General features: G+C 39.2%; 54 protein-coding genes and 2 pseudogenes (1 of these 56 running past the window's edge). 31 read left to right on the forward strand and 25 right to left on the reverse strand.

Translation table 11 applies throughout. The features are described from left to right. Window positions 1-16: 16 nt before the first annotated feature. Window positions 17-782, reverse strand: a pseudogene (locus MKL35_RS10505) (IS5-like element ISAba31 family transposase). A 79-nt stretch (window positions 783-861) separates the two neighbouring features. Between MKL35_RS10505 and MKL35_RS10510 the strand changes: the two are divergent. The 3 genes and pseudogenes from MKL35_RS10510 to MKL35_RS10520 form a co-directional block, all read left to right on the forward strand. Beyond that, window positions 862-1,113, forward strand: a pseudogene (locus MKL35_RS10510) (DUF1543 domain-containing protein); the annotation flags it as partial. A gap of 152 nt (window positions 1,114-1,265) precedes the next feature. After that, window positions 1,266-1,478 carry a hypothetical protein gene (locus MKL35_RS10515; RefSeq protein ID WP_002051387.1) on the forward strand — a complete coding sequence of 71 codons (213 nt, stop codon included), beginning with the start codon at window positions 1,266-1,268 and terminating at the stop codon, window positions 1,476-1,478. A gap of 267 nt (window positions 1,479-1,745) precedes the next feature. Then, window positions 1,746-2,741: a DUF2804 domain-containing protein gene (locus tag MKL35_RS10520; RefSeq protein WP_032010031.1), complete on the forward strand. Its 996-nt coding sequence runs from the start codon at window positions 1,746-1,748 to the stop codon at window positions 2,739-2,741. 8 nt (window positions 2,742-2,749) lie between these two features. Here MKL35_RS10520 and MKL35_RS10525 read toward each other — a convergent pair whose 3' ends face one another. Beyond that, a complete protein-coding gene (locus MKL35_RS10525; protein WP_017394142.1) occupies window positions 2,750-3,625 on the reverse strand; it encodes a metal-dependent hydrolase in 876 nt (291 codons plus the stop codon). Window positions 3,626-3,746: 121 nt separating this feature from the next. Between MKL35_RS10525 and MKL35_RS10530 the strand changes: the two genes are divergently transcribed. The 5 genes from MKL35_RS10530 (at window position 3,747) to MKL35_RS10550 (ending at window position 9,072) form a co-directional block, all read left to right on the forward strand. After that, window positions 3,747-4,796: an AraC family transcriptional regulator gene (locus MKL35_RS10530; RefSeq protein ID WP_031953316.1), complete on the forward strand. Its 1,050-nt coding sequence runs from the start codon at window positions 3,747-3,749 to the stop codon at window positions 4,794-4,796. A gap of 244 nt (window positions 4,797-5,040) precedes the next feature. Further along, window positions 5,041-5,844 carry a tryptophan synthase subunit alpha gene (trpA, locus tag MKL35_RS10535; protein ID WP_002051145.1) on the forward strand — a complete coding sequence of 268 codons (804 nt, stop codon included), beginning with the start codon at window positions 5,041-5,043 and terminating at the stop codon, window positions 5,842-5,844. Beyond that, entirely contained in the window at window positions 5,841-6,737 is an 897-nt protein-coding gene (accD, locus tag MKL35_RS10540) for an acetyl-CoA carboxylase, carboxyltransferase subunit beta (protein ID WP_002051365.1), read from the forward strand. Before trpA ends, accD begins: the two co-directional genes overlap by 4 nt. After that, a complete protein-coding gene (gene folC / locus MKL35_RS10545; RefSeq protein WP_032010034.1) occupies window positions 6,734-8,020 on the forward strand; it encodes a bifunctional tetrahydrofolate synthase/dihydrofolate synthase in 1,287 nt (428 codons plus the stop codon). The genes accD and folC overlap by 4 nt, the downstream gene beginning before the upstream one ends. After that, window positions 8,011-9,072, forward strand: coding sequence for an SPOR domain-containing protein (locus MKL35_RS10550; RefSeq protein WP_032010036.1), 1,062 nt, complete (start codon window positions 8,011-8,013; stop codon window positions 9,070-9,072). Before folC ends, MKL35_RS10550 begins: the two co-directional genes overlap by 10 nt. A gap of 28 nt (window positions 9,073-9,100) precedes the next feature. Here the strand turns inward: MKL35_RS10550 and MKL35_RS10555 are convergent, their stop codons facing one another. The 3 genes from MKL35_RS10555 to MKL35_RS10565 form a co-directional block, all read right to left on the reverse strand. Beyond that, entirely contained in the window at window positions 9,101-9,679 is a 579-nt protein-coding gene (locus MKL35_RS10555; RefSeq protein WP_004885318.1) for a dual specificity protein phosphatase family protein, read from the reverse strand. Next, window positions 9,676-10,488: an MBL fold metallo-hydrolase gene (locus MKL35_RS10560; protein WP_199983291.1), complete on the reverse strand. Its 813-nt coding sequence runs from the start codon at window positions 10,486-10,488 to the stop codon at window positions 9,676-9,678. The genes MKL35_RS10555 and MKL35_RS10560 overlap by 4 nt, the downstream gene beginning before the upstream one ends. A 330-nt stretch (window positions 10,489-10,818) precedes the next feature. Further along, window positions 10,819-11,469, reverse strand: coding sequence for a peroxiredoxin (locus tag MKL35_RS10565; RefSeq protein ID WP_002051157.1), 651 nt, complete (start codon window positions 11,467-11,469; stop codon window positions 10,819-10,821). 406 nt (window positions 11,470-11,875) lie between these two features. On the opposite strand from MKL35_RS10565, the gene secA reads away from it, so the two are divergent. Then, window positions 11,876-14,599 (forward strand): preprotein translocase subunit SecA, encoded by a 2,724-nt coding sequence (gene secA, locus MKL35_RS10570; protein ID WP_032010040.1) that lies wholly within the window; start codon window positions 11,876-11,878, stop codon window positions 14,597-14,599. A 130-nt stretch (window positions 14,600-14,729) separates the two neighbouring features. Next, the gene (locus MKL35_RS10575; RefSeq protein ID WP_032010041.1) at window positions 14,730-15,173 is read left to right on the forward strand and encodes a hypothetical protein; all 444 of its coding nucleotides are present in this window, start codon (window positions 14,730-14,732) and stop codon (window positions 15,171-15,173) included. A gap of 66 nt (window positions 15,174-15,239) precedes the next feature. Here the strand turns inward: MKL35_RS10575 and MKL35_RS10580 are convergent, their stop codons facing one another. Together MKL35_RS10580 and trhA are read right to left on the reverse strand one after the other, a co-directional pair. Continuing rightward, window positions 15,240-16,550 (reverse strand): MFS transporter, encoded by a 1,311-nt coding sequence (locus MKL35_RS10580; RefSeq protein WP_004712018.1) that lies wholly within the window; start codon window positions 16,548-16,550, stop codon window positions 15,240-15,242. A 134-nt stretch (window positions 16,551-16,684) separates the two neighbouring features. After that, a complete protein-coding gene (gene trhA / locus MKL35_RS10585) occupies window positions 16,685-17,326 on the reverse strand; it encodes a PAQR family membrane homeostasis protein TrhA (RefSeq protein WP_209796299.1) in 642 nt (213 codons plus the stop codon). Window positions 17,327-17,453: 127 nt separating this feature from the next. Between trhA and MKL35_RS10590 the strand changes: the two genes are divergently transcribed. Further along, a complete protein-coding gene (locus MKL35_RS10590; protein WP_032010042.1) occupies window positions 17,454-18,665 on the forward strand; it encodes a class I SAM-dependent methyltransferase in 1,212 nt (403 codons plus the stop codon). A gap of 12 nt (window positions 18,666-18,677) precedes the next feature. Next, complete coding sequence (locus MKL35_RS10595; RefSeq protein WP_032010044.1) at window positions 18,678-19,097, forward strand: GNAT family N-acetyltransferase; 420 nt, start codon at window positions 18,678-18,680, stop codon at window positions 19,095-19,097. Between the two features lie 29 nt (window positions 19,098-19,126). Here the strand turns inward: MKL35_RS10595 and MKL35_RS10600 are convergent, their stop codons facing one another. The 5 genes from MKL35_RS10600 to MKL35_RS10620 all read right to left on the reverse strand — a co-directional run bounded on the left by MKL35_RS10600 (window position 19,127) and on the right by MKL35_RS10620 (window position 24,964). After that, window positions 19,127-19,987 (reverse strand): patatin-like phospholipase family protein, encoded by an 861-nt coding sequence (locus tag MKL35_RS10600; protein WP_004885324.1) that lies wholly within the window; start codon window positions 19,985-19,987, stop codon window positions 19,127-19,129. Window positions 19,988-20,002: 15 nt separating this feature from the next. Then, entirely contained in the window at window positions 20,003-20,257 is a 255-nt protein-coding gene (locus tag MKL35_RS10605) for a hypothetical protein (RefSeq protein ID WP_002051419.1), read from the reverse strand. A 164-nt stretch (window positions 20,258-20,421) separates the two neighbouring features. Continuing rightward, entirely contained in the window at window positions 20,422-22,557 is a 2,136-nt protein-coding gene (locus MKL35_RS10610) for a 3-hydroxyacyl-CoA dehydrogenase NAD-binding domain-containing protein (RefSeq protein ID WP_032010046.1), read from the reverse strand. A 20-nt stretch (window positions 22,558-22,577) separates the two neighbouring features. After that, complete coding sequence (locus MKL35_RS10615) at window positions 22,578-23,783, reverse strand: acetyl-CoA C-acetyltransferase (protein ID WP_032010047.1); 1,206 nt, start codon at window positions 23,781-23,783, stop codon at window positions 22,578-22,580. Window positions 23,784-23,953: 170 nt separating this feature from the next. Then, the gene (locus tag MKL35_RS10620) at window positions 23,954-24,964 is read right to left on the reverse strand and encodes an AraC family transcriptional regulator (RefSeq protein ID WP_002051267.1); all 1,011 of its coding nucleotides are present in this window, start codon (window positions 24,962-24,964) and stop codon (window positions 23,954-23,956) included. A gap of 210 nt (window positions 24,965-25,174) precedes the next feature. On the opposite strand from MKL35_RS10620, the gene MKL35_RS10625 reads away from it, so the two are divergent. The 6 genes from MKL35_RS10625 (at window position 25,175) to MKL35_RS10650 (ending at window position 32,978) form a co-directional block, all read left to right on the forward strand. Then, window positions 25,175-26,293, forward strand: a complete 1,119-nt coding sequence (locus MKL35_RS10625; RefSeq protein ID WP_032010049.1) for a CaiB/BaiF CoA transferase family protein — start codon at window positions 25,175-25,177, stop codon at window positions 26,291-26,293. 155 nt (window positions 26,294-26,448) lie between these two features. Next, a complete protein-coding gene (locus MKL35_RS10630) occupies window positions 26,449-27,681 on the forward strand; it encodes a carbohydrate porin (protein WP_079377139.1) in 1,233 nt (410 codons plus the stop codon). Window positions 27,682-27,855: 174 nt separating this feature from the next. Continuing rightward, window positions 27,856-30,261, forward strand: a complete 2,406-nt coding sequence (locus MKL35_RS10635; protein ID WP_002051504.1) for a glucose/quinate/shikimate family membrane-bound PQQ-dependent dehydrogenase — start codon at window positions 27,856-27,858, stop codon at window positions 30,259-30,261. A gap of 163 nt (window positions 30,262-30,424) precedes the next feature. Next, on the forward strand, window positions 30,425-32,068 hold the full coding sequence (locus MKL35_RS10640; RefSeq protein ID WP_004712033.1) for a nitrite/sulfite reductase: 1,644 nt from the start codon (window positions 30,425-30,427) through the stop codon (window positions 32,066-32,068). Next, window positions 32,061-32,546, forward strand: coding sequence for a DUF934 domain-containing protein (locus tag MKL35_RS10645; RefSeq protein ID WP_032010052.1), 486 nt, complete (start codon window positions 32,061-32,063; stop codon window positions 32,544-32,546). Before MKL35_RS10640 ends, MKL35_RS10645 begins: the two co-directional genes overlap by 8 nt. A 78-nt stretch (window positions 32,547-32,624) precedes the next feature. Then, window positions 32,625-32,978: a DMT family transporter gene (locus tag MKL35_RS10650; protein ID WP_002051463.1), complete on the forward strand. Its 354-nt coding sequence runs from the start codon at window positions 32,625-32,627 to the stop codon at window positions 32,976-32,978. A 52-nt stretch (window positions 32,979-33,030) separates the two neighbouring features. Here the strand turns inward: MKL35_RS10650 and MKL35_RS10655 are convergent, their stop codons facing one another. The 3 genes from MKL35_RS10655 to MKL35_RS10665 form a co-directional block, all read right to left on the reverse strand. Next, window positions 33,031-33,474 (reverse strand): VOC family protein, encoded by a 444-nt coding sequence (locus tag MKL35_RS10655; protein WP_002051396.1) that lies wholly within the window; start codon window positions 33,472-33,474, stop codon window positions 33,031-33,033. Between the two features lie 125 nt (window positions 33,475-33,599). Beyond that, window positions 33,600-34,775, reverse strand: coding sequence for a thiolase family protein (locus tag MKL35_RS10660; protein ID WP_004712038.1), 1,176 nt, complete (start codon window positions 34,773-34,775; stop codon window positions 33,600-33,602). 108 nt (window positions 34,776-34,883) lie between these two features. Next, window positions 34,884-35,399, reverse strand: a complete 516-nt coding sequence (locus MKL35_RS10665; RefSeq protein ID WP_032010054.1) for a GspH/FimT family pseudopilin — start codon at window positions 35,397-35,399, stop codon at window positions 34,884-34,886. A gap of 379 nt (window positions 35,400-35,778) precedes the next feature. On the opposite strand from MKL35_RS10665, the gene omp38 reads away from it, so the two are divergent. Continuing rightward, window positions 35,779-36,828 carry an outer membrane protein Omp38 gene (omp38, locus tag MKL35_RS10670; protein ID WP_032010056.1) on the forward strand — a complete coding sequence of 350 codons (1,050 nt, stop codon included), beginning with the start codon at window positions 35,779-35,781 and terminating at the stop codon, window positions 36,826-36,828. Window positions 36,829-36,952: 124 nt separating this feature from the next. Here omp38 and MKL35_RS10675 read toward each other — a convergent pair whose 3' ends face one another. The 5 genes from MKL35_RS10675 to MKL35_RS10695 all read right to left on the reverse strand — a co-directional run bounded on the left by MKL35_RS10675 (window position 36,953) and on the right by MKL35_RS10695 (window position 42,518). Beyond that, a complete protein-coding gene (locus MKL35_RS10675; RefSeq protein WP_004712046.1) occupies window positions 36,953-37,111 on the reverse strand; it encodes a hypothetical protein in 159 nt (52 codons plus the stop codon). Window positions 37,112-37,114: 3 nt separating this feature from the next. Continuing rightward, window positions 37,115-38,320, reverse strand: a complete 1,206-nt coding sequence (locus MKL35_RS10680; protein WP_032010059.1) for an RtcB family protein — start codon at window positions 38,318-38,320, stop codon at window positions 37,115-37,117. Between the two features lie 277 nt (window positions 38,321-38,597). Beyond that, complete coding sequence (locus tag MKL35_RS10685; protein ID WP_002051328.1) at window positions 38,598-40,058, reverse strand: amino acid permease; 1,461 nt, start codon at window positions 40,056-40,058, stop codon at window positions 38,598-38,600. Between the two features lie 21 nt (window positions 40,059-40,079). Then, a complete protein-coding gene (locus tag MKL35_RS10690) occupies window positions 40,080-41,093 on the reverse strand; it encodes a class I SAM-dependent methyltransferase (RefSeq protein WP_002051385.1) in 1,014 nt (337 codons plus the stop codon). A 66-nt stretch (window positions 41,094-41,159) separates the two neighbouring features. Further along, window positions 41,160-42,518, reverse strand: coding sequence for a uracil-xanthine permease family protein (locus MKL35_RS10695; protein ID WP_002051493.1), 1,359 nt, complete (start codon window positions 42,516-42,518; stop codon window positions 41,160-41,162). A 178-nt stretch (window positions 42,519-42,696) separates the two neighbouring features. Here MKL35_RS10695 and typA point away from each other — a divergent pair, with 178 nt between their 5' ends. From typA to MKL35_RS10710, 3 genes are all read left to right on the forward strand, one after another. Beyond that, the gene (gene typA, locus MKL35_RS10700; RefSeq protein WP_001280092.1) at window positions 42,697-44,532 is read left to right on the forward strand and encodes a translational GTPase TypA; all 1,836 of its coding nucleotides are present in this window, start codon (window positions 42,697-42,699) and stop codon (window positions 44,530-44,532) included. Between the two features lie 255 nt (window positions 44,533-44,787). After that, window positions 44,788-45,219, forward strand: coding sequence for a large conductance mechanosensitive channel protein MscL (gene mscL / locus MKL35_RS10705; protein ID WP_000022555.1), 432 nt, complete (start codon window positions 44,788-44,790; stop codon window positions 45,217-45,219). A gap of 140 nt (window positions 45,220-45,359) precedes the next feature. Next, complete coding sequence (locus MKL35_RS10710) at window positions 45,360-45,713, forward strand: gamma-glutamylcyclotransferase family protein (RefSeq protein WP_106479371.1); 354 nt, start codon at window positions 45,360-45,362, stop codon at window positions 45,711-45,713. Between the two features lie 11 nt (window positions 45,714-45,724). Here the strand turns inward: MKL35_RS10710 and MKL35_RS10715 are convergent, their stop codons facing one another. Both MKL35_RS10715 and mutM read right to left on the reverse strand, forming a co-directional pair. Next, window positions 45,725-46,015, reverse strand: a complete 291-nt coding sequence (locus tag MKL35_RS10715; RefSeq protein ID WP_002051379.1) for a peptidylprolyl isomerase — start codon at window positions 46,013-46,015, stop codon at window positions 45,725-45,727. A 19-nt stretch (window positions 46,016-46,034) separates the two neighbouring features. Next, window positions 46,035-46,859 (reverse strand): bifunctional DNA-formamidopyrimidine glycosylase/DNA-(apurinic or apyrimidinic site) lyase, encoded by an 825-nt coding sequence (gene mutM, locus MKL35_RS10720; RefSeq protein WP_032010065.1) that lies wholly within the window; start codon window positions 46,857-46,859, stop codon window positions 46,035-46,037. A gap of 75 nt (window positions 46,860-46,934) precedes the next feature. Between mutM and MKL35_RS10725 the strand changes: the two genes are divergently transcribed. The 4 genes from MKL35_RS10725 (at window position 46,935) to MKL35_RS10740 (ending at window position 51,877) form a co-directional block, all read left to right on the forward strand. Further along, window positions 46,935-47,501 carry a DNA-3-methyladenine glycosylase gene (locus MKL35_RS10725; protein ID WP_032010067.1) on the forward strand — a complete coding sequence of 189 codons (567 nt, stop codon included), beginning with the start codon at window positions 46,935-46,937 and terminating at the stop codon, window positions 47,499-47,501. A 134-nt stretch (window positions 47,502-47,635) separates the two neighbouring features. Next, a complete protein-coding gene (locus tag MKL35_RS10730) occupies window positions 47,636-49,768 on the forward strand; it encodes a TonB-dependent receptor family protein (RefSeq protein WP_032010069.1) in 2,133 nt (710 codons plus the stop codon). 9 nt (window positions 49,769-49,777) lie between these two features. Next, window positions 49,778-50,887 (forward strand): NADH:flavin oxidoreductase/NADH oxidase, encoded by a 1,110-nt coding sequence (locus MKL35_RS10735; protein WP_016804673.1) that lies wholly within the window; start codon window positions 49,778-49,780, stop codon window positions 50,885-50,887. Between the two features lie 66 nt (window positions 50,888-50,953). Next, window positions 50,954-51,877 carry an AEC family transporter gene (locus tag MKL35_RS10740; RefSeq protein ID WP_023188155.1) on the forward strand — a complete coding sequence of 308 codons (924 nt, stop codon included), beginning with the start codon at window positions 50,954-50,956 and terminating at the stop codon, window positions 51,875-51,877. Between the two features lie 34 nt (window positions 51,878-51,911). Here the strand turns inward: MKL35_RS10740 and MKL35_RS10745 are convergent, their stop codons facing one another. The 3 genes from MKL35_RS10745 to ygfZ form a co-directional block, all read right to left on the reverse strand. After that, window positions 51,912-52,736, reverse strand: coding sequence for a tetratricopeptide repeat protein (locus MKL35_RS10745; RefSeq protein ID WP_002051569.1), 825 nt, complete (start codon window positions 52,734-52,736; stop codon window positions 51,912-51,914). 182 nt (window positions 52,737-52,918) lie between these two features. After that, a complete protein-coding gene (locus tag MKL35_RS10750; RefSeq protein ID WP_031955754.1) occupies window positions 52,919-53,629 on the reverse strand; it encodes a DsbC family protein in 711 nt (236 codons plus the stop codon). 145 nt (window positions 53,630-53,774) lie between these two features. Continuing rightward, window positions 53,775-54,497, reverse strand: a complete 723-nt coding sequence (gene ygfZ / locus MKL35_RS10755) for a CAF17-like 4Fe-4S cluster assembly/insertion protein YgfZ (RefSeq protein WP_004885360.1) — start codon at window positions 54,495-54,497, stop codon at window positions 53,775-53,777. A gap of 213 nt (window positions 54,498-54,710) precedes the next feature. On the opposite strand from ygfZ, the gene MKL35_RS10760 reads away from it, so the two are divergent. The 5 genes from MKL35_RS10760 to MKL35_RS10780 form a co-directional block, all read left to right on the forward strand. After that, on the forward strand, window positions 54,711-55,163 hold the full coding sequence (locus MKL35_RS10760) for an SRPBCC family protein (protein WP_079744816.1): 453 nt from the start codon (window positions 54,711-54,713) through the stop codon (window positions 55,161-55,163). 147 nt (window positions 55,164-55,310) lie between these two features. Next, complete coding sequence (locus tag MKL35_RS10765) at window positions 55,311-55,667, forward strand: DUF488 domain-containing protein (protein WP_032010071.1); 357 nt, start codon at window positions 55,311-55,313, stop codon at window positions 55,665-55,667. 90 nt (window positions 55,668-55,757) lie between these two features. Next, window positions 55,758-56,102, forward strand: coding sequence for a zinc ribbon domain-containing protein YjdM (locus MKL35_RS10770; protein WP_032010073.1), 345 nt, complete (start codon window positions 55,758-55,760; stop codon window positions 56,100-56,102). 211 nt (window positions 56,103-56,313) lie between these two features. Further along, window positions 56,314-56,658, forward strand: a complete 345-nt coding sequence (locus MKL35_RS10775; protein WP_270913595.1) for a YegP family protein — start codon at window positions 56,314-56,316, stop codon at window positions 56,656-56,658. 51 nt (window positions 56,659-56,709) lie between these two features. Then, window positions 56,710-57,671, forward strand: the 5' portion of a protein-coding gene (locus MKL35_RS10780) for an IS256-like element ISAba26 family transposase (protein WP_000343018.1). The gene runs 247 nt beyond the window's last position; 962 of the gene's 1,209 nt are visible here — the first part of the coding sequence; its start codon is at window positions 56,710-56,712; its stop codon lies beyond the right edge, outside the window.

Consider the following 57,671-nt stretch of genomic DNA (forward strand, 5'->3'; position numbering starts at 1 on the left):
TAGGGTTTGTTGACATTTACTGTTCATAATTAACCCTATAAAGGTAGCCATAAAAATATACAGGCTAAAGCAACAGAACTTTGATAATTTCTTTTGAGCTTGTCATATCGAGTAGCTATTCCTCTAAATTGCTTTAATCTACAAAACATATTTTCAACTAAATGCCTGATTTTATATAAATACCAGTCCATATGGTCATTGTTCGATTGGCTATTTGTTTTCTTTGGTATATTCGCTTTAGTCCCTGTTTTCCTGATCTGTTCACGCAGTGGTTCTGAATCATAGCCTTTATCTGCACATACCACTTTTGTCTCTTTTAAATCTAATGTTGATATTAAATCAGGTGCAACTTTAACATCATGTGTGGTTCCATCGGTAATCATGAAATCAATAGGATTGCCATGTGCATCAACAATCAAATGTATTTTTGAGGAGTTTCCTCCTACACTTTTAGAAATAGATTGATTCGCTATGCCGGCAGAATGTTGATGAGCACGTACATGAGAGCCATCAATAAAAATCCACTCCATATCGGGGCATGAGGCTAGTAATTTGAATAATCTAAGAAACTTACCGCTGCTTGACCAACGATTAAAACGTTTGAAAATAGAGTTTGAATGACCAAAACAGCAAGGAATATCTCGCCACGGACAGCCTGTTCTAATTCTATAGAGAATAGCTTCAATAAAATTGCGTAAATTTGAGTTGTGGTGAATGGATAAATTACGCAGAATAACTTTCAACTTTTGCCAGTGTTGATCTGTCAGCATGGTACGAGGCATAGCGAATAGTAAAATTGGGTTTGGCGATTTGATTTTACTACTTCGCTATTTTTTTAAGCTAAAAGTGTCAACACACCCTAATCTGGGTGGATATACACCCCAAGCTTTTGGTGAGTTGCATAGTTATCATTTGGTTGTTGCACCTGATGCGGTAAGTGCAAAACAATTAGGTAAACAGTTTATAGATCAAGAGTGGCATAAACCACACACTGACCGTGTAGTGGATATTGATGATTGTATTCCTATTGACCATATTGCGGGTCGTTATATACAGTTAGTGCAAGGTGAGTTCAATCCAACACGTTGGGAAAATACTTATTTACTTCTTTAACTGTTCTTAAAAAAAGCTTAAAGGCAAAAATAAAATATAAAAAGTTGCTGATCTCATGTATAGCTCGCTCAAATCGCAACTTTTTTGTACCACTATTTACAATTCATCTGCTTAGACTAGAAGCTCAACATAAGCTCTTTGGAGTAATCAAAATGGGTCTTCTAGATGAAGTAGGTAAAATTGCTGGTGCAATTATCGCGGAACAAGGTGTCGATAAATTAGATCCAGATGCAGGTTTTCTAGAAAAAGCAGCTGGTGCTTTTGCTGGCTATGAAGCAGCAAAAATCGCTGAGAAAAAATTGGAAAATCAGGACAGTAACGAGCAAGAATCAGAGCCAGAACAGGCAAGTGACGATGATGCTTAACTTTTAGAAATTGAATTACACTTAAATCGAGAGTTGAATTTGATTTTGTTGATGGAGTGGGTCATAGCTACTGAAATAGACCCTCAAAGAGTTTAAGTTATCGTATATAGATTTAAGTGAATATCAGAAAAAAGAGCATATCAATATGCTCTTTTTTTATGGCTAAATCAAAGTCATTTGAAGACCAAAACAGATAAGTAGCCAACTGGTCAGTGATCAGTCTATTATTAGTCAATAGATGAACAGGAAATCAACGGATAATAAATAATGGATTTAATTCAAGAAAATGGACAGCCTCGTTATGGGCGTTTTGAATCTGTACCGTCGACTATTCATGTACAACGTTATATCTATAAAACGCCTTATGGTAAGGTTTTAAAGGGCTGGCGTAAGCAATTAAAGTATAAAAAATTTAAATTCTGTGGCATTCAGCATAAACACTACAGTATTGGTCTAGCCATTGCAGATATTGGTTGGGTTGGACATGGTTTTCTCTATATTTTTGATCATGAGACAGGACAAGTCATTGAGTGGAACGCCATTCAACCTTTAGGTCATAAAACTCATCTTGATGAGCAGCCATTATTTAATCAAAGTTATTTTTCTAAATCGCCTTATCAACTAGATATTCAACATGCTAATGGTGTGCGATATATTCGGGTGACTAAATATGGGGAAATTTGCCTGAGCGCCCGTATTTTTTGTGCTGGAACAGATATTTTAAGTTTGTGTACCCCAACAGGTATCAATGGTTGGACATATACCCAAAAGCAGACCACTTTAGCTGTAGAGGGAATGTTCATGAATAAACAGAATCAACTTATACAATTTGATGAAAAGACATTTGCATCGCTTGATGATACTTGTGGATTTTTACGTCCCGAGACAGCATGGTTCTGGCTTTCATGTAATTTTTGGGATGAACAGGGGCGACGTATTGGGTTGAATTTGGCTTCTGGGGTCAATGAAAGTTTTGGTAATGAAAACTGTTTATGGGTAAATGGGGTTTTATTTCCACTCACTGATGTTTTGTTCGAAAAAATAAATGATGAAAAATGGAAAATTAGCTCTTTAGATCAAAAACTTAATCTAGAAGTGCATGTTGGTTGGTGCCGATATGAAAATATAAATTTAAGAATGATTGGCAGCCAATTCAACCAGTGGCAAGCTAAAATTACTGGCACTATTGAACACGAGGCAATTGGTATGATTACTTATAATGAGCAATACGGTCTATTAGAACAACATTATGCAAAATGGTAACAAGCAGGTTATAAACCTGCTTGCCAAAATGCCTCACCCGCTGCGATAGGGTCATTTGTTTTTTCTAAAGTTTCAATCCAAACAGGATATTGACGAATAACTGGATGTTGGCTTGGGTGAAAATCTTTTTTAAACCAGTCCAGATATTGCTTTTTCATAGCCGTTAATGTGCCATTTTTCCCAAAGAACCAAGGTAAACCTTTGAGTGTCATCGATAACCTTTCTTTAGGGCTAAAGCCATCACATTTCAACATGATGTTGGTTCTATAGAGGGTAAAACCAAACATGAGTACAGTTGTTAAAACAAGTACAAAGCGACGGGTTGACTCTGGAACTTCACCCACCTGTCTCATGACATCAAATGCCACATCACGATGCTCCATTTCTTCGATAGCATGCCATGCAAATAATGCGCGAACGTAAGGATGAGCATTTTCCAAGGTTTTTTTATTGCTATAAAAGGTTTCTGCCATTAATGCTGTTAAATGTTCAGCCGCGGCTGTCATTGCAATATTGTATTGTGGTGAACGTTTGGTAAGCTCAAAACGGAAAATTTTTTTAAGTGTGCTTGTGAACTCATCCACAGGCATACCTTGTTCTTTCATGAGCTGATTCATTTTGTCATGGGCAATACCATGTTGAGCTTCTTGTTTAATAAAATCTGCAACTCGCTTTTGTAGTTCCGGGTCATCAATTTTGTCACGGAACATTCGCACACATTCAATGAAGTAACGCTCTCCGTCGGGAAAGGTTAAGCTGAGTGCATCAAACATGCGAGTCAAAAAAGGATCGTTATTAAACCAAAAGCGTGGTGCTTCGTTTAAATGAAAATCTAGATCTTTGCGAACCACTGGCTCGACCTGATAAGAAACATGTGCGTTCATCTTTGTATTTCTCGCAACTAAGCTTTTCATTAGTATGTCGTGAATGGTCGGCTTTGTTTTGACAGTTATCGCCAATTTTTATACAGTTTGCGACAATATGGCAGTAAAAAAAGGAAACGCCATGCAAGAGTTTACGATCTCAAATGGATACTTTTACCTTTGGAATACGTATTTAAAAGAAAAGGGAATAGCGTGGCAGTCACTCAATTTAAATGACACTCAAACTCGGCAAATACAAAATATTTTATCTGCCTCTATTGATGCTCAGTCCTCCTTACATCTTTTTACTGAGCTTTTAGAACTAACCGAATCTCGATTACAAGTGACCAATTTGGCTTTAGAAATGGCAGCCTGTATTACACCTGCCAATTTTGGCGTGCTGGGTTATATGGCCTCCAGAAGTGATACCTTAGGTCAAGTGGTTAAATATATTGCTAAATTTCATCGCCTAGTAATAGATGGGGAGCAAGTTGTACCCATACAAATCGAGCAAGATGCTTCCAAAATTCGCTTGTATTGGCCTTTGGTTGATGACAGTAATATTGTGCTTAGTGAGTTAACCTTAGCCGCAATGGTACAGCTTGCTAAAGAGATTGCTCCCTTACATGATTTTCTTTTACAACATGTCGAATTTGTACACCGACCTCGGGGGCCATTGGTTCTTTATCAACGCTTCTTTCAGTGCAAATTGTCATTTGACCGACCGTACTATGCATTAACTTTTGCAAGTGAAAGTTTAAATGTTCGCCCCCAGCATGCAGACCCGACTTTAGTGCAGCTTTTAGTAAAACAAGCGGAAGAAGCTTTGGTTCAACGGAAAATACATACCGATTTAGTTCAGCAAATACATTGGATCATACAAGAATATTTAAAGCATAAGCAGCAGGCTCCAAAAATAGAAGATATTGCCATCGAACTTAATGTTTCAGTACGAAGCTTGCAGCGTCAACTACAGGCATTAAACACTTCATTTAAATTAATTTTAGATACTGAGCGTATGAAGCGCTGCGAGATATTGTTAAGTCAAAATGAAAGTCTTACTGCGATTGCTGACCAGTTGGGTTATTCCGATCAGTCTGCACTTGCGAGGGCACATAAAAATTTAACAGGGCAAACATTATTAACTCGTAAAAAGCAATTGCAACTCACCCATAAAAATACAGAGAAATAGATTTTTTGATGATTTTTTATTCATATTGCAAACGAATAATGGCTCAAAAATAGGAAGCTTTGATCATTGAGAAAAGTTTCAAAATATTGATAAATGTACGCCATGGGTTGTATGAATCATACAATCGAATATCGCCATAACGTTAGGCCTGTTCAATGAGCAAAAAATAGCGTTAAAATGCGGTGTTCTTGTATTTCTACAAACAACTCCTCAATTTTAAATAATTCAAGGAAAGCACAACCCTATGTCACGTCTTGCCACCCGTTTTGAAAAGCTGCAGTCCCAACAACGTAAAGCGCTTGTATCTTATGTCATGGCGGGTGATCCACAGCCACAAGTAACAGTTCCGTTACTTCATAAAATGGTTGCGGCAGGAGTAGACGTTCTTGAGCTTGGTTTACCATTTTCAGACCCGATGGCTGATGGTCCGGTTATTGCGCTTGCTGCGGAACGCGCGCTTGCGGCAGGGACGAACACCTTAGATGCATTGAACATGGTAAAAGAGTTTCGTGAACAGGATCAGGAAACCCCTGTTGTTTTGATGGGTTATCTCAATCCTGTTGAAGTGATTGGTTATGAGAAGTTTGTTTCTTATGCGAAACAATGTGGTGTAGATGGCTTATTACTTGTGGATTTACCACCAGAAGAGTCAAAAGAATTTGGTGCGATCTTAAAACAGCATGATATGGACCAAATTTTCTTACTTGCACCAACTTCAACTGATCAACGTATTCAACACGTAGCAAATCAGGCAAGCGGTTTTATCTACTATGTTTCACTTAAGGGTGTAACAGGTGCAGCGACTTTAGATACTTCTGAAGCGGCTGCGCGTATTGAAAAAATCAAAAGTATAACTAACGTTCCTGTTGGCGTTGGTTTCGGAATTAGTGATGCTGCATCAGCGAAAGCGATGGGTAGCGTTGCAGATGCCGTGATTGTAGGTAGTGCTTTCGTTAAATCTTTTGCAACGTTAACAGCTGATGAAGCTGTTGAACAGACGGTGAATAAAGTCAAGGAGCTTCGAGCAGCGCTCGATGAGTTAGTATGAATCAAGAAGTGAAATCAGGGAAAGTTCTTAGCCCTTCGACGCCATGGACACAGCGTCCAGTTCCAGGTATTGAAGTTGCAGATGAGCAACAGACTCTCAAAGCAACATTTACTGAGCCGACTATTGAGTGCCCTGAATGTCATGCTTTAGTGACACGTACAGCTATATCTTTCAATGCGTATGTATGTCCACAGTGTGACGAACACTTAAAAATGAAAGCTCGCGATCGCTTAAACTGGTTCTTCGACAATGTTGTAGCTGAATTAGGTCAAGAATTTAGCGCGAAAGATCCTTTAAAGTTTGTCGATAGCAAGCCGTATCCGGAACGTATGCGTGAAGCGCAAACTAAAACTGGTGAAACGGAAGCCCTCATTGCTATGCAAGGAAACTTAAATGGCGTAGACATGATTGCATGTGCTTTTGAGTTCGACTTTATGGGTGGCTCAATGGGTACTGTAGTAGGTGACCGTTTTGTTAAGGCGGCTGAGCTTGCAATTGAAAAACGCCAACCTTTAATCTGCTTTGCAGCTTCTGGTGGTGCACGCATGCAAGAAGGTATGTTGTCACTTATGCAAATGGCGCGTACTTCTGCTGCAATTCAAAAATTAAAAGATGCAGGTTTACCTTATATCGTAGTGTTAACACACCCAGTTTATGGTGGTGTAACTGCTTCTTTAGCAATGTTGGGCGATATCCATATTGCAGAACCTAAAGCAATGATCGGCTTTGCTGGTAAACGTGTAATTGAGCAAACTGTACGTGAAACATTGGAAGAACCGTTCCAACGTGCTGAATATTTGCTTGATCATGGTGTAATCGATCAGATTGTTCATCGTCATGCTTTACGTGATACTGTATCTCGACTTGTATCGAAATTGATGAACTTACCTTGAAACAACAAGCTCCACTTTCAACAGACTCTTTAGATACATGGCTCAATTATTGGAGCCATGTTCACGTTACAGGGATCGATCTTGGTCTGGAACGTGTTATTCCCGTAGCAGAAAAATTAGGAGTGACAAAACCCACTGCTAAAGTTTTCACTGTTGCCGGAACAAACGGGAAAGGTTCAACTACAACAACACTTGCGTCTATATTAAAAGCACAAGGTTATAAAGTTGGGTTGTATCAATCGCCGCATATCTATCGGTTTAACGAACGAGTCAAATTAGGTGGAGTCGAGGTTGATGATCAAAGCCTGATTGATGCTTTTTTACAAGTTGATCAGGCTCGTCGCGATTGTGATTTAAGCTTATCGTTTTTTGAAGCAACCACTTTGGCTGCTTTTGTCATTTTTAAGCAGCAACAATGCGATGTATGGGTGCTTGAAGTCGGTTTGGGCGGACGTCTGGATGTCGTCAATGTCATTGACCCTAATATTGCTGTGATCACCAATATTGGTCTTGACCACACTGACTGGTTAGGCGATACCATCGAGAAAATTGCTTTTGAAAAAGCAGGTATCATTCGCCCTGATATTCCAGTCATTTTTGCAGGTGAGCAAGTTTTACCTCAAGCCATTCAAGATAAAGCCAATAGTTCAAAAGCGACACTATATGCGATTAACAGAGACTATTTCTATAAACTCGCAAATGATGGGAAAGACTGGTATTTTGCAAGTGAAGGAACTACTTTAAAACTGCCACTAGGGTCACTTGCAATTGAAAATATTGCAGGAGCGGTTGCTGCTGTCTTAAATAGCGGACTTGAAATCTCCCAATCTGCGCTAGAGAAGGGCATTGAAAATGCTCGCTTGGCAGGACGCTTTGAAGTGCGTCAAGTCAATGGAAAAACCATAATTTTCGATGCTGGACACAATCCACATGGTGTTGAATTTTTGTTAAAGCAATTGCGAAATTTCTTAGAATACAATAAACAGTACACAGAAGTTGTCGCAGTATTTTCAATGCTGGCAGATAAAGATATAAAATCAGTAGTCGATTTATTGAAACCTACTGTTTTACATTGGAAAATTGCTGAGTTGAATGTGCTGCGTGCTGCACCGATTCAGCAATTGAATGACGCCCTACAAGGCCAGACAATACAACAATTTGGCAATATCAAAGAGGCTTTTATATCAGCGCTTGAGCAAACAAATAACAATCAGCTGATTTTAGCCTGTGGTTCGTTTCATACTTTAGAAGCGATTTGGGAGTATTTGGAAGAATGTCAATGAATAACAAACAACGCTGGATGGGTGGCGTTGTTTTATTAGGTGGTGGTGTTTTATTGGCAGCATTACTTCTAAAAGGAAATGAAGAAATAAAACATGTGGGCGCTGAACCACAAACCTCTACATCACCGAAGCCACAAGCTAAACCAAAGCCATCTGCACAAGAAGGGCAGATGGTACAGCTACAGCCGCTTGCAGTAGATGTGGAAACAGAGAAACGTCTTCTTGAAGAACAACGCCGTTCCCGTGAAAAAGCAGTCGCGGAACAAGAAGCTCGTGCTGCTCAGTTCTTGGCAATGCAACAACAAGCAGAAGCAGATGCAGCGCGTAAAGCTGCTGCAGAATATGCTGCGATTAATGCACGCCGTGCTGCTGCGCAGGAAAGTTCAGATAATATCCCTCCTGAAGTTGCAGGTGGTGAAGGTAAGGCAAAAGGACAGCAAACTGATACAAAAAAGCCAGTAGATACAGCTAAAGCAGATGCAGATAAAAAAGCTGCTGAAGCGAAGAAACAAGCAGAAGCCGACAAAAAAGCCGCTGAGGCAAAGCGTCAGGTCGAAGCTGATAAAAAAGCAGCAGAAGCTAAGAAACAAGTAGAGGCAGAAAAGAAAGCTGCTGAAGCTAAAAAGCATAAGGCTGAAGCTGAGAAAAAGGCTGAAGAAGCTAAACATCAAGCTGAGGCGGAAAAGAAAGCTGAAGCTAAGAAACATGCTGAAGCAGAAAAGAAAACAGCAGAAGCTAAACATAAAGCTGAAGCAGAGAAAAAAGCTGAAGCTGAGAAAGCGCGTGAATTGCTTGAAAATGGCGATAAGAAATGGATGGTACAGGTTGCATTGGCTGCTAATCAGGCAAATGCAGATGCTGTTGTTTCTAAACTACGCGCTAAAGGTTATAAGGTCACGACAAGCCCAACCAGTAAAGGTATTCGTATTATGGTTGGACCAGCAAAAGACCGTGATACTGCAGATGCAGCTCGTAAGAAAATTACCTCTGACTCCAGTTTAAACATGAAGTCAGCTTGGGTGATTGATTGGGTGCCATTAGATCAGCGCTAAACTGATCATAAGTTTATTCAAGATCTAGTTAAGATGGATTCGACAATTGTTGTTGAATCCATTTTACATTTTCAGGGGTGAATAAACGGTCAATATTTTTCCAAATAATATGATAACCATACCCACCTTGTTTCATTTCTTTAACAGCATCATCAATTGTCCAATCTTCAAAAATAATTCGGTACATTGCAACGCTGGCACCGGTACGGTCTGAACCATGGTAACAGTGTAATAAAACACGTTGGTGATTTTGTTTGGCAATTTTAATTTGCTGCATGACTTCTAATAGATCTTGTCTGTTAATAGCCCATGTGTCGATAGGAATGTGAACAAGATTAAAATTTTCATTTTTAAATACTAATTCATCTGAGTCTTTAGCTCTTAAATTAATAATAGTTCCAATTTGATGGTGCTTTAACTCGGGAATCATTGCAGCATTTGGTTGTTCGCTACGAAAAACATCATTACTCACTTGATAGAAATTATGTGTTTGAGAAACTAAAGTTCCCCAATCTTTGGGTCTATGCTCATGTGCAATGCTTTCATGTTGCATACATCCTTGTAGGTTTAAACACAGAACAAAAGCAATGAGGGAGAGTTTTTTCATGTTTGATACCGTCGAAGCTCATGAGGATCATGGGCACAAATAATTTCAATCGTTGGCTCATGTTGAGCCAAATGCTGTATTTTTTTCAGGTTAACAAGACGCTTTTCATTGTCTTCTGCAAATGTTTTTTCCAGAAGGGTCAACGATCTTAATTTATTTTTAGGATTTAACTCTAGGTGTGAGTAGTAAGCATCTCCGCAGAACAATAACCACTGATTTTGCTGTTTGATAGCAATTCCACAATGTCCGGCAGAATGACCTAATAATGGCACCATTAAAATTTCATCTTGGAATAACGGGAAACCTTTGACTTTTTCAAGATTAAACCATTTTTCACCCTGCTGATATTCAACAAAATTCCAGTATCGATGATGATTATATTGATTGGTTCTATAACGAAGCTTACCTTTAAAATTAGGCAATTGTGCAGCATTATATTCAGCGGCTAATACATGAACTGTGGCATGAGGAAAATCCGAAATGCCACCTGCATGGTCAAAGTCGAGGTGAGTCACAAAGATGTGCTGTACATCTTTAGGATGGAATCCCAGTTTTTGTATTTGCTGGATTGCACTGAATTCAAGATTCGGCTCAATTTTCCCCAAACGTTTGACTAAAGAGCCAAGGCGCTGTTGCATGTGTAAATAGTCTTGAAGACCAAATCCTGTATCAATCAGTACAAGCCCGCGGTCCGTCTCTACTAAAAGACAATGACATACAACTTCGGCTTTCCAGCCTTTCTGCCCAAATAAAGGCGCGCAGACAGGGCACATACTGCCGCATTTTAAATGATGAATTTTATGGATCATGATTTTTGTTTTTTGCACAAACTCCTTGGGAGTTATAACTGATCTCGACAGTAAAAACCATGTGTATTCAATAATGCAAAAAAAAAGCCATCGGTTGAGATGGCTTGGAGATGGAAACATTCGTTTATGAGCTTTAGTTAGTTTTCTTTACTTTTTCTCATTATTGATTACGCGCTTTATTGTTTTTTTAGGCAACTTTTCAAATGCCTGTCTACGCGCTTGTCTTGCAGAGAACTTTTCAGATGCTTGCCTACGCGCTTCGCTTATCTTGCAGGGAACTTTTCAGATGCTTGCCTACGCACTGCGTTTGTCTTGCAAGTGATAAAGCCTTTATTCGGCTTTATCACTTTCAGGCTGTGGTGTGAGGCGTAAATAAGGTTTCACCGCAGTATAGCCTTTAGGGAAACGTTGTTTAATTTCTTCTTCATCTTTCAAAGAAGGAACAATCACAACATCTTCGCCTTGTTGCCAGTTCGCTGGAGTAGCTACTTTATGCTTGTCGGTTAATTGTAATGAATCTACTACACGTAAGACTTCGTTGAAGTTACGACCAGTCGAAGCAGGGTAAGTAATAATTAAACGAACTTTTTTGTTCGGATCAATAATGACCAAAGAACGAACTGTAAGCGTTTCACTAGCATTTGGATGAATAAAACCATAGAGCTCAGATACTTTGCGATCTTTGTCGGCAATAATTGGAAAATTAACTGTAGTATTTTGAGTTTCATTAATGTCATTAATCCAGCCTTTATGCGACTCAACGTCATCTACAGATAGGGCAATCGCTTTAACATTACGTTTTTCAAATTCATCTTTTAGTTTTGCTGTATAACCCAATTCAGTTGTACATACTGGCGTATAGTCGGCAGGGTGTGAAAATAAAATGCCCCAACTATCACCTAAAAAATCATAAAAACTAATTGTGCCTTCGCTTGATTCTTGTTGAAAATCAGGGGCAGTGTCTCCTAATCGTAATGTCATGATCTTTCCTCAGTTGCTTAAAATTTGTTATATGTTGAAATGACTATGCCGCAATTTATTTATTATTAAAATTATTGTTTTTTTATTTTATTATGAACTTTTTATATAAGTGTAAATATATATGACTAAAACTCGTTAATTTATGGCCTGAATCAATGTAACTTTAAGATAAATTTGCTAAATTAGATTTCTCGGAAGTTGTGTTCAATAGATAAGCGTTAATGTTGAGTTTTAGGTGCCAGATGCATTAAAGGGGCTTAGATAAAGGGTAAAACCGTTTATCTAACTATCAGATTTTTTTTATGGGTTTTGTGCAAACCCCTTGTACTTCAAATTTCTGACACCATAATAAACGACTGAGAAAAAATTTATTCATTTGACCAAGCAAGATTTAGAGAGTTTATCCATGTTGGCAAGTCTGATCGGAGGTATCTTCGGTACAAAAAATGAGCGTGAACTCAAACGCATGCGCAAAATTGTTGAGCAAATCAATGCGCTCGAGCCGACGATATCAGCTTTAAGCGATGCAGACTTATCTGCAAAAACTCCAGAATTCAAACAACGTTATAGCAATGGCGAAAGTTTAGATAAGTTACTCCCTGAAGCGTTTGCAGTTTGTCGTGAGGCAGCAAAACGTGTGATGGGCATGCGTCACTACGATGTGCAATTGATTGGTGGTATTACTCTCCACGAAGGCAAAATTGCCGAAATGCGTACCGGTGAAGGTAAAACCCTTATGGGTACTTTGGCGTGTTACTTAAACGCATTAAGTGGCGAAGGCGTTCATGTGATTACCGTGAACGATTACTTGGCACAGCGTGACGCTGAGTTAAACCGTCCATTATTTGAGTTTTTAGGTTTAAGCATTGGTACAATTTATTCAATGCAAGAACCGTCAGAAAAAGCAGCGGCTTATCTTGCTGACATTACTTATGGTACCAATAACGAATTTGGTTTTGACTATTTACGTGACAACATGGTGTTTTCTTTAGCAGAAAAGAAACAACGTGGTTTGCACTATGCCATTATCGATGAAGTTGACTCAATCTTAATTGATGAAGCGCGTACCCCATTAATTATTTCTGGTCAAAGTGAAGACTCTTCACATCTCTATACGGCAATCAATACAATTCCACCAAAACTACGCCCGCAAAAAGAAGAAAAAGTTGCGGATGGTGGGCATTTCTGGATTGATGAAAAGCAACGTTCAGTTGAAATGACTGAAATCGGTTATGAAACTGTAGAGCAAGAACTTATTCAAATGGGCTTGTTGGCTGAAGGCGAAAGCTTATATTCGGCAACAAACCTAAACCTTGTTCACCATGTATCTGCAGCTATTCGTGCGCATTTCTTATTCCAACGTGACGTTCATTATATTATTCATGATGGTGAAGTCATCATTGTTGATGAGCATACTGGCCGTACAATGCCGGGTCGTCGTTGGTCAGAGGGTCTGCACCAAGCAGTTGAAGCAAAAGAAGGTTTGGAAATTCAGCCTGAAAATCAGACCTTAGCGACAACTACATTCCAGAACTATTTCCGTCTTTATAAAAAGCTTTCAGGTATGACAGGTACTGCTGATACTGAAGCTGCGGAAATGAAGGAAATTTATGGTCTTGATGTTGTTATTATTCCGACACATCGTCCAATGATTCGTAATGACCAAAACGATTTAATCTATTTAAACCGTAACGGCAAATATAATGCGATTATTCAAGAAATTATGAATATTCGTGAGCAAGGTGTTGCACCGATTCTAATTGGTACAGCAACCATTGAAGCCAGTGAAATTCTATCTTCTAAGTTGATGCAAGCTGGTATTCACCATGAAGTGTTGAACGCTAAACAGCACGAGCGTGAAGCAGACATTATTGCTCAGGCGGGTAGCCCGAATGCAGTAACAATTGCAACCAACATGGCTGGTCGTGGTACAGATATTATCTTGGGTGGTAACTGGAAAGCGAAACTTGCCAAGCTTGAAAACCCAACAGCAGAAGATGAAGCACGTCTAAAAGCACAGTGGGAGCAGGACCACGAAGATGTATTGCAAGCAGGTGGTTTGCACATTATTGGTTCTGAACGCCATGAATCACGTCGTATTGACAACCAGCTGCGTGGCCGTGCGGGTCGTCAAGGTGACCCTGGTGTTTCTCGTTTCTATTTATCTCTTGAAGATGACCTCATGCGTATTTTCGCAGGTGACCGTGTTGTTGCCATGATGCGTGCAATGGGCTTACAAGAAAATGAAGCGATTGAACACAAAATGGTAAGTCGCTCTATCGAAAATGCTCAGCGTAAAGTTGAAGCACGTAACTTCGATATCCGTAAGAACTTATTGAAATACGATGATGTGAATAATGAACAACGTAAGATCATTTATTCACAACGTGATGAAGTGTTAGCTGAAAATACTTTACAAGATTACGTTGAAGAGATGCATCGTGAAGTCATGCAAGCCATGATTGCCAACTTTATTCCACCTGAGTCAATTCATGACCAATGGGATATTGAAGGTCTAGAAAATGCTTTACGTATTGATTTAGGTATTGAACTTCCGGTTCAGGAATGGTTAGAACAAGACCGCCGTCTTGATGAAGAAGGTCTGGTTGAGCGTATTAGTGATGAAGTGCTCGAACGTTATCGTCAACGCCGTGCGCAAATGGGTGATGAGTCAGCAGCAATGCTTGAGCGTCATTTCGTTCTAAACTCTCTTGATCGCCACTGGAAAGATCATTTAGCTGCAATGGATTATTTGCGCCAAGGTATTCACTTACGTGGCTACGCGCAAAAGAACCCTGAGCAGGAATACAAAAAAGAAGCGTTTAACCTGTTTGTGAACATGTTAGGCGTCATTAAAACTGATGTTGTGACTGATTTGTCTCGTGTACATATTCCAACACCAGAAGAACTTGCAGAAATGGAAGCTCAACAGCAGCAACAAGCTGAGTCGATGAAGCTTTCTTTTGAACATGACGATGTAGATGGCTTAACAGGTGAAGTGACTGCTTCTCAAGAAGCACTCAATGAGCCGGCTGGTGAACAACAAATGTTCCCAGTACCAGAAAGTCGTAATGCACCATGTCCATGTGGTTCTGGTTTAAAATATAAACAGTGTCACGGTAAAATTTAATTTTCGTGATAAAAAAAGCAGAACAATCGTTCTGCTTTTTTTTCATTTGTAGTAAGCCTGTGAATAATGTTTGCAGTTTTAAGTATTAAATGCTATTTACTTCTCATCCAGAGTGTATGTTGGAAAGACAATGAAAAAAGTATTACAACCTTTATTTTTAACTGTTCTTGCTGTACCAAGTTTTGTTTTCGCAGCAGAAACAGCTTCAGCACCTCAAACCACAACGGTTGATAAGGTTCTTGCGGCAAAAGGCCCAACTTCGGCTCAGGCTGTAGTGAAACAAGAGAATACGACGGTAATTAGCCCGCGTACAGGTATTCGTTATACATTGGGTAACACAGGTAATCGCCCAATCATTTTACAAACTGCTGCGATTGCTCCAGCAAACTCTGCAAACATTAATCGTATTGTGGCAACGAACCCAGCTCTATCTGCAAAAAGCCAAGAAAAAGCAAAAATTGCATTAATTGGTGAAGCAGCAGTTGCAGGCGCAGCAGCTGTGGCGGCAAGTAGTGTAACTGCTCCTGCAGCGACAAACAGTGTTGCGCCAGCAAACCCTGCATCAATGAATTAATTTTCATATAAAAAAAAGCCGGTCAATTTTGAACCGGCTTTTTTATATTAGGGTGTTTGAAAATACTTAAATCTGATTATTCACATCTTCATTCTTGGTTTCACGAATAAGTAAAAAGGCAACCAATGATAAAAGTGATGCCGCTGTAAGATAATAACCTACAGCATACAAACCATAAGTTTCCGCAAGTTTTGTGGCAATTAATGGCGCAAACGATGCACCAAAAATACCAGCTAAGTTAAAGGTTAATGCTGAACCTGTATAACGAACTGAAGTTGGGAAAATCTCTGAAAGAACCGTACCAATCGGGCCATAGGTCAAACCCATAATTGATAGGCCAGTACATAAGAAAAGAAAAACGATAAGAGTATTTCCAGACTCTAACATGCTAGAGAAGAATAATCCGAAGATCGCAGCAGCGATACATACACCAACTGAAGTTGCTTTACGTCCAAATTTTTCTGCAAAAATAGCAGATAAAGGTATGAAGGCTGCAAAACAAAGTGTGGCAAAAAGTTGAAGTTCTAAAAACTCACCACGTGCATACCCCAGTTTTGTCGTTCCCCAGTTAAGTGCAAACACTGTGGTCAAATAAAACACCACGAAAGTACAAATTGCGGCAATTGTGCCGAGAATAAGCTTTCCAGTGTGTTTCGTGACAACTTCTTTAAATGGAATATTAACTTCTTTTTGCTTATCTAAAACTTTCTGGAAAGCTGGAGTTTCATGGAGTTTTAAACGGATATATAAACCAACAATAACCAAAATTGCACTGGCAATAAATGGAATACGCCAGCCCCATTGCATGAATGCTTGTTCAGGAATAGCTGCACTTAAAAGTAAGAATGAACCCGTTGCTAAAATAAAACCAATAGGTGCGCCAAGCTGTGGGAACATGCCATACCATGCACGCTTACCTTCTGGAGCATTTTCAGTTGCAAGTAGTACAGCACCACTCCATTCGCCTCCTAGACCTAAACCTTGTCCGAGACGGCAAACTGCTAATAGTAAGGGCGCGACAATCCCGATTTGGGCATAAGTCGGAAGTAAGCCAATACATACCGTTGATATACCCATAGTAAGCAAGGCTGCCACTAAGGTTGCTTTACGTCCAATACGATCCCCTAAATGGCCAAATAGCGCTGCACCAATAGGGCGGGCAATAAAGGCAATCGCAAAGGTTGCTAGTGACTGTAAGACTGCGGCACTGCCACTGCTAGCAGGGAAAAACAGATGTGGAAAGATAATCACGGCAGCAGTTGCATAGATATAAAAGTCGAAGAACTCAATGGTTGTACCGACTAAGCTTGCAAACAAAACCCGTGTTTTTGAATTGGTGGCTACTACAGGAGCAGCTGTCGCAGAGGTTGACTCCATATAAGTCCTTATATCAGTTAAAATTTATTTTTAGTTTACTATTCTCATTAAAGGCATATTTTTCTTCAAAGAATAGTGTGAAAGAACATCTTCCATGACTCTTTCAGGATCACTGAATATGAGTGAAAAATGGATTAAACAACGTACCAATAGATTGCAAGAAAGTGTGCACCTGCACCTAAAAGTACAAAAATATGCCATATCGCATGGGTATATCTTACCTTTTTTAACGCGTAAAACAATGCTCCATCGGTGTAAGCTAAACCTCCAGTAATCAATAACATCAAAGCGTCTTTACTTAAATAGGTACGCATATCATCCATTACAAAAACGGCAAGCCACCCCATAAGAACATAAGCGAGCAAAGAGATTTTCTGAAAACGATGAATAAAAACTAACTTGAAAAGTGTACCAATTGCAGCAATGCTCCAGAGTGCAATAAGCAGAATATGAGCTTTTTGTGTAGGTATCGCAATACTCAAGAACGGGGTATATGTACCGGCAATTAAATAATAAATAGCGGTGTGGTCGAGTTTCTTATACCAGTAACGTAAGTTTTGGGTCTGCGCAAAATGATAGAGAGTAGAACTGGTAAAAACGAGAATGAGGCTAAATGAATATACCCACAAACCTACCCACTGTGCGGTGGAAAGATAAGAACCTTTTATAATTAAAAGGATAGATGCAATCACGGCCATAACAACGCCAGCACCATGGCTATAGGCATTAAAAAGTTCTTCTTTAGGATCGTAAGTTTCTAACACCGATTTGCTCATAAGTTTATTTTTTTGATTAAAAATACAAATGTATAGAAATACAAAACAGTCGTAAAGTTATTTTATTTTTAATCCTATACCCTTTAAACTTTCACTTTATATGAGTCACCATTCTTTAGGTATATCTGTGTCGGTTTTCTCCTTCGAGCAAGAACAGCAATTCTTTCATGAAATCAAACAAATGCTTGATGAGCAAAGTTTTGAGCGTTTGATTTTGAGCCAATATAAAGGAGAGGTGGCACAGCTAGAAAAAATCACTTTCCGTATTGTGGAGTTAAATGGGAAAAAACAGCTTTCAGCTTTATATCATTATACTACTCAAGATGTGACCAAAAACTATACCTTTGAAGAGGGCTTAGAACAGATCGCAATACTGATTGTTCAATGCAAACAAGCAAATTTATTTTCAACTCTGCAAGAAATTCAGCTTAAAAAAAATAAGAAAAAAGCCATGCTTAATATGGGTAAAAAGCAAAGTACGAATACGACTCCAACAGTACAAGCGCATGATCGTGAAAAACACCGTTATGTACAGCAAGGCAGTGCATTTTTAAAAGAACTTGGTATTACCGATGAGAAAGCTCAAATCATTCCAAGCATGGCTCGTAAATGGAAGCAGATTAATAAATTTATCGAAATTTTTGCGAGTGCTTATGAGCAGATCGATGCAGAGCAAAAAGAGTTACGCATTGTCGATTTTGGTTCAGGGAAAGGCTATTTAACTTTTGCTTTGTATGATTATTTACAGGAACAACAAAAGATACCGCTCATTACAGGTGTAGAGCTGCGCCGTAACTTGGTTGAGTTTTGCCAGAATGTGGCAGACAAAGTGCATTTTAATCATTTGGACTTTTTTGAAGGCGATGTTCGTAGTTATCAGCCAGAAAAACTGGACGTTATGATTGCTTTGCATGCGTGTGATATCGCGACTGATTTTGCCATTCATACCGGAATTCGTTTGAACGCTTCAATGATTATGTGCGCGCCGTGCTGTCACAAAGAATTACGTCCACAACTACATAGCCCTGAAGTTTTACAACCCATGCTACAGTTTGGTATTCATGCTGGACAGCAAGCTGAGATGTTGACCGATACTTTGCGTGCGTTACTTTTAAAAGCATATGGTTATGAAACCAAAGTTTTTGAGTTTGTATCGCTTGAACATACCAGTAAAAATAAAATGATTTTGGCAACAAAACGCAAAGACGTTTCTCAACCTGATGCGAAAATTATGGCTCAAATTCAAGCATTGAAAGAAATGTATGGGATTAAAAAACAGACCTTGGAATTGTTGTTACAAGATCAGTTGCCAATCGAAAATATTGGTTGCAAATGCTAGGAAGGTGAGTGGATGTATAAAATTATAGCGGATGATTGGAAACAGCTTGAGAAGGACGCCAAATACATCCGTGAACAAGTTTTTATTCAAGAGCAAGGTATTGCACTCGAAGACGAGTGGGATGATTTTGATGCCACTGCTGTGCACTTTATGGTGTATGACAAAGAGCAGCCTATCGCTACAGCACGCTTGTTACCGCAGCATAGTGTAGGACGTGTTGCTGTTTTAATGCCTTATCGAAAGCAGGGTATAGGTAAAATTTTAATGCAGCATATTATTGACTATGCGCGTAATCAAAAATTGCCTTATTTAAAGCTTTCCGCGCAAACTTATGTGACAGCTTTTTATGAAGCTCTAGGTTTTAAAGTCCAGGATGAAGTTTACCAAGATTGTGGTATTCCACATATTGATATGACTTTAGCGTTAAGTTGAGATTCCTTTTTAGAAATCTCAACTTTGAATTACTTCATCGCATTCCAGTTTTCGATGGCTTGTAAGCCTGTTTCCAAACCAACTTCATAGCTGTAACGAAGCTTTTTCGGATTTGTCGTTAAACGACCTGCCATATTTTTAAGAGGCGGTGGACATACCTCTAAAATTTGCTGTTCAGGGTTACTGCTACGAACAAATTCAACTGAAGCATTATAACGGGCACAGCGGTTACGCAAGCTATTTGCAAAACCGTAATGGTGTTTAAAAGCATATTTTGCAAGGAATTGGTCGCCTCGACTACTTGCTTTAAAGTAGTTCTTCGGGCGAGTTCGTAAAACTAATAGCTTTTTGACACCACTTTGCTGAGCCGTCCAGCGAACAGGTAGAGCATCTGCAACGCCGCCATCAAAGTAGGGTTCACCCATAATATCGACGGGATGACGAGTTAAAACCGGAATTGAGCTAGAAGCACGCAGTGCATTTAACAGATTATCTTTACCAGCACGAAGATATTCGGCATGACCTGTTTTAGCATGCGTCAACACCATATAAAAATCTGGATTTTTGGCAAAAAGGCTCTGTTGATCAAGTGGATGTTCTTTTTCACCAATTTCCCACATCCATTTTAAATCAAGTAAATCGCCACCTTTAAAGAAGCGCTTATAATCGATAAATTCAGGACGTAATGAATGGTCAACATAGAAGGTTAAAGTCCGACCTTGTTGACCTGCTAAGTAGTTAGCCACATTGGTCGAACCAGAAGATACACCAACGTATAAGTCAAAAGGATTGAACTGTTGTTGTAGAAAAGCATCAAGTACACCACTGGTAAAGGCACCACGCATGCCTCCACCTTCTACAACCAGTGCGTTGCGGGAAAAATCTGTCATTTGAAAAATATCTGATTACTGATGTGAATGCTGATGTTCTTGCATGTCCATTTCAGGCATGTTGTCATGCTGACTTTGTTGATCTGTCGATTTTTCAACTTTTTGTTGCATTTCGTGCTGTTGAGCTTTGCGCTGAGCACCTGGCATATAGTCAGGTTCATTACTCATTGCTAAATAGAAAAAGCCAAGGAAAATCGCACTTAAAACACCAACGATCAGAACAAATTTCCAGCCTAAAACTGCTGACTCGGAAGAATTTTTATCGGACATAAGGATTTCTCGAATGTGCTGTAGAAGCACAAAAATGAAATCTATTTATAGCATATTTAGGCAGTAGGCTGAAATCTTAAAGGTCATAAAGAAAAACCCATATAAATAAAATATATTTATATGGGTAAGGTTTATGCAGTTTTTAAATATTTAATAGATTTAAATTATTGAATATTTTGTTTCTGCTCAGCTTTGGTTTTGAGTAACGCTGGGGGCGTGAAGCGCTCACCATATTTGGCAGCCAACTCTTCAGCACGTTTCTCTGCTTTATCAATACCATACTGATTTAGGAATTGAATCGCTCCGCCAGTCCAAGGGGCATAACCAATTCCAAAAATAGAACCGACATTGGCATCAATAACCGACTCCAACACACCTTCTTCGTAACAACGTAAGGTATCTAAGGCTTGTACAAACAAAATGCGATCTATCATATCCTGCTCAGAAATATCGTGATCTTTCTGCCAGCGGTTTAAGCCTTCCCATAGGTGCTTTTTACCATTTTCAGGATAATCATAAAAACCTGCGCCAGCAGCTTTACCTTTACGGTTTAACTCATGAATCATGGTATGAATCACTTCATCTACTGGTGTTTTCGGTAGCTCTTTGCCTTCGGCTTGCAGCGCTTTACGTGCTTCATTGGCAACATGCTCTGTCAAAGTTAAAGACACTTCATCTTGAATCGCAAGTGGTCCCACAGGCATGCCTGCTTTCAGTGCTGCCATTTCAATACGTGCTGGGTGGACACCTTCTGCAAGCAAGCGCATACCTTCTTGAATAAAAGTACCAAACACACGACTGGTAAAGAAGCCACGGCTGTCATTAACAACGATTGGCGTTTTTCCAATTTGCTGTACAAAGTCGTAGGCTTTAGCAAGCGTCTCTGCCGAGGTGTTTTTACCTTTGATAATTTCAACCAACTGCATTTTGTCGACAGGGCTAAAGAAATGCAGACCAATAAACGCTTTATCATCTTTACTTGCTTGAGCTAAACCTGTGATTGGCAGGGTCGATGTATTCGATGCCATTACGCCATTAGGCACTAAGTATTGTTCGGCTTCTTGAGTGACTTTGGCTTTGAGTTCTTGATTTTCAAATACCGCTTCAATAATTAAGTCACAGCCTTGAAGGTCTTGAGCTGACGCTGTAGCCGTAATGAGCGATAAAACCTGATCGCGTTTTTCTGCGGTCATACGGCCTTGTGAAACACGTTTATCTAAGAGTTTTTGTGAGTAAGCTTTGCCTTTCTCAGCATTTTCAACAGATACATCTTTAAGGATAACAGGAATGCCTTTAATTGCGGTTGAATAAGCAATGCCCGCACCCATCATGCCCGCACCTAACACACCAACTTTAGTCGCTTGCCATTTGGCAACATCGGCAGGGCGGCTTGCACCAGACTTAATTGCATTTAGGCCATGCCAGAACGTGCCAATCATATTTTTAGAAATTTGGCCAGTTGCTAGTTGAGTAAAATAGCGAGACTCGATGCGCAACGCTGTATCAACATCAACTTGAGCGCCTTCCACTGCGGCAGCCATAATCGCTTCAGGAGCAGGGTAGCAGCCCTTGGTTTTGTCTTTTAACATGGCTGGTGCAATGGCAAGAACTTGTGCAACTGCCGGAGTTTTTGGATCGCCACCCGGAATTTTATAACCCTTCACATCAAAAGGCTGTTGAGATTTCGGATTTGCCTTAACCCATGTAATTGCTTTATCTAAAAGTTCTTGTTCATTTTCAGCTGTGTCATGAATTAAGCCTAAAGATTTGGCTTTATCGACACCGAACTGCTTACCTTCCATTAAAAATGGAAATGCATTTTGAAGACCAAGCAGACGTACCATACGTACAATACCACCGCCACCCGGAAGTAAACCTAAAGTAACTTCTGGTAGGCCAAATTTGCTTTTCGGATCATTGATTGCAATACGGTGATGGCAACTTAAAGCTATTTCCCATCCACCGCCCAGTGCCGTTCCATTCAATGCTGCAACAACTGGAATACCAAGCGTTTCAATTGTACGTAAATGACCTTTTAACTTCTCAACCATATTGAAAAAGTCAGTTGCATGCTCAGGTTGAACTTGAATTAGCTCATCTAGGTCGCCGCCTGCAAAGAACGTTTTTTTAGCCGAACGGAAAATAATGCCTGAAAGTTCTGTTTCTGCTTTAAGTTTCTGAGTGACCTCATCAAGCGAGTCACGAAACTCAGCATTCATGGTGTTTGCAGATTGTCCAGTTGAATCAAGCGTTAAAATGACAATATTGTCGGCATTTTTTTCGTATTGAATTGCACTCATCTTTATCTATCCCTAAATTTTTATACACGTTCAATAATGGTGGCAATACCCATACCACCGCCGACACAGAGCGTCGCTAAACCGCGCTTTTTATCTTGTCGTTCAAGCTCATCAAGTAGGGTGCCTAAAATCATGGCGCCGGTTGCGCCTAAAGGATGTCCTAAAGCAATTGCACCGCCATTTACATTGACTTTCTCAGCAGGGACATTGAGCTCATTTATAAAACGCATCACGACAGCTGCAAATGCTTCGTTGACTTCAAATAGGTCAATATCATCAATTGTTAAACCAGCTTTTTCCAAGGCTTTGCGTGCAGCAGGTGCAGGACCAGTTAACATGATGGTTGGGTCGGTACCAACGAGAGCAGTCGCCAAAACTTTAGCGCGTGGTTTTAAATTTTGTTCTTTGACTGCTTTTTCTGAAGCCAGTAAAACGAGAGCTGCTCCATCGACAATGCCTGATGAGTTACCTGCGTGATGAACATGATTTACTTTTTGTGCTTCTGGATATTTTTGTAAAGCAACTGCATCAAAACCCATTTGCCCCATCATTTCAAAACTTGGGTTGAGTTTTGCAAGGCCTTCGAGTGTGGTATTGCCTTTAATAAATTCATCTTTTTCTAAAATCACCACACCTGAATGATCTTTGACTGGTACGACTGAGTGATTGAAATAACCATTTGATTGAGCTGCTGCCGCTTTTTGTTGTGACTTCACCGCAAAGTTATCGACATCTTCACGGCTATAGCCGTCTAAGGTTGCAATAAGATCAGCCCCGATACCTTGTGGAACAAAAGATGATTTAAGGTTTGTTTCTGGATCTAACGCCCATGGTCCGCCATCAGAACCCATTGGAATGCGTGACATTGATTCAACGCCACCAGCAACCACTAAATCTTCCCAACCAGAGCGGACTTTCATTGCTGCCATGTTGACGGCTTCTAAACCTGAAGCACAAAAGCGGTTAATTTGTACGCCAGCAACATCATCATTCCAACCAGCAGCAATTGCTGCGGTTTTGGCAATGTCCCCACCTTGATCGCCAATTGGTGTTACGCAGCCCAGAACAATATCGTCCACTTTAGATGTATCAAGCTGATGGCGTTGTTGCAATTCGTTTAATAGGGTGGTGAGTAATGATATTGGTTTTACTTCATAAAGAGAGCCGTCTTTTTTTCCTTTTCCGCGTGGTGTGCGAATGGCGTCAATAATATAAGCCTCGCTCATAACAGTTCCTTTTTTATTGCTTAAAATTTATTTGTGCTTTGAGTGTACTGGTTTTAATAGCGAGCGCAATGACGATAAGCGCACCAGTCAGGTGATGATTTTTGCCAATAGAGATATAAAAAAGCCCAAGTTGAACTTGGGCTAGATGTGAATATAAAGAGATTTAAGAATTAGTGGTAACCATGTAGTTGGCGATATAAGCCAGGAGTTACACCAGTCCACTTTTTAAATGCACGGTGGAATGTACTGGTTTCACTAAAACCAACTTGCTGAGCAACATCTTCAAGTGTTAATTCAGGGTTGAGCAACAAGTGAATCGCAGCATCACGACGTAGAGCATCTTTTACGCCTTGATAGCTTTTACCTTCAGCAGCTAAGCGGCGGCGTAAAGTTTGCGGAGATAAATACAGCATTGATGCAACGTCGTTAAGCGTTGGCATTTCTTCACCAATTTGACTCTTGAGTACGTCACGAATACGAGAAGTCAGCGAGTTGGTGTTCTTGAATTTTACTAAAAGCTGAGCAGGGGCTGCTTTCAAGAACTCTTCTAGCGTTTTTTCATCTTGACGGATTGGTAAATCAAGATAATCAGCTGCAAAGGTTATTTCAGTACGTGGTGCATCAAACTGCATAACTGGCGCAAAGAATAAAGCATCATATTCATCTGCATGTGCAGGACGCGGATAGCTAAAATGAACACGTTCTAATGGTAAGCGGCGTTCAATCAGCCAAGATGCCAAACCATGCCAAATCATGAGCATACTTTCAGTAATGAAATGATCTGGATCTAAGGTTTTTGGAATGAGAGGTACTAAACGCGCTTCGTGTTTGTCACGCTCTAGCGTTACTGACCATTCATCACCAAATAATTTATAAAACTGAGATGAGAGTTCAAGGGCTTGGCCCAAGGTTTTTGCATGAATAATCAACTGACACATAATGGCAAAAGTGCCCAAACGACGCGGCTGTACATCAAAGCCGACGTGTTCATCTTGTGTGACCATCCATAACATTTTTATAAAACGGGTATATTGTTCTGGTGAGATTCGAGCTTTAGGTTGACGTAATAGTTCCGCTTCGATACCCACATGTGAAAGTAACGTCTCGACATCCATGCCAAGGCGTTTTACGCCTGTCAAAGCCGCATTCACGAAGTGGATGCTAATCGTATCGCGACTCATATTGAATCCTTCAGTCTCTTTGATGTTCACTTTAAATTGACCTAAATGACCGTCTAAAAAAATAAATTGGCGATTTACAACAGTGTAAAAGCACTTTTTACATGTTAAATTGCCGAAATGATCAAGGTAAATGGCTGAACATGACATTGTTTTAGAATATTTGCTTAACTAATATAAAAGAAAATTCGAATAATAGTGGTTAAAAATACGATGACGACAGCATTAAATGGACTTAAAGTTCTCGATTTCTCGACGCTTTTACCTGGACCTTTTGCCACAATGTATTTGGCCGATATGGGGGCAGAAGTCATCCATATCGAATCACCATCACGTCCAGATCTCATTCGGATAATGCCGCCATATGCCAATGGACAGGCGACTGCACATAGTTATCTAAACCGAAATAAACAGTCGATTGTTCTCGATTTAAAAGATGCTGCCAGTATTGATCTGATAAAAGCCAAGATTTCCGAGTTTGATATTGTCATAGAGCAATTTCGACCAGATGTCATGCGCCGTTTAGGATTGGACTATGCAACGCTTGCAGAAATTAACCCGCGTTTAATTTATTGCTCAATTACAGGTTATGGACAAACAGGAAACTACAAAGATCGAGCTGGACACGACATTAATTACTTAGCTTTAGCAGGTATTGCTGGATATAGTGGCCGACAAGATAGTGGTCCACCACCACTTGGCATTCAGGTTGCCGATATTGCAGGTGGATCATTACATGCAGTTATTGCTATTTTGGCTGCGGTTGTTGAGCGCAGCCGTAGTGGTATAGGCCAATATATTGATATTTCCATGACGGATTGTGTGGCGAGTCTAAATAGTATGGCTGCGTCAGCTACGCTTGCAGGACAAGTTGAACAGGCGCCAGAACAGGGAATGCTTAATGGAGGTATTTTCTATGACTATTATATGACTCAAGATGGTCGTTATCTTTCGATTGGCAGTCTTGAACCGCAGTTTATGGCTGGCTTATCTGCTGCATTAGATTTACCTGTGTTATTGCAAAAAGGCGCATCATTAGATGCCGAAGATCGACAGGAAGTTAAACAAGCCATTCAAGAAAAAATTAAAACCAAAACATTTAAAGAGTGGCATGAAGTTTTTGCAAATCTTGATGTGTGTGTAGAGCCAGTATTGAGTTTAAGTGAGGCTTTAAATTCACCGTTAGCACAACAACGTGGATGGATTGTGAATGTACCTTTGCAAAATAATACGGCAGATACAGAACCTCAAATTGCATGCCCAATTAAGTTCTCACGTTCCCAAATGCGATATTCCTTTGTAGGTCAAAAACTTGGCGAGGGGCAGTGGTAAGGTTAGAGGGCTATTTCTTATACAGTAAGTACTAAGATTATTATCTGATTAATCAATTGATTAACATTTTGAATAATTTCTTTACATAAAATTAGCGTAACCTTTATAAACAAAGACATAAAAGGTTCGTAAACATGAAAACGCATAAATCTTTGATGGTTTCCTGTTTATCCGTTTTATCAATTACTCTTTTTGTTCAGCATGCACAAGCTGCTGCTGCATTTGACCCAAATAGTTCTTGGATGTTGGGTGATTGGAACGGGCAACGTACAGCGTTACAAGCACAAGGTTATGATTTTTCTTTTGGATATACCGGTGAATACGCCGGTATTTTAGATTCAAAGAATACTTCTACACACGGTAGCGCTTATACAGGGCAACTTGCTTTAGGTTCGCATTTGGACCTAGGTAAAATTTTAGGGTGGCAAGATACTGAAGCTCAAATCACTTTAACTTATCGTGATGGGCAATCGCTTTCTGAACATTCTCCAGCTTTAGCTGGACACATTAGTTCTGCACAAGAAGTGTGGGGGCGTGAGCAAACTTGGCGTTTAACAGACTTGTGGATTAAGAAAAAATTCCTTGATCAGAAGTTAGATGTAAAAGTTGGTCGTTTTGGTGAAGGTGAAGACTTTAATAGCTTTGACTGTGACTTCCAGAACTTGGCCCTCTGTGGTTCACAAGTGGGTAACTGGGTAGGCGATCAGTGGTATAACTGGCCAGTTAGCCAATGGGCAATGCGTGTTAAATATAATGTGCAACCCGATTTATATACGCAAATTGGTGTATATGAATATAACCCAGAGAACTTGGAGCGTGGCAAAGGTTTCAACCTAAGCACAGATGGTTCTCACGGTGCAATTATTCCGGCAGAGGTCGTTTGGTCACCTAAATTAGGCGTGCAAAGCATGCCTGGTGAATACCGTTTAGGTTATTACTACAGCACTGCTGATGCAGAGGAAATTACTAATCCAACCAAAACATCTCATAAGCAAGGTGTTTGGGTAACTGCGAAACAAAAATTATTCCAGCCAGCTGATCAAACTGATCGCGGTTTAACAGGTTTTGTGAACCTTACTTTCCACGATTCAGATACTAATAAAGTTGATAACATGCAAAATGTAGGCTTAGTCTACAAAGGTTTGCTCAATCAACGTCCACAAGATGAGTTGGCACTTGGCGTTGCTCGTATTCATATCAATGATGACTGGAGCGATATTCAAGCCAAAGAATACGACACTGAATACAATACCGAGCTTTACTATGGTATTCATGCCACTAACTGGCTAACTATTCGTCCAAATGTGCAATATGTTCGTCATGTTGGTGCATTAAAAAATGGTGATAACACTTGGGTAGGCGGTATTAAATTCTCAACCGTATTCTAAGTAATTATTCCGAAAAACGGATTGTCGAGGGCTAAATCATTGATTGAAGTATCCAGACCTTCCGTTTTTTTCTTTATGCCTGAATTTTGTTTTATATGTATTGGTGATGCCATTTTCCTATAAGGTTTTTGGCACATCTTTCCGATAAAAATGATGATTGATAAGAGGTGGTTTATGAATCAACCTTCTTCAAGATCAGGATTAACGACATTTACCGTAATCATTATTGGGTTATTGGCGTTATTCCTGTTAATTGGAGGTATTTGGCTCGCTACACTAGGCGGTTCAATTTACTACATTGTAGCTGGAGTCTTACTTCTCATTGTTACATGGCAACTCTACAAGCGCGCTTCAACTGCTTTGTGGGTTTATGCTGCATTAATGCTAGGTACTATTATCTGGAGTGTCTGGGAAGTTGGAACAGACTTTTGGGCGCTTGCACCTCGTTTAGATATTTTAGGTATTCTTGGTTTATGGTTATTGGTTCCGGCAGTGACTCGTGGAATCAACAACCTTGGATCAAGTAAAGTTGCCTTATCTTCAACTTTAGCGATTGCAATCGTGTTGATGGTTTATTCTATCTTCAACGATCCACAAGAAATTAATGGTGAGATCAAAACTCCTCAACCAGAAACTGCTCAAGCCGTTCCAGGTGTAGCAGAGAGTGATTGGCCAGCTTATGGTCGTACTCAAGCTGGTGAGCGTTATTCTCCGCTCAAACAAATTAATGACCAAAATGTCAAAGATTTGAAAGTAGCATGGACACTACGTACTGGTGATTTCAAAACAGATAATGATTCTGGTGAAACAACCAATCAGGTTACGCCAATTAAAATTGGTAATAACATGTTTATCTGTACGGCTCACCAACAATTAATTGCGATTGATCCGGCTACTGGTAAAGAGAAATGGCGTTTTGATCCTAAACTTAAAACAGATAAATCGTTCCAGCATTTAACTTGTCGTGGTGTAATGTACTACGATGCAAACAATACTACTGAGTTTGCAACGAGTCTCCAAAGCAAGAAATCTAGTTCTACACAATGTCCACGTAAAGTCTTTGTTCCAGTTAATGACGGGCGCTTAGTGGCTGTGAATGCTGACACTGGTAAAGCATGTACTGACTTTGGTCAAAATGGTGAAGTGAACTTACAAGAGTTTATGCCATATGCTTATCCAGGTGGTTATAACCCAACATCTCCTGGTGTTGTGACAGGTTCAACAGTAGTTATTGCTGGTTCTGTGACAGACAACTATTCAAATAAAGAGCCATCTGGTGTGATTCGTGGATATGACGTGAACACTGGTAAGCTTCTTTGGGTATTTGATACTGGCGCAGCAGATCCAAATGCTATGCCAGGTGAAGGTACAACATTTGTTCATAACTCTCCAAATGCTTGGGCACCTTTAGCATACGATGCCAAACTTGATATCGTTTATGTTCCAACAGGTGTAGGTACTCCAGATATTTGGGGTGGTGACCGTACCGAGTTGAAAGAACGTTATGCGAACTCTATGTTAGCGATTAATGCTTCAACTGGTAAATTGATTTGGAACTTCCAGACAACCCATCACGACTTATGGGATATGGACGTACCGTCACAACCATCTTTGGCAGATATTAAAGACAAATCTGGTAAAACTGTTCCAGCAATTTATGTATTGACTAAAACAGGTAATGCCTTTGTTCTTGATCGCCGTAATGGTCAGCCAATTGTTCCTGTAACTGAGAAACCAGTTCCACAAACAGTTAAACGCGGACCACAGACTAAAGGCGAACATTATTCAAAAACTCAGCCATTCTCTGACTTGAACTTGGCACCACAAGATAAATTGACTGATAAAGATATGTGGGGTGCCACAATGCTTGATCAGCTCATGTGTCGTGTGTCATTCAAACGTCTCAATTACGATGGTATTTATACACCACCATCTGAAAACGGTACTTTAGTTTTCCCTGGTAACTTGGGTGTGTTTGAATGGGGCGGTATGTCAGTTAACCCTGATCGTCAGGTTGCTGTCATGAATCCGATTGGCTTGCCATTCGTAAGTCGTCTAATTCCTGCTGATCCAAACCGTGCGCAAACTGCAAAAGGTGCAGGTACTGAGCAAGGTGTTCAGCCAATGTATGGCGTACCGTATGGTGTAGAAATCAGCGCATTCCTATCTCCGCTTGGTTTACCTTGTAAACAACCAGCTTGGGGATATGTAGCTGGCGTAGATTTGAAAACTCATGAAGTCGTTTGGAAAAAACGTATTGGTACTATCCGTGATAGCTTACCAAAACTGTTCCAATTACCAGCTGTTAAAATTGGTGTTCCTGGTTTAGGTGGTTCAATCTCTACTGCCGGTAATGTTATGTTTGTTGGTGCAACTCAAGATAACTACATCCGTGCCTTTAACGTCACGAATGGTAAGAAATTATGGGAAGCACGTTTACCAGCAGGTGGACAAGCAACACCAATGACTTATGAAATCAACGGTAAGCAATATGTTGTGATCATGGCCGGTGGTCATGGTTCATTTGGTACAAAAATGGGCGACTATTTAGTGGCTTATGCATTGCCAGATAACAAATAAACGTTTGCTATCAAAAAAGCCCAGATTTATCTGGGCTTTTTTATATCGATGTATATAAGCTTATCAATAAAATCGTTATTAAATATGCAAAAAAAGCATTTTATTGATGAATAAAAGCTCGCTATGCTATCCGCCTTAATAATGAATCTACTAGCCATACGCCATGTATTTATATACCGATTTCGACCAGCAGCTGGTTAATGAACGAGTTGCTCAGTTCCGTGATCAGACTGAACGCTATTTAGCTGGCAAACTTTCTGAAGATGAATATCGTCCATTACGTTTGCAAAATGGTTTATATGTGCAACGTTATGCGCCTATGCTGCGTATTGCTGTGCCGTATGGCTTAATGAATTCAAAACAATTACGTAAAGTTGCTGAAGTTTCAACAAAATATGATCGTGGTTATGCACACGTATCAACACGTCAAAACATTCAGTTAAACTGGCCTGCACTTGAAGATGTGCCAGATATTTTGGCAGAACTTGCAACTGTACAAATGCATGCTATTCAAACGAGTGGTAACTGTATTCGCAACACGACAACTGACCAATATGCGGGTGTGGTTGCTGGTGAAATTGCAGACCCTCGCCCAACATGTGAATTGATTCGTCAGTGGAGTACATTCCACCCTGAATTTGCATTCTTGCCACGTAAGTTCAAAATTGCTGTTTCTGCACTTGAAGAAAAAGATCGCGCAGCAACTGCATTCCATGATATTGGTGTTTATATCGTGCGTAATGAGGCAGGTGAAATTGGCTATAAAATTATGGCTGGTGGTGGTTTAGGCCGTACCCCAATCATCGGTAGTGTCATTCGTGAGTTTTTACCACGTGAAGATTTAATTGCTTACTTAGAAGCTGTTCTACGTGTTTATAACTTGCATGGCCGTCGTGATAACAAATATAAAGCGCGTATCAAAATCTTGGTTAAAGCATTAACGCCTGAAGTATTTGCACAGAAAGTTGAAGCTGAATTTGAACACACACGTGAAGCATTAAAAATTCAGCCAGAAATCTTGAAAAAACTGGATGAAGAGTTCACTCCGTTTGATTATCAAGATTTGGCAGATGAAGATTTCACGGATTTATTCGCTGAGCATCCAAAATTCAAACAATGGTTCAACATCAACACGCATGCACATAAAGTGAAAGGCTATCGTATTGTTACGATTTCTCTAAAACGTGCAGGCATCGCACCGGGTGATATGACCACCGAAGAAATGAATTTTATTGCAGATCTTGCTGATAAATATACGTTCGGTGAGCTTCGTACCACTCACGAACAAAATATTGCTTTGGCAGATGTGCCTCAAAAAGATTTGTTTGATGTATGGCAAGCGCTTGAACAACACAATATGGCACGTGCACATATTGGTTTTATTACCGATATTATTAGCTGCCCGGGTGGTGATTTCTGTTCACTTGCAAATGCGAAATCAATTCCAATTGCTGAAGCGATTACACGTCGTTTTGAAGACTTAGACAAAGTTTATGATCTTGGTCATTTAGATCTAAATATTTCTGGTTGTATGAATGCTTGTGGTCACCACCACGTGGGTAACATCGGTATTTTAGGTGTTGATAAAAAAGGCGCTGAGTTCTACCAAATTACATTAGGTGGTAATTCAGACCATGATGCCTCTATCGGTGACATCTTAGGCCCATCATTTGCAGCAGATGCTGTTCCAGACGTTATTGAAGAAGTATTAAATACTTATCTTGATTTACGTACTGAAGGTGAACGTTTCGTCGATACATATCGCCGTGTAGGAATTCAACCATTTAAGGAGCGTGCATATGCTTAATACAGCTCTACCAGTGCTTTATAAAGACGGCACGATTGCAGACAATACTTATCAAATCATTGCAGAAGATGGTGTGGTTCATCAAGGGGATGTTGTTGTAACAACAGCTCAACTCGATCAATTAGCTAACGTTCAAGGCAAAAAAGCTTTGTATGTGACTGTGAGCGATTCACCAGAAGATCATACATTCCCACTTAGTGAACTTGATGCGATCTTTATTGAGTTTGCTGGCTTTGGTGATGGTCGAGGATATTCATTTGCAGCGTTATTACGTCGTCAAGGTTTCCAAGGTGAACTGCGTGCAACTGGCGATGTGTTTAAGGATGTCTTAAACTACTTAAAGCGCTCAGGTTTTGATAGTTTTGTAATTAAGGAAGGTAAAGATGTGCAAGAGGCGGCAGCTGGTTTGCAAGACTTTACCAACCCGTACCAAGCTTCAACAGCCGTACCGCAAGCAAGTTATCAAACTGGTGCTTAAATAATTTTAAATGAAGAAGCTGAACTTAGGTTCAGCTTTTTTTATAATTACTTTTTAATAAATGAATGAAGAATAAGAATGTTAGGCTTAATTTCAAAAATAAATCCCGGTGCTTGGTGGTTAATATTTGCTATCGCGACAGATGTGCTCTCAACATTTTATTCGGCTAAAGGCAATGGATTAGTTAATAAAACTGCTCAAGGAATTGCTCTAGTTTTATATATTGGGTCTTTTGCATGTGCAGCTATTGCTTTGAAATATATGCAGGCGGGAATTTTATATGTGCTTTGGTCTGGAATAGGTGTATTAGCAACTGCTTTTCTTGCAAAGATTTTTCTTGGGCAGAATATTGATGTAGCTGGATGGGTAGGTATAGGTTTTATTACCGTTGGTTTAATGATTATTGCGCAGTATTCTAATATTAATGTTTAAGACCCTTATAGAAATAGTAAGTGTCTCTATAAGGGGCTGATCTTAAAAAATATTATGTATCAAGCTGACAGTTAACCATCCACTTTATGCCAAACTGATCGGTAAATGCACCGTATAATGCACCCCAGAAAGTTTTTTCTAATGGCATTTCAACTTGTCCATTTACAGATAGAGCATCGAACAGCTGTTTTGCTTTTTCTTGCTCATCTTTTTCAAGGTTGATTGCGATGTAATGATTATTACCTTTAGTAAATACACTATTCGGGGTACAGAATTGATCGATAGTGTCTGATGCCATGAGTACTGTGTACTCATTAATCGGTAGAGAAACGTGAAGCACTAAATTTTTTTCGGCTTCCGATAATGTTACACCCTCATTAGGTGGCATGTCGCTATAACGGCTCAGCATAGCAAATTCACCACCAAAGACCGATTTATAAAAATTAAAGGCTTGTTCTGCCTGACCTTGGAAATTGAGATAGTGATTGAGTTGCATTGTTATTGTCCATTGTTGTTTTCGTTTAAAGGAATAAGTTAAAACTTAAAAGTGATTTTGTGGGTCTTTTTTTGTAAATTTTTCATAAAAAATCCCACCGAAGTGGGATTTTAAACAGGTTTTAATTAAAGAATTTCAATGGCAACAGCTGTTGCCTCACCACCACCAATACAAAGTGCGGCAATACCTTTTTTACCGCCAGTACGTTTAAGCGCATGAATAAGTGTAAGAATAATACGAGAACCTGTAGAACCCACCGGATGACCTAGGGCACAAGCCCCCCCATTGATATTTACTTTCTCTGCATCAAGTTTGAAATCATCAATTGGGCACATGGTAACCATAGCAAATGCTTCATTAATTTCCCAAAGGTCAACGTCCTGAGCATTCCATCCAGCTTTTTTAAGTACTTTTTCAATAGCGCCAACTGGAGCAATTGTAAATTCTGAAGGATGTTGAGAATTTGAAGCTGTCGCAATAATTTTAGCAAGCGGTTGTAAGCCGCGCTGTGCTGCAACTTCACTCGATGTTAAAACTAGTGCAGAAGCACCATCAGAAATTGAACTCGCGTTTGCAGCGGTAATTGTACCGTCTTTTGCAAAAGCTGGTTTAAGTGATGGGATTTTATCAATCTTGGCATTTAAAGGTTGTTCATCTTGGTCAACAATCACATCGCCTTTACGTGTAGAGACAGTAACAGGGACGATTTCATCTTTGAAATAGCCTTCAGTAATTGCAGTTTGAGCACGTTTTAAAGAACGAATGGCAAAGTCATCCATTTGCTCACGTGTATAACCACGTGTATTTGCCATATCTTGAGCAAATGAACCCATTAAACGACCTGTTTCAGCATCTTCTAAACCGTCGAAGAACATATGGTCTTTAATTTCGCCATGACCCATACGGTAACCAGCACGTGCTTTGGGTAATACATAAGGAGCATTAGTCATTGACTCCATGCCACCTGCAACCACAATTTCAGCACTGCCTGCTTTGATCATGTCTGCTGCTTGCATCACGGCTTTCATGCCTGACCCACAAAGCTTATTAATCGTCACTGCACCTGTAGAATCAGGTAAACCAGCTTTACGCATCGCTTGACGGGCAGGGCCTTGTTTTAAACCCGCAGGTAGTACACAACCCATAATGACTTCTTCGACATCAGTAGGTTGCAAGCCTGCTCGTGCGATTGCTTCTTTAATTGTTACTGCACCTAGTTCAGGAGCAGTTAGACCAGATAGTGATCCTTGAAAACCACCCATAGCAGTACGAGCACCATTAACAATTACGATGTCAGTCATTGTTGTAATCTCCGATTGTTCTTTATCTCAAATTAAGAAAACATTAAAACTTAAGCAGTATATTGCAAAATGAGGGATGTATTGGTCTCGGCATTAGACTGTAGAGTTCTAACAATTTTTTAATTCTTCGACACGCACATGCCCCATTTTGCTAAGAACTAATTTAAAATTTTTAAGCTGATCATAAGAACAGTACATAAAACTACCATTAGACTCGATTGGAAGTCCCGAGCTTCCTTGAAATACAATACTATTTTGTTTTTTACCAAAACGTTGTAATGTCATAGAACCATAAGTATGGTTAAGATCTATAGAGGTTAATAATTCTTCATTTAAATCATGCTGTAGATTGCGGTTACTATCTACGAAGCTGATTAAGTGTTTATTCCAATCTATATTACAGATTACCTGATCTGAACTCGGACACAGAACAATGTTCTTATGATGAATAATTGCGTCCGATTTGGCTTTTTGTATATGAATTGTGAGTACACGCGAGGTATTTTTTAATTCTACAGATGCCATAAATTGATGGTATAAAGGAATGGCTATAACTGACATAATCACAAGAATTACGAGGGTTATAGAGAGCTCAACTATAGTAAAACCAGGAGATCTAAACATTAAGAAACCTTAATATATGTATAAATAGAGCAATTTTATGTTTTCTGACAATGATTTATATTATTTTTTATAATAAGGAAACACAAAATTAAATAAGGGTTATCAGTTGGCTAGAATACTGGTAAAATCACCGCAAGCGAAACAAAGAAGTTATTCATTTTTGCTAGTTGAGTAAAAAATTACCGAATTACAACGGAAATTGTAAGTAATTTTGTCAATAATTTACTTGATTAAAATTATCAAGCACTTGGAAAGTTTATCAAGTGTTTGTATGATTCAAATGTGAATAGCTTAAAAATAATACTGGGGTAAAAATATCTCAGGGGCCAATAAATTTAGGCTGAGCTTGAACAACAATTGTTATCTCTGGAGGATATCCATGAAATTGAGTCGTATTGCACTTGCTACTATGCTTGTTGCTGCTCCATTAGCTGCTGCTAATGCTGGCGTAACAGTTACTCCATTATTGCTTGGTTACACTTGGCAAGACAGCCAACACAATAACGGTGGTGACAAAGGTAGTTTAACAAATAGCCCTGAGTTACAAGACGATTTATTCGTTGGTGCAGCTTTAGGTATTGAGTTAACACCATGGTTAGGTTTTGAAGCTGAATATAACCAAGTTAAAGGTGATGTAAACGGTATTGCTGGTGCTCCAAATGCTGAATACAAACAAAAACAAATCAATGGTAACTTCTATGTTACTTCTGATTTAATTACTAAAAACTATGACAGCAAATTCAAGCCATACGTATTGTTAGGTGCTGGTCACTACAAATACGAGATTCCTGATCTTGGTTACCACACAAGTGAAGAAGGTACTTTAGGTAATGCTGGTATCGGTGCATTCTATCGCATCAACGATGCTTTATCTCTTCGTACAGAAGCTCGTGGTACTTATAACTTTGACGAACAATTCTGGAACTATACAGCTCTTGCTGGTTTAAACGTAGTTCTTGGTGGTCACTTGAAGCCTGCTGCTCCTGTAGTAGAGGTTGCTCCAGTTGAACCAACTCCAGTTGCTCCACAACCACAAGAGTTAACTGAAGACCTTAACATGGAACTTCGTGTGTTCTTTGATACTAACAAGTCAAACATCAAAGACCAATACAAGCCAGAAATCGCTAAAGTTGCTGAGAAGTTAACTGAATACCCTAACGCTACTGCACGTATCGAAGGTCACACAGATAACACTGGTCCACGTAAGTTGAACGAACGTTTATCTTTAGCTCGTGCTAACTCTGTTAAATCAGCTCTTGTAAACGAATACAATGTTGACGCTTCTCGTTTGTCTACTCAAGGTTTCGCTTGGGATCAACCGATTGCTGACAACAAAACTAAAGAAGGTCGTGCTATGAACCGTCGTGTATTCGCGACAATTACTGGTAGCCGTACTGTAGTAGTTCAACCTGGTCAACAAGCTCAATAATTTGAGTTTCTGAACAGTAAAAAAGCGACTCGTTAGAGTCGCTTTTTTTATTGTGATTTTTAAAATATTTTTCATTTTTCTATCTCCTTGATAATATGTACTCAGTTATTCATTTAGATCAGTATTACCAAACACCTTTTTTTAATTGCTGTTTAGTATCTTGTCTATCTCGACGATGCTGTGCACGAGGTTTTTCTGTCTCATGCATGCCACCTTTTTGAAGTAAAGGTGAAAGGGCTACGTGGTTGCGAGCCTTAATTTTTGGCATTTCTTTAATTTTCATGTTTTAACCTTTAATACATAAAACTTGTTTAAGTGTATGGACCACTTCAATAAGATCTGACTGGTTCGCCATAACTTCATCAATGTCCTTATAAGCGCTTGGAATCTCATCGACAACACCACTGTCTTTACGACATTCAATTCCTTGCGTTTGTTCAATTAAGTCTTGTTGATTAAAAAGTATTTTTGCCTTGCTTCGGCTCATTTTGCGGCCAGCTCCGTGAGAGCAAGAACAAAAAGACTCAGGATTAGCTTTTCCTCTAACAATATAAGAACGTGCTCCCATAGAACCTGGAATAATTCCTAACTCATTTAAACCCGCTCTAATCGCTCCTTTTCTGGTAACTAAAAGATTTTCACCAAAATGGGTTTCTCGACTTACATAATTATGATGGCAATTAATTGCTTCTTTTGTCATTTGAAAAGAGGGTAGAAGAGGTCGAATTGCTTCTAAGATTAATCGCATCATTTCTTTGCGATTTTCGAAAGCATATTCTTGTGCCCATTCCACAGCTTCTACATAATCATTGAAACTGTTTGAACCTTCAGCAAAATAACTTAGGTCTTTATCAGGTACATGCCCGAAGCGATGTTGTGCTTCTTTCTTGGCGAGTTCAATAAAATAAGTACCAATGACATTACCAAGACCGCGACTACCTGAATGGAGCATGACCCATACATCTTGATTTTCATCAATACATAACTCTATAAAATGATTACCACCTCCTAATGTCCCTAATTGTTTTTGCCAAGTTGCATCAAACTGCCGAAGCATACGAACTAGACCTGGATGTTTCTTTATAATCGGTTGTAAACGCTTTTCGAGTGGAATAATACTCGACGCTTTAGCTTTGACCTGTTTATGTAAAGCAAAACCGACGGGTACTTTACGTTCGATTGCATCACGTAAACGGCTTAAGTTATCTGGAAGTTGTGACGCTTTTAGACTCAAACGAATTGCATTCATTCCACAACCAATATCTACACCGACTGCAGCTGGAATAATTGCATGTTTAGTCGGAATAACACTACCTACAGTCGCGCCTTTTCCTACGTGAACATCTGGCATAACAGCAATATGTGAGTATATGAATTGCAGTTGTGCCATTTTCTTTAGTTGTTCGATACTTTCACTATCTATATCTTGAGTGAAAATTTTAACCGGCACACCATACAGTGCCTCTTCGTTTAATATTTTTTGTATGCCCATAATTTTTCTCTTATTTTTCTGTCCGAATAGGCATAAAAAAACCTAGCGAATGCTAGGTCTTAAATTCGAGCATTCGGACAAGTGAATTAAATTTGTACACTTGTCCGTGAGCTGACATCGTGCCAAATCGTTACTGTGTTTTACTTTGTAGTGTTGGCATGATGTCCTCCTTTTTTAAAAAGTGCCGTTGAAAATCTGAACGGCATTTTACCTGTTTTTAACTAAAGATCAAGTTTTTGACATTTAGTTATTTTTGATTAGCTCTTTAAGCTTACTATTAATCTTGCTCTGGTTTTACATCCATTTGATCATAAGGTATTAATTTAGTCTTATTTTTCCATTTATATCCGAGCCAAATTACTAAGAATAAAGGCAAGCTAATATAGGTAGAAAGTAAGCCCATCCAGTCAATTTTTCCACCTAAAACAGCTTGATAGTTCTGGCCAAGGATAATGACAGAACAAAGAATAAAGGCAAACCATGGAGCAAATGGGAAAAACTTAGCACGGTAGGCAAGATCTTCGAGCTTATAACCTTGAGCAATATAACCTTTACGGAAACGATAATGTGAAATTGCAATACCTAGCCAAACAATGAAACCACACATCCCAGACATATTGAGAAGCCAGTTAAAGACTTGTTTTTCCCCAATAAAAGTCGTTAAGAAGCAGAATGCAGCAATAAATGTAGTCGCATATAAGGCATTCATTGGAACACCACGATTGTCGAGTTTTGCAAACCATTTTGGTGCGCGGCCTTGTTGAGCCATATCAAATAACATACGAGTAGAAGAATACATACCTGAGTTACCTGCCGACAAAATAGCTGTCAAAATAACCGCATTCATTAAGCTCGCAGCGAAAGCAAAGCCTACTTTTTCATAAAGCAAGGTAAAAGGAGAAAGAGCAACATTTTCTGTTGTCGCAGCTTGTAATAGGTTTGGATCATCATAGGCAATGAGTGTACCGATAATGAAAATACACAATACATAGAATAATAAAATTCGCCAGAAAATCTGTTTAATCGCAAGTGGTATCGTTTTCTTTGGATCTTTCGATTCACCCGCAGCCACACCCACCATTTCGGTTCCCTGAAATGAGAACCCTGCAATCATGGCAACACCAATCATGGCTTGTAAACCACCTACAAAAGGCGCATCTTTGTAAGTCCAATTACCAAAAGTGGCCACACCTGGTGTCAACATCACCTTAATAATCATGGCAATACCAATGATAATGAAGGCAACAATAGCGATAACTTTAACCATTGAAAACCAGAATTCGCTTTCGCCAAATCCTTTTACACTCATCGCATTAATCATAAAAATAATGACGAGGAAGAGCGCACTCCAATAGAACCCAGGAATATCTGGAAACCAGAACTTCATAATAAACTGTACTGCAACGAGTTCAAACGCAACCGTGATTGCCCAGTTATACCAGTAGTTCCAACCTAGTGCGAAACCAAAGCCTTCTTCCACATAGCGACTGCCATAGGTGAAGAATGCGCCAGATGTCGGTGTATGAGTTGCAAGTTCGCCCAAGCTGGTCATTAAGAAATAAATCATGATACCAATGAGGGAATAGGCGAGTAACGCCCCACCTGGACCTGCATTTGCAATGGTTGACCCAGAAGCAAGGAAGAGACCTGTACCAATGGAACCACCAATGGCGATCATATTCAGATGACGAGCCCCAAGCTTTCGCTGGAGTTTTTCAGGAGCATGTGTTTCGCTCATGGAGATTCCTTACATAGTTTGTTATGCACAGGCATATAACACCTTAAAGCCTTGTAGATCAGTTTTAATCTCACACTGACCAAAGTGCTTCTCGATTAAGATCGGATAGTTTAAAAAACGGTTTGCTACAATCCATAGCTCACCTGATGCCTTTAAATGTTTTTTAGCGTTCTGGCAGAGTCCTTCACTTGCATCGTAGTTGGTATGAATACCTTGATGAAAGGGGGGATTACTGACAATGGCATCAAGTTCTGTTGGGGCGTCTGCAATTCCTGTAACGGGCTGCAATCTCAACTGGTCTGAACCTATTCCATTTCGACTAAAAGTCATTTCCGTTGACCGTAAAGCGAAGGCATCAATATCTAGGGCATGAATAATATTACTTGAATTTACTTTTGCCAAATAGCAACTGATAATTCCCGCACCACACCCGAAGTCGGCAATTCTACCTGATTTCACCTGATTTAGATAAGGGAGTAAAACAGCAGTTCCGACATCTAGATGATTTTGACTAAAAACGCCAGGTAGCGCGCAAATGGTAAGTTCTTGTTCATTTGCTTGAACAGTATAGGTTTTTAACCAGCTTTCAAGAGGTTTGATCTTTTCAGTTTTTTCAATTTTTAAATGCCATAATTGACAATGGCGTGCACTATCGAGTTTAAGTATCTGGCCAAAACTTTGTAATTGTTTAGCTGCTCTTTCAACACCGCCTTTTTTCTCACCTACTAGAAAAACTGATTGATCAGCCTTTAAATGGCTCATCACTACATGCAATATATAGTTTAAAAGCTCTTTTGATTTAGGCACAAAAATTAAAGCCTGATCAAATTCTTGTGATGGAAACTCAACTGAGAAATGTGCTGGCGTACCTGTATTAATGAAACCTTGGTAGTCGGCATAATTCCATGTCCAGACTGAGGCATCAACCGCAGTAGGTAATTGACTGACTAAGGCATCATTGGGTGCATTAATCAACAAGAGTCTACCTTTTAAATAGTCTTGCTGTCTTAATACCACTTCACTTCTAGGATCCATGTACATCTCTCATGAAGAAGAATGCCCAGTGGAAACTGGGCAGTAATCAAAAAATTAAAAAATAGGTTATTTGTGGATTTCAGGCAGAACAATATTTAAAATTAGTGCTGCAATACCACCTGTTGCTACACCAGAACTAAAAATATTTTTAAATAACTCTGGCAAGTGCTCCAAAATTTGTGGAACTTGGGCAACACCTAAACCGAGTGCAAGTGATATTGCAATAATTAAAAGTGCGCGACGATCTAAATGAATTGATGAAAGAATGTTAATGCCTGAGGCAGCAACAGCGCCGAACATTACCATAACTGCTCCACCTAATACGGCTTGTGGAACAGCTTGTATTACACCAGCTACAGCAGGGAATAGACCTAATAAAATGAGTAAAGCAGCAATCCAGATTCCTACATAACGACTTGCTACACCAGTTAATTGGATAACGCCATTATTTTGGGCAAACACCGAACTTGGGAAAGTATTGAATAGGCCAGCAAGTAATGAATTTGCACCATTTACTAACACACCACCCTTAATACGTTGCATCCACTGAGGACCATCTACAGGTTGGTTTGATAGTTTACTGGTTGCCGTCACGTCACCAATTGCTTCTAATGAAGTCACTAAATAAATAAATGCCATTGGAATAAATAAGCCCCATGAGAAGCTTAAGCCAAAATGCATTGGTGTCGGAATTTGAATCACGGGTGCATCTTTTAAACCAGAGAAGTCTAAATACCCCATAAACCCGGCAAGAATGTAGCCAATAACTAAAGCAATTAAAATAGCTGAACTTTTAATCCAGACAATACGAATACGGTTTAGGACAATAATAATAGCAAGAACCGTACACGACATTATAAGGTTATCAGCACTGGCAAAGGTATGGTCCTGCATGGCTTGATAACCACCGCCCATACTAATCAAACCTTCTTTAATGAGCGTTAGACCAATCAGGAGTACCACAATACCTGTTACAAGGGGAGTAATTAGCTTTTTTACCCATGGGAGAATTTGTGATACGCCCATTTCAATAAATGAACCTGCAATCACAACACCAAAAATAGCAGCCATAACTTGATTGACTGGCGTCCCCGCAGCAACCATTGCACTGCCAATACCGATAATCGGGCCAATAAAGTTAAAGCTTGTTCCTTGAACAATGAGTAGACCTGCACCGAAAGGACCAACTTTTTTGCATTGTAAGAAAGTTGCAATTCCTGAAATGACCAAAGACATGGATAAAATCATGTTAGTTTCGGTACGTGAAACGCCCAAAGCTAAACAAATGAGAAGTCCAGGTGTAACAATCGGGACAATAATTGCAAGCAAATGTTGAAAAGCTGCTAGAAAAGCCACGAAGGGTTTTGGTCGGTCATCTAGTCCATAAACGAGGTCAAGACGGTCTTGTGATGGTTGATTGGACATGGGAGTAAATACGCCGCAATTTCGCAAATTGGCGCTATTCTAATCGAGATACCTATCTTTACAAAACGAAATACAGATTATTGGAAATTTTTTTTGTCAATGTCAATAAACTGTCACTACTCAAGAGTAGTGTTTTTCTGTATAATTTGCCCTCAAATTTTAGGCGTTTCGAATTTTCATGTCAGATATCAAAAATCTCCGTAATATCGCAATTATTGCGCACGTCGACCACGGGAAAACCACACTTGTCGATAAACTACTTCAGCAATCAGGTGCTCTCGGTGACCGAGCAGGCGAGATTGAGCGTGTCATGGACTCGAATGCGCTTGAAAGTGAACGTGGTATTACCATCTTAGCGAAAAACACCGCTATTACTTGGTTAGACAAACGTACAGATACAACTTACCGTATCAACATCGTAGATACCCCGGGACACGCCGACTTCGGTGGTGAAGTAGAACGTGTAATGTCGATGGTTGACTGCGTACTACTTCTTGTTGACTCACAAGAAGGCCCAATGCCACAAACTCGCTTTGTGACTCAAAAAGCCTTTGCTCGTGGTTTAAAACCAATCGTGATTATCAACAAAGTTGACAAGCCAAGTGCTCGTCCAGACTGGGTAATCGATCAAGTATTTGATTTATTTGATAACCTTGGTGCAACTGATGAGCAACTTGATTTCCCAATCGTTTATGCATCAGGTTTACGTGGTGTAGCGGGTCCTGCTCCTGAAGAGCTTGCAGAAGACATGACTCCGTTGTTCGAAACGATTGTAGACATCGTTGAGCCACCAGCGGTTGATGTTGATGGTCCATTCCAAATGCAGATTTCATCACTTGACTATAACAGCTTCGTAGGTGTTATCGGTGTTGGTCGTATTCAACGTGGTTCTGTAAAATTAAATACTCCTGTTACTGTAATTGACAAAGAAGGCAATACACGTAACGGTCGTATCTTAAAAATCATGGGTTACCATGGTTTAGAGCGTATTGATGTTGATTCTGCATCTGCGGGCGATATCGTATGTATTACTGGTATTGATGCACTTAACATTTCTGACACGATTTGTGATCCGAAAAACGTTGAAGCATTACCACCTTTATCTGTAGATGAACCTACAGTGTCTATGACTTTCCAAGTAAACAACTCACCGTTTGCTGGTAAAGAAGGTAAATTCGTAACTTCACGTAATATTCGTGAGCGTCTTGACCGCGAATTAATTCACAACGTAGCTTTACGTGTTGAAGATACTGATAGTCCAGACCGTTTCAAAGTGTCTGGCCGTGGTGAACTTCACCTTTCAGTTTTAATTGAAAACATGCGTCGTGAAGGCTTCGAATTAGGTGTATCACGTCCGCAAGTAATCATTAAAGAAATTGATGGTGAAAAACAAGAACCTTACGAAAACGTAACGTTTGACGTTGAAGAGCAGCACCAAGGCGCTGTAATGGAACAAATGGGTCACCGTAAAGGCGAAATGACCAATATGGAAGTTGATGGTAAAGGCCGTATCCGTATTGAAGCAACTGTTCCTTCACGTGGTTTAATTGGTTTCCGTTCTGAATTCTTAACCATGACCTCTGGTACTGGTATTATGACTTCAAGCTTCTCTCACTATGGTCCTCTTAAACAAGGTACTGTTGCGAAGCGTCAAAACGGTGTGTTGATTTCTATGGTTCAAGGTACATGCTTGGGCTATGCATTATTCAGCTTACAAGACCGTGGTCGTTTATTCGCTAAGCCACAGTTGGAAGTTTACGAAGGTATGATCGTAGGTATTAACTCTCGTTCAGACGATATGGTTGTAAACCCAACTAAAGCGAAACAGTTAACTAACGTTCGTGCGTCTGGTACTGATGATGCTTTAACTTTAACACCTGCAATTGAATTCACGCTTGAACAAGCTCTTGAATTTATTGAAGATGATGAGTTAGTAGAAGTTACTCCAAAATCAATTCGTATCCGTAAGCGTTACTTGACTGAAAACGAACGTAAACGTAACCGTGATAAATAATTTTTCTTAAATGAAAAAGAAAAACCGCTAAATTCGTTTAGCGGTTTTTTATTGCTTACTGGTAAAGCTGAAAGTAAACTTAAAGTCATATTTTTCTTGTAAGCAAATATGTTGTTAAAGTGTGAAATAGCTTTCTTTTTTTGAAAAAAATATTAAATTATCAATATCATGGCGAGTACTATCTAGACGGATAAGAGGCCAGTGAAAAAAGAAAAATATGATGTGTTCCTCCCCCCTACATCTGGAGATGTTTAGATGAGTATTATTCAAGAATTTAAAGAATTTGCCATTAAAGGCAATATGATGGATTTAGCCATTGGTGTAATTATTGGTGGTGCTTTTGGCAAAATCGTAGACTCGTTAGTAAAAGATATCATCATGCCGCTTATCACTGTAATTACTGGTGGTGGTGTTGATTTCTCGCAGAAATTTATCGTATTAGGTGCAAACCCTAATAACTTACAATCTCTAGATGCCTTACAAAAAGCAGGTATCAACGTATTAACTTATGGTAACTTCCTGACCATTTTAATTAACTTCCTGATTTTGGCTTGGGTTGTGTTCTTAATGGTGAAATTATTAAACAAACTTCGCCGTGATAAGAATGAGCCAGAAGCTCCAGCTGCAACTCCAGAAGATATTCAATTATTACGTGAAATTCGTGATGAGTTGAAAAAACAAGCTTAATAAAAAGAATTTGAGTATAAAAACGGTACCTAGCGTACCGTTTTTTATTACATAGCATTTTATACTGGACTAGAGATATTGATAAACTTGCTAAATCACAGTTAAGTTTAGCTAAGCAGATAGAACAGGAACATAAATTAATGAATCAGCTTTTTGTATATGGAACCTTATGCCCTAATAAAGCAAATGCTCATATTTTAGAGCAGATTGGTGGAAACTGGATGAAAGCTAGTGTACGAGGAGTAATTCATATTTTAGATTGGGGGCCAGACAAAGGTTTAAAAGCGTTAGAGTTAGATCCACAAGCAGATTGGGTAGAAGGCTATTTGTTTAGCACAGAAAAGTTAGCAGAAAACTGGCAAATGTTAGATGACTTTGAAGGCTTTCAATACCAGCGTGTAATCGCTGATATAAAACTAGAGTCGGGTGAGTATATTAAAGCCTGGACATATCAAATGAATGCACAGGCTAAAACTTCTGAAAACGATAATTAAATTAATGAGTCCTAACGTAAGCTGCCCATTCGGAATTTAACTTCTAAAAGATGATAGCCAAACTGACTTTTGATAGGGCCTTGTAATACACGTTCAGCAGCCGTAAATACTACTTTGTCGATGACAGGTACCAACTGTCCTTTTTTGACTTCTCCAAGTTCTCCACCACGTTTTGCTGAATTGCAAGTGGAGTATTGCTTGGCAAGTTTGGCAAAGTCAGCCCCACTTTGTAGCTTCTTTTTTAGCTGTTCGGCTAAGTCTTTATCTTTGACTAAAATATGTCGGACAATTGCTGTTTGCATGTTGTCTTCCTCCAAAAAATTAAGGCTTTCTCAGCTTTTTAAGCGGTTGGCATTGTGGGCAAAATACACTGGCGCGCTGACCGAGTTTTAAGTTTTCTAATGTGGTTTCACAGTTAACACACATTTCTCCGGCACGACCATAAGCGAGTAAAGTCTGTTGAAAATAACCATTTTCACCCATGGCATTGCTGTAGTCTCGTAAAGTCGAGCCGCCTAAATCAATTGCTGACTTCAAAATTCGCTTAATCTCGATAACCAGTTTCTCAATTTGTTGCATAGTCAAATCGCCAGCAGGCTGAGCTGGGTGAATGCCAACATTAAACAAGCTTTCGGTTGCATAGATATTGCCAACACCAACCACTACATGATTATCCATGAGTGCAATTTTTATGCCGACAGCTTTATTCTTGAGTTTGGAAGCTAAATATTCTGCATGAAAGTCAGTACTTAATGGTTCTGGCCCTAAAGTATCGATGAGTTTGCCTTGAGTTTCAGGGTTAAGCCAAAGAATGCAGCCAAAACGACGTGGGTCGTGGTAACGTAACTGCTGATCTTCAAATTGAATAATCAGATGATCATGCTTTCTCAATTCATCGTTTGGTTGACACAGACGAAAGCTTCCTGACATGCCTAAATGCCAGAGCATTTGATCTTGTTCAAACTCTGCCAAAATATATTTTGAGCGACGATTTAATCCAATCAGGCGTTGCCCAACAAGTCTTTGAATATCATCTGGTATTGGCCAACGTAAGCTAGGATTACGTACTTCAACACTTAAAACTTTTTGATTCAATAAGGGAAATAAACTGGTTTTGGTGGTTTCGACTTCGGGTAACTCAGGCATGCCAACTCGCAGAATTAACAGATATACTGGATTAATCAAGTATAACGTGTGGTATGTAATATTTCAGAGAATACTATGTCAGATATTTTACCATTAAGCTGGTTTCAACGAGAAACTTCGGAAGTAGCATATGATTTAATCGGCTGCGTATTATGTAAGCGAAAACCTGATGGACAAGTTATCCGCTGTACAATTAGTGAAACAGAAGCTTATTTGGGCGTTCGCGATAAAGCCTGCCATAGTTACAATGATAAACGCACAGCTCGAACAGAAGTGATGTATCGCCATGGTGGTACCATTTATGTCTATTTAATTTATGGTATGTATGAAATGCTCAACATTATTACTCAAACAGAAGGTGTACCTGAAGGAATAATGATTCGATCAGCATTTTTAAGTGGTGCTTCAACTAAAAAAGAATATAAGCTTTTGGCTGGACCTGGCAAACTGACGCGTTATTTGGGCATTGATCGGACTTTAAAAGGCCAGACTTTAGGTGAAGAATCTGGACTATGGATTGAGGCAGCCACTACACAGCCAGAAGTTGTTTTAACGCCACGTATTGGAATTGATTACGCTGAAGAAGCAAAAGATTGGCCTGAACGATATTGCTGGAAAGATCATCCATCTTTGAGCCGATAACTCTTAAACTGGAAATCAATTTTTATATCGCAAAACGACTGTTCCAGTTTTACAACAATGTAAACCGAATTCTATATCCAGACAAGACACTGCTTTTTGTTATCATAACTACAATATAAATAAAGGAAATAAGCATGTCCTTATTACGCTTAGACCGACTTCACTACTGTATTTTGATGAGTATGGGCTGTATTTCTAGCCCACTTGTTTGGGCAGAAGACTTAAATTCAGATGTTGCCAAATTGCCTACTTTACATGTGGAAGCAACTCGTACTGATACTACTTACTTACAAACACCTGCTTCGGTTTTTCGAATAGATGCACCTCAGGCGGATAGTTCTTCACAAGTGAATTTGACCGAGGTTGTGAAGGGGATACCGAGTTTGCAAATTCGTAACCGTGAAAATTATGCGCAAGATTTACAGCTATCTATGCGTGGTTTTGGTGCACGTTCTACTTTTGGTGTCCGAGGTATTCGCCTATATGTGGATGGTATTCCTGCAACAATGCCAGATGGGCAAGGCCAAACGTCTAATATCGACTTAAGCAGTCTGGATCATGTTGAAGTCCTAACAGGGCCTTTTTCTTCACTTTATGGAAACTCATCGGGCGGGACAATTTTAACTTCTACTAAAGAAGGTCAGGGGAAAGACTCAATTGAGCTCAGCTATTCGGGTGGTAGTCACGATAAAAGCCGAGCAGGGTTAGTGCTACAAGGTGGAGCAAAAGGGGCGAATGAACCAAGTTATATTATTAGCTCATCATACTTCGATACCGATGGTTACCGAGAACATAGCGGGGCAGAAAAAATATTAAATAATGCAAAGCTCAGTTGGAACCTTGATGATGGAAGTAAAATCAACTGGGTGACTAACTATGTCAAAATCAATGCCGATGATCCACAGGGTTTAACGCATGATCAGTGGAATGCGAATCCAAAGCAACAAGTTCCGTTTTTAAAGCAATTTAATGTTCGTAAAGATATCGAACAAACCCAAACGGGCATGACATGGTCTAAGCCGATTAATGACAAAAATGAACTTTATGCCATGGCATATTTGGGTAATCGTCAAGTCACTCAGTATCAATCTATTCCTAAATCTACCCAAGATGCCAGTATCAATCATGCGGGTGGTGTGATTGATTTTGACCGCAATTATTATGGTGCTGATTTCCGTTGGACAGGTAAAGAACTATTGCCAAATACAACGGTGAGTTTGGGGGTTGCACTCGATGCGATGGATGAAGATCGTAAAGGCTTTGAAAACTTTAATTTAGTAAATGGTCAACCTTCTTATGGCGTCAAAGGTAAATTACGCCGTGATGAAGACAATACTCTGTGGAATATCGATCCATATTTACAAGCTTCATGGCAGTTCTTACCTACATGGCGTATAGATACAGGTGTACGGTATAGCAATGTGCATTACAAATCCAAAGATAACTATTTAAGTAATGGCGACGATAGCGGCAAGACTGATTACAGTAAAGTTTTACCGTCGCTTGCGTTAAGTTGGCAAATTTTACCTGAGCTCATGGCTTATATGAGTTATGCCAAAGGGTTTGAAACACCGACCTTTACTGAAATGGCATATCAAACTGATACGACAAAGTCAGGTTTTAATTTTGATTTAAAACCATCGACCAGTGATACCTATGAAGCTGGTTTAAAATCACAAAACCAATTAGGTGATTTTACTTTGGCAGTTTTTCAAACTAAAACCAAAAATGACATTGTTTCAGCAGGAAGCTCAAATGGTCGTTCTACCTTCCGAAATGCGGATAAAACTTTGCGTGAAGGGGTAGAGTTTGCATGGAATAAAAAGTTGTGGCGAGATTTAACAGCGACAGCAAGCTATGCCTATTTAGATGCTACTTTTGATGCGGATATTCCTGCTTTAGGCAATATTGCTCAAATTCCAGCTGGCAATGCGATTCCTGGAATTGCTAAAAATCAGGCTTACATTTCTTTAGCTTGGCAACCGAGCCACGGACTATATGGTGGTGTAGATGTACAGTATATGGACAAAGTATACGTGAATGATACCAACAGTGACGCAGCACCAAGCTACAGTGTAACTTCAGCAAATATTGGTTATGCATGGGATTTAGGTACTTGGAAAGTCAAAAGCTTTGCTCGTGTAGATAACCTATTTGATAAAAATTATGCGGGTTCAGTTATCGTAAATGATGGTAATGATCGTTACTTTGAACCCGCTGATGGGCGTAACTGGAGTGCAGGTTTACGTGTAATTAAACAATTCTAGGAATTTAAAATGGCAAAATTATTTGAAACGGTTAATTTTGATTCGCTACAACTGGTCAATAGAATTGTAATTGCCCCAATGTGTCAGTATTCAGCAACTGATGAAGGCGAAATTACCTATTGGCATGAGCAGCAATGGGCAAATTACGCGTTGTCTGGAGCTGGGTTATGCATTGTGGAGGCTACGGCTGTACAAGCGGAAGGTCGAATTAGTTACGCAGATCTTGGACTTTGGAATGATCAGCAACGTGACCAAATCAAAACTTTATTAGGAAAAGTTAAAACACTTTCTCCTATGCCATTTGGAATTCAGTTAGCTCATGCTGGACGTAAGGCATCAACTGAAAAGCCTTGGTTGGGTAAAGGTCAAATTGCAAAAGATCAGCCACATGGTTGGCAAACAGTTGCTCCAAGTACAAGTACTTTTTCAGTTCACGATGCTGCGCCACATGCATTAACAATCGATGAAATTAAACAAGTTCAACAAGACTTCGCCGCTGCGGCAAAACGTGCAGTTGAAGCTGGCTTTGAGCTAATTGAAGTACATGCAGCACATGGCTACTTGTTGCATCAATTTTTATCGCCAATTGCAAATCAACGAACAGATGAATATGGCGGTTCTTTAGAGAACCGTATGCGTATGACGCTTGAAGTACTTCAGGCAATTAAACTTGCTGTTCCTACAGGTTATCCTGTAGGGGTGCGTTTATCTGCAACTGATTGGATGGATGGTAACGAACAGTGGGACGTTGAGTCTACAGTTGGGTTATCAAAAGCTTTAGAGCAACTGGGAGCCGCTTATATCCATGTCTCTAGTGGTGGCTTACATGAACACCAAAATATTACCATCGGGGCAGGTTACCAAGTACCATTCGCGGAGCAGGTTAAAAAACATGTATCTATTCCTGTGATTGCGGTAGGTCTTATTACTGATCCACAGCATGCTGAACAAATTTTAGAAAACCAACAAGCTGATGCCATTGGTCTTGCACGTGCAATGTTATATGACCCACGTTGGCCATGGCATGCTGCAGCTACATTGGGGGCAAAAGTCAAAATTGCTCCTCAATATTTGCGTTGTCAACCACATGGCTTAAAACAGCTTTTTGATTCTTTTTAGTTTTTAAATATGCGGGCAAATTAAGATTTGCCCGTTTTTCTTTTGAAATGAGTGAGGAAGTAGTCTGTGGTTTTTCAGGTAATCTTACCAATTTTGATTTTATTATTGATGGGGTACTGTAGTGTTCTCATTAAATTGGTGACACCTGAGCAAATTAAGGCTCTTAGCGCATTCGTTATTAAAATTGCGCTTCCTGCATTTTTAATCCAATCCTTAGCCAATAAAAATTTACAAGATATTTGGCACCCAGCTTATTTTATTGCTTACGGTGGTGGCTCTTTAATCTTGTTTTTTCTGGCTTTTATTATTTATCGAAAATATTTTAAAAACAGCTTAACCCATAGTGCAGTCATATCAATGGGTGCTTCTATGTCAAATACAGGTTTTATGGGTACTGCTATTTTGACTATGCTCATGGGTAGTCATGCTGCAATCTATATATCTTTAACTTTAATCATTGAAAACTTATTAATCGTCGCTTTAATGCTTATTTTGGCAGAAGCGGGATTACATCAACAGCAGCGGCTTTTGCCTTTACTGAAAAAAACATTCATAAATTTAATTAAAAATCCTGTAATTATTGCAATTTTAGTGGGGATGAGCTGTATCTTGCTAGGTATTCATCTGCCTTCAAAACTTGGGCAAGCTTTAGAACTTTTAGGAAGGACAGCTTCGCCTCTAGCACTATTTGCTATTGGCGGCAGCTTGGTTGGTATAGGTATTACCGCCGTGAATTTACAAAGTGTATTGTTGGCTGGGTTTAATGTCATTCTTATGCCAGTTGTGATTTTTGGGTTATTCCTTTTATTACCAAACGTCAGTCAAGAGATGTTATATGCTGGAACATTAATTGCGGCACTTCCAATGCCAATTGCTTTTGGTATTTTTGGGCAAGCATATGGTTTAAATGAAAGAGCATTAACACCTTTAATGATAAGTACCATTATTGGTTTTATTGGAGTAAGTGGACTTATCGCTTTGTGGTGGTAAAAGAAAAGCCCCATACGGGGCTATTGTTTCTTTGCTATTTTTTAGGTGCAGGCTGTGTAGGGGCGGCTGCAGCTTGTTTATTCTTCTCAGCAATAATCTTTTCGACTGAAGCTAAAGACTCTCTAGCATTAGGAACATTTTGGTTAGCAAGTTCAGTAAAAATCTGTTTTGCTTGAGGCAAGTTCTGAGGAATGATATTGCCATTTGCCATCATAGTCGCTAAAGCCATAGACGCTGGTGCATAACCTTTTTGTGCAATTGCTTGTAAAGCTTCAATGCCTTGGCGTTTCATTAGCGGGTTTTTATTTTCAACCCCTTGGCTAATATCATAAAGTGCTTTGACTTGAATAGCAGGGTAGTTTCCTTTTCGAATTAAAGGCGCTAGCTTTTGTAAAGCAATTTGATGAGACTGTGGCTTTTTCTGAGCAAATAAAATGGTCGCAATTTTTACCGTTGCATCATCAGAGCCTTGAGCTGATGCTTTTTGCACATATTGGCTAAATTTATTACTATCTTTTGCAACGCCTAATTCACCCGTTTCATAAATCTGTGCAAGTCTATAACTGGCCTGAGCATAACCTTTGTTTGAAGCGTCTTCATAATATTTTAGAGCTTTGGCATTATCTTTAGGGGTGCCTTGTCCCATTTGCGTCATATAACCTAAGTTATAGATCGCTTGAGCATTTCCTGTCTGCGCAAGGCGCTGCACTTCTTGGAAAGCAGCAGGATAATTTTTTGCCGCATACAATTGTTCAGCCTGTTTAAAGACATCATTTTTTGCCACAGATGCTGTAGTGTCTGCCGCAAAGATTGATGAACTTGAAATGGCGATTAGGCTGGCGATGAGTAATTTCTTCATTTCTTTTTAACCTTTTACTTTGTAGCTACATCATTCCATCGATGTATTGAATCAACTCAACTTCTCATCATAAATATTGATAGATGAAAGTAAACAGCCGATTTGTATATAAAACGATGTCTATAAAGCAAACTATGGAGAAAAATAATATGCCACTCTACTTCTGAGAGTGGCATATAGCATTATTTTACTGATTTAAGTAATGCTTCAATTTGTTTTGCATCACTTGGTACACCAGAGATTCTTTGACCATCTTGCAAGAATAGGGTTGGTGTTCCATCGATATTTAATTTTTGTCCTAAAGCGATATTCTTTTGAATTGGGCTTGAGCAACTTTTGCTGTTAGCCGGCAATTTGCGATTAAGCATATAACTGGTCCAAGCTTCCGAAGGGTTCTTTGAACACCAGATCTGATTTGAAACTTTTTCAGCATTGGGGTGCAAACTGGTCAGCGGATATAAGAATACATATACCGTTACGTTATCAACCCCAACCATATTTTGTTCTAGGCGCTGACAGTAAGGACAATCAGGGTCGCTGAAAATATAAAGAGTACGTTCTCCTTTACCTTTTACATATTTAATCGCTTGGTTTAGAGGTAGGCTTTTAACATCAATTTTACCCAATTCGGCAATTCGTTCTTCTGTCATATTTTTTTGTTGTTTGATATCAACTAAATTGCCTACAAAAAAGTATTTAGCATCTTGATTGGTATAAACAATACGACCGCTTGTATACACTTCATAAATACCTTGCACAGGTGATTGATAAACACCTTTTACAGGTAAGTCTGGGTAATTTGTTTTCAGATTTTGTTCAAGTGTTTTTACATCAGCATGAGCAGAACCGAAAAAAGCCAGACTCAACATGAGTGTAGCAAGTTTAGTTTTCATATTTTTTCTCTTAGATTTCAATCTGGATTATGATGGCATAGAAAAATTAAAAAATTGATGCCCTAATTAAATGAATTTATTAGAATTTTGTATCTATAGAAAAGCCCGTAGGGTCATCCACGGGCTTTTTATTTGCTAAATCTGCTTATTGTGGTCTAGCAACATCACCGCTTAAAGCTTCCGGTAAATCGAGAACTTGAAGACCGAGTTCTGCTAAAGCGGCTGGTTTTGCAACCACTAACGCAATATATCCGTCAGTGGTTGGGGTACTATTTACTACTTCAATATCGTTATTTAATTGAGTAGCTGGAGCAGGTGCTTCACCTGTACCTTGAACTAGATGCAACCAGTGTTTTGGTTTTGCTTTAAACCACAGGCGCGCCACAATTTCTTGACCTAAGTAACAGCCTTTATCGTAATTGACGCCTTCGCGTTGATGTAAACGTAATTCTTGGGGCTGAAACTCATGTTCAGTCGCTTGAGCAATCCATGCTTGACCTGTCATGATGGCTTGTTTTTGCCATTCGGAAATATCAGTTTCTGTAGAGCTGAACTCAGTATGGCCATTCACAACTTTTGGAAACACAACGCCTTGTTCACTTAAGGTCATTTTTGAAAATGCGCCATATTTTTTAATATGCTTAGCAAACTCTTCAGCTTGATCTTGAGTAACAACAATCTCAAAACTTTCAGCGTTAATCTTTTTCAACCATAGGCCAAAATGAATACGGCCTTTAAGATCACAAATGGCTGTATAGCGTGTTTCATTTTCAGCTAAACGCTCAGTATCGACAGTCACTTGGCCTTGTAAAAACTTCTGTGCATCTACACCGTTTAATGCATATGAGGAGAAAGCGAGCAGACTCATGATTAATCTCAAATTCAATATGTTTCTTTATGATTGCTGACTATTTTGCTCCATTTTTATCAAAAAATCAGCCTTAGTTTTCGTAATTTAGTTTTGTCAGAAACTGGTTATATAAATGGAAAAAACACCAAAAATATACGTTAAATGAAATTCTAGGGTTTAAGCTACTAAACATAACTTCTATAACCTAAATGGACTTAAAATAAGGAGAACATAATGACAACAGGTACAGTAAAATTACATCGCGTATTTAAAGCACCCGCTGAACGGGTTTATCGTGCTTTTCTCGATCCAGATGCTTTAGTTAAGTGGATGGCACCTCACGGTTTTACTGCGAAGGTTCATAGTTTTGATGCAAAAGTGGGTGGCTCATATAAAATGAGTTTTACCAACTTTTCAACAGGTTCAACACACTCATTTGGGGGAACTTATGTTGAACTCATTCCAAATGAATTAATTCGCTATAACGACCAATTTGATGACTCAAATTTACCTGGTACGATGCAGGTCACTATTACATTAAAAACTGTATTGGTAGGCACAGAAATTCACATTACCCAAGAAGGCATACCAGAAGTTATTCCTGTGGAAGCATGTTATTTAGGTTGGCAAGAATCTTTATCTTTATTGAAGTTGTTGGTGGAAGCCGAGATCCCAGATCAGTAATCGCCTTTTAAAATTTTAAATATTAAATAAGAAAAGAGTGAGTAGAGAGGCTACTCACTCTTTTCTTTTTAAGTACATTAAAAGAGAACAAAATATTAAATCTGTTTATAAAGCCTAAACAATGAGGCGTTCTAGTGAGAAAAAGAGATGAACATACAAATTAAAAGAATTTATGAACAAGCAAGTACCGAGGATGGAAAACGAATATTAGTTGATCGGCTATGGAGCCGAGGGATAAGTAAAGAAAATGCTCATTTGGATTTATGGTTAAAAGAAATAGCTCCCTCAACTGAGCTACGTAAGTGGTTTCATGCAGAGTCTGCAGAACATTGGGATGAGTTCAAACAGCGTTATTTAAAAGAACTAAGAAGCAGCCCAGCAGTTAAAGAGTTATTAGAAATCGTTTCACATCATAAAGTCACGCTTTTATATTCGGCAAAAGATGTGGAACATAACCATGCAATTATTTTAAAAGAATACTTATTAGAAAACAGCAAAAGTTAAATATATAAATTTTTTTTTGGTAAAAGTCTTTTATTTAAAACTTTAAAAAATGAATCATATCTCGCATAATATACTTTTTGAGATTTTTTTATGTCTTTACCAAATTGCCCAAAATGCCAATCAGAATATACCTATCAAGACGGCGACTTATTAATTTGCCCTGAATGCTCACATGAGTGGAAGGAAGGGGAAGCATCAATTGCTGATGAACAAGAAGTGATTAAAGACGCAAATGGTAATGCCTTGGCAGATGGCGATAGTGTCACTGTGATTAAAGACTTAAAAATTAAAGGTTCATCGTCAGTTGTTAAAGTGGGAACAAAAGTAAAAACAATTCGTTTAGTATCAGATGCAAGTGATGGTCATAATATTGATTGCAAAATTGATGGTATTGGTCAGATGAAATTAAAATCTGAATTTGTAAAAAAAGCTTAATTTGTTAATTTTAATTACATTTCGGTAGAGGTACCTATCAGACCTCTACCTTTTTAAACTTTCAACATCCTTATAATTTTATTACGATAATGTATAAAAAGTAGACTATCCAAAGTTACATTGCTCATTTATATTGTGATTAATAACAAATAACTTTCGTCCAGAATAATAACGAAAGTCATACCCACACCAACAAAAAAACGAGGTTCTTATGGCAGGATGGTACGAGATTTCACAAGCGAGTGATGGACAATATCGCTTTGTACTCAAGGCTGGTAATGGCGAAATTATTTTAAATAGTGAGCTATATAAAGCGAAAGCATCGGCAGTCAATGGTATTGAGTCAGTTCAAAAAAATAGTGGTGACGATGGACGATATGATCGTTTAACTGCAAAAAATGGAAAACCTTACTTCAATTTAAAAGCTGCAAATCATCAAATTATTGGTACAAGTCAATTCTATGCGAGCGAAGCATCGCGCGATAAAGGGATTGAATCGGTGAAAACCAATGGATCTTCAGCAAGCATTAAAGGGACTGTTCTAAATTTTGTGTAAGTACTTAATTTTCATTTATCCTTCAGAGGATAATTACAAAAGGTACTTCACATGGATGAAGCAACAATCAAAAGTATGGCTGCCGAATTGGCTAAAGGTCTAAAAACACCAGAAGACTTAAACCAAATGACAGCAGTCTTTAAAAAATTCATGATTGAAACTGCACTCAATACTGAACTTTCAGACCATCTCGGTTATGAAAAGCATCAGCCCAAGAAAGGCTCAAATAGCCGTAATGGGTTTAGTTCTAAAACCATTACAACTCAAGATGGACAACTGGCTTTAGATATTCCCCGTGATCGAGAAGGTTCATTTGAGCCACAAATTATAAAAAAGCACCAAACACGCATCACCAGTATGGATGACCAAATCCTCTCACTGTATGCAAAAGGAATGACTAATAGGGAAATTGTAGCCTTCTTCAAAGAAATGTACGATGCCGATGTGTCAGCATCTCTCATCAGCAAAGTTACCGATGCTGTGATTGAGCAAGTGACTGAGTGGCAAAATAGAGCCTTAGATAGCCTTTATCCTGTTGTCTATCTTGACTGTATTGTTGTCAAAGTCCGTCAGCACTCCAATGTGATTAACAAGTCCGTATACCTTGCTTTAGGCATCAATATGGATGGGCAAAAAGAATTACTGGGTATGTGGATTGCTCAGACAGAAGGTGCCAAATTCTGGCTGTCAGTCATGACAGAGCTAAAAAATCGAGGAGTACAGGACATTCTTGTTGCCTGTGTAGATGGATTAAAAGGCTTCCCTGACGCGATAGCCTCTGTTTACCCTCATACTGATATTCAACTGTGTATCGTGCATGTTGTACGCAATAGCCTGAGATTTGTAAGCTGGAAAGACTACAAAGCTGTTACGTCGGGTCTGAAAGCGATTTATCAGGCAAGTACAGAGGAAAATGCTTTAAAATCCCTAGACATCTTCTGTGATCAATGGAATCACCAGTATCCCAAAATTGGAGAATCCTGGCGGGCCAATTGGGAAAATATCCGAACGAT

This window comes from Acinetobacter sp. AOR41_HL (genome assembly GCF_027854645.1).
GTDB lineage: Bacteria > Pseudomonadota > Gammaproteobacteria > Pseudomonadales > Moraxellaceae > Acinetobacter > Acinetobacter nosocomialis.

Bases quoted from the DNA above. Each gene is read 5' to 3' on its own strand.
- MKL35_RS10515 (WP_002051387.1), top strand. From the start codon at position 1,266: ATGGGTCTTCTAGATGAAGTAGGTAAAATTGCTGGTGCAATTATCGCG.
- MKL35_RS10520 (WP_032010031.1), top strand. From the start codon at position 1,746: ATGGATTTAATTCAAGAAAATGGACAGCCTCGTTATGGGCGTTTTGAA.
- MKL35_RS10525 (WP_017394142.1), bottom strand. From the start codon at position 3,625: ATGAACGCACATGTTTCTTATCAGGTCGAGCCAGTGGTTCGCAAAGAT.
- MKL35_RS10530 (WP_031953316.1), top strand. From the start codon at position 3,747: ATGCAAGAGTTTACGATCTCAAATGGATACTTTTACCTTTGGAATACG.
- trpA (WP_002051145.1), top strand. From the start codon at position 5,041: ATGTCACGTCTTGCCACCCGTTTTGAAAAGCTGCAGTCCCAACAACGT.
- accD (WP_002051365.1), top strand. From the start codon at position 5,841: ATGAATCAAGAAGTGAAATCAGGGAAAGTTCTTAGCCCTTCGACGCCA.
- MKL35_RS10550 (WP_032010036.1), top strand. From the start codon at position 8,011: ATGTCAATGAATAACAAACAACGCTGGATGGGTGGCGTTGTTTTATTA.
- MKL35_RS10555 (WP_004885318.1), bottom strand. From the start codon at position 9,679: ATGAAAAAACTCTCCCTCATTGCTTTTGTTCTGTGTTTAAACCTACAA.
- MKL35_RS10560 (WP_199983291.1), bottom strand. From the start codon at position 10,488: ATGATCCATAAAATTCATCATTTAAAATGCGGCAGTATGTGCCCTGTC.
- MKL35_RS10565 (WP_002051157.1), bottom strand. From the start codon at position 11,469: ATGACATTACGATTAGGAGACACTGCCCCTGATTTTCAACAAGAATCA.
- secA (WP_032010040.1), top strand. From the start codon at position 11,876: ATGTTGGCAAGTCTGATCGGAGGTATCTTCGGTACAAAAAATGAGCGT.
- MKL35_RS10575 (WP_032010041.1), top strand. From the start codon at position 14,730: ATGAAAAAAGTATTACAACCTTTATTTTTAACTGTTCTTGCTGTACCA.
- MKL35_RS10580 (WP_004712018.1), bottom strand. From the start codon at position 16,550: ATGGAGTCAACCTCTGCGACAGCTGCTCCTGTAGTAGCCACCAATTCA.
- trhA (WP_209796299.1), bottom strand. From the start codon at position 17,326: ATGAGCAAATCGGTGTTAGAAACTTACGATCCTAAAGAAGAACTTTTT.
- MKL35_RS10595 (WP_032010044.1), top strand. From the start codon at position 18,678: ATGTATAAAATTATAGCGGATGATTGGAAACAGCTTGAGAAGGACGCC.
- MKL35_RS10600 (WP_004885324.1), bottom strand. From the start codon at position 19,987: ATGACAGATTTTTCCCGCAACGCACTGGTTGTAGAAGGTGGAGGCATG.
- MKL35_RS10605 (WP_002051419.1), bottom strand. From the start codon at position 20,257: ATGTCCGATAAAAATTCTTCCGAGTCAGCAGTTTTAGGCTGGAAATTT.
- MKL35_RS10610 (WP_032010046.1), bottom strand. From the start codon at position 22,557: ATGAGTGCAATTCAATACGAAAAAAATGCCGACAATATTGTCATTTTA.
- MKL35_RS10615 (WP_032010047.1), bottom strand. From the start codon at position 23,783: ATGAGCGAGGCTTATATTATTGACGCCATTCGCACACCACGCGGAAAA.
- MKL35_RS10620 (WP_002051267.1), bottom strand. From the start codon at position 24,964: ATGAGTCGCGATACGATTAGCATCCACTTCGTGAATGCGGCTTTGACA.
- MKL35_RS10625 (WP_032010049.1), top strand. From the start codon at position 25,175: ATGACGACAGCATTAAATGGACTTAAAGTTCTCGATTTCTCGACGCTT.
- MKL35_RS10630 (WP_079377139.1), top strand. From the start codon at position 26,449: ATGGTTTCCTGTTTATCCGTTTTATCAATTACTCTTTTTGTTCAGCAT.
- MKL35_RS10635 (WP_002051504.1), top strand. From the start codon at position 27,856: ATGAATCAACCTTCTTCAAGATCAGGATTAACGACATTTACCGTAATC.
- MKL35_RS10640 (WP_004712033.1), top strand. From the start codon at position 30,425: ATGTATTTATATACCGATTTCGACCAGCAGCTGGTTAATGAACGAGTT.
- MKL35_RS10645 (WP_032010052.1), top strand. From the start codon at position 32,061: ATGCTTAATACAGCTCTACCAGTGCTTTATAAAGACGGCACGATTGCA.
- MKL35_RS10650 (WP_002051463.1), top strand. From the start codon at position 32,625: ATGTTAGGCTTAATTTCAAAAATAAATCCCGGTGCTTGGTGGTTAATA.
- MKL35_RS10655 (WP_002051396.1), bottom strand. From the start codon at position 33,474: ATGCAACTCAATCACTATCTCAATTTCCAAGGTCAGGCAGAACAAGCC.
- MKL35_RS10660 (WP_004712038.1), bottom strand. From the start codon at position 34,775: ATGACTGACATCGTAATTGTTAATGGTGCTCGTACTGCTATGGGTGGT.
- MKL35_RS10665 (WP_032010054.1), bottom strand. From the start codon at position 35,399: ATGTTTAGATCTCCTGGTTTTACTATAGTTGAGCTCTCTATAACCCTC.
- omp38 (WP_032010056.1), top strand. From the start codon at position 35,779: ATGAAATTGAGTCGTATTGCACTTGCTACTATGCTTGTTGCTGCTCCA.
- MKL35_RS10675 (WP_004712046.1), bottom strand. From the start codon at position 37,111: ATGAAAATTAAAGAAATGCCAAAAATTAAGGCTCGCAACCACGTAGCC.
- MKL35_RS10680 (WP_032010059.1), bottom strand. From the start codon at position 38,320: ATGGGCATACAAAAAATATTAAACGAAGAGGCACTGTATGGTGTGCCG.
- MKL35_RS10685 (WP_002051328.1), bottom strand. From the start codon at position 40,058: ATGAGCGAAACACATGCTCCTGAAAAACTCCAGCGAAAGCTTGGGGCT.
- MKL35_RS10690 (WP_002051385.1), bottom strand. From the start codon at position 41,093: ATGGATCCTAGAAGTGAAGTGGTATTAAGACAGCAAGACTATTTAAAA.
- MKL35_RS10695 (WP_002051493.1), bottom strand. From the start codon at position 42,518: ATGTCCAATCAACCATCACAAGACCGTCTTGACCTCGTTTATGGACTA.
- typA (WP_001280092.1), top strand. From the start codon at position 42,697: ATGTCAGATATCAAAAATCTCCGTAATATCGCAATTATTGCGCACGTC.
- mscL (WP_000022555.1), top strand. From the start codon at position 44,788: ATGAGTATTATTCAAGAATTTAAAGAATTTGCCATTAAAGGCAATATG.
- MKL35_RS10710 (WP_106479371.1), top strand. From the start codon at position 45,360: ATGAATCAGCTTTTTGTATATGGAACCTTATGCCCTAATAAAGCAAAT.
- MKL35_RS10715 (WP_002051379.1), bottom strand. From the start codon at position 46,015: ATGCAAACAGCAATTGTCCGACATATTTTAGTCAAAGATAAAGACTTA.
- mutM (WP_032010065.1), bottom strand. From the start codon at position 46,859: ATGCCTGAGTTACCCGAAGTCGAAACCACCAAAACCAGTTTATTTCCC.
- MKL35_RS10725 (WP_032010067.1), top strand. From the start codon at position 46,935: ATGTCAGATATTTTACCATTAAGCTGGTTTCAACGAGAAACTTCGGAA.
- MKL35_RS10730 (WP_032010069.1), top strand. From the start codon at position 47,636: ATGTCCTTATTACGCTTAGACCGACTTCACTACTGTATTTTGATGAGT.
- MKL35_RS10735 (WP_016804673.1), top strand. From the start codon at position 49,778: ATGGCAAAATTATTTGAAACGGTTAATTTTGATTCGCTACAACTGGTC.
- MKL35_RS10745 (WP_002051569.1), bottom strand. From the start codon at position 52,736: ATGAAGAAATTACTCATCGCCAGCCTAATCGCCATTTCAAGTTCATCA.
- MKL35_RS10750 (WP_031955754.1), bottom strand. From the start codon at position 53,629: ATGAAAACTAAACTTGCTACACTCATGTTGAGTCTGGCTTTTTTCGGT.
- ygfZ (WP_004885360.1), bottom strand. From the start codon at position 54,497: ATGAGTCTGCTCGCTTTCTCCTCATATGCATTAAACGGTGTAGATGCA.
- MKL35_RS10765 (WP_032010071.1), top strand. From the start codon at position 55,311: ATGAACATACAAATTAAAAGAATTTATGAACAAGCAAGTACCGAGGAT.
- MKL35_RS10770 (WP_032010073.1), top strand. From the start codon at position 55,758: ATGTCTTTACCAAATTGCCCAAAATGCCAATCAGAATATACCTATCAA.
- MKL35_RS10775 (WP_270913595.1), top strand. From the start codon at position 56,314: ATGGCAGGATGGTACGAGATTTCACAAGCGAGTGATGGACAATATCGC.